Below are 57671 nucleotides of genomic sequence, written 5' to 3'. Positions count from 1 at the left end.
GAAGACGCGCCCGCATCTCATCAAGGATTACCTTGATACCTACATCATCAAGCAGGATCGCGCAAAGAAAATTCTCGCGGTCGCGGTGTATAACCACTACAAGCGCATGAAGTACGGCTACGAGAACACGGGCGAGGACACGGAGATCGAGAAGTCGAACGTCATCATGCTCGGGCCCTCGGGCTGCGGCAAGACGGCGCTCCTCTCGCACCTCTCGAAGCTGCTCGACGTGCCGTTCGCCGTGACGGACGCCTCGAGCCTCACGGAGGCGGGCTTCGTCGGTGCGGACGTGGAGGTCGCCGTGCGCAACCTCTACTACGCAGCGGACAAAGACGTGGAACGGGCGGAGCACGGCATCATCTACCTTGACGAGTTCGACAAGATCGCGCGCAAATCCGGCGCAAACAACTCCATCACCGCCGACCCCGGGCACGAGGGCGTGCAGCAAGCACTCCTCAAGATGCTTGAGGGGAGCGTCGTGGAGTTCACGGCACGCGGACAGCGCAAGCATCCCGAGGCGCCGACCATCAAGGTGGACACAAAGAACATCCTCTTCATCGTCGGCGGCGCATTCGTCGGCATCGAGAAGACGATTGCAAAGCGTCTCAGGAAGGGCAACGTCGCGATGGGATTCGGCGCGGAGGTGCGCGGCAAGGATCTCGAGAAGGAGTTTGATCACCTCATCCATCAGGTGACGCCCGAGGATCTGATGCAGTACGGCATCATCCCCGAGATCATCGGGCGTCTGCCCGTGATCTGCACGCTCGAAACGCTCGACGAGGACGCGCTCCTGCGCATCCTCACCGAGCCGATCAACGCCCCCGTGCGTCAGTATGAGAAGCTGCTCGCGATGGACGGCGTCGAGCTTGTCTTTACCGAGGACGCCCTGCGTGCCGTCGCAAAGAAGGCGATTGAGCGCAAGACCGGCGCGCGCAGCCTCAAGGGCATCATCGAGGAGGTCATGCTCGACGTGATGTTCGACATCCCACGTGAGAGCGCCCCGCGCCGCGTCACCGTCACAAAGGAGTGCATCACCGAGGGCGCCGCGCCGATCATCGAGAATGCGGCGGCGGGCTGAGAAATTTATTCTTGCAAAATAGGATAAACGTGTTATACTGTCTATAGAAGTCAACGATGGTCATTGACATCCAAAAGAAAGGAATCCCCTGCGGCTGGTTACCGCAGGGGTCTTTCTTTGCGACTGGTTAGGCCGCATCCGGCTGGTGCCACAACGGCGGTCGCTTCTACCGCCCCAGCCTCTGCAGAATCAACGTTCCGAGAATACTCCCGAGTACGCTGGTCAGCAGGGAAAGCATAACATCTCCGATGGTCATCGTGACAACCTCCCTTCCTTGCCGGATTGGCTTGGTTGGGCCGTGGCAGCTTCAGTATAGCACAACGGACGACAAAAATCCCACTGCGCCTAGTAAACGCAGTGGGATTTTTCGTTGCGACCGGTCATGTCGCGCGCTAGGCCGGTTCCACAACGGCGGCTGCTTCTACCGCCTCAACCATAAAAACATGGGGCTCAATACCTCCGCCGCTTCGCCGAGGAGGGGATGCCGAGCTGCTCACGGTACTTCATCACGGTGCGGCGCGCCGCAGATATCCCGCGCGCGGCAAGCATCTCAGCGATGTACGCGTCCGAGAGCGGTTTCGCCGCATCCTCTGCCGCGATGATGGCGCCGATCGCCGCGCGTACCTCTCCGGCGCTGTGCGCTGCCGTCTCCGTGCCGACGGCAGAGGAGAAGAACGATTTGAGCGGGACGAGTCCGCGCGGCAGGTCGATGTATTTGTTCGCAACGGCGCGGCTGACGGTCGACTCGTGCATCCCGAGCGCCGCCGCGACGGTCTGCATCGTGAGCGGACGCAGTGCCGCATCTCCATGCGCGACAAAGTCCGCCTGCCGCCGTACAAGTTCCTCCGCGACGCGCCGCAGTGTCTCTCCGCGCTGCTCGATGCTGCGGATGAACGCCCGCGCCGCATAGATCCGCTGCGCAATGTAGCCGCGCGTCTCCGCATCCATCTCCGCCGCACGCTGATAGAGGCGCGAGACGCGCAGGCGCGGCAGGCCCCCCTCGCAGACCGTCACCTCCATGCGTCCGTCGACGCGCACGAGCCGCACATCCGCGCGGATGTAGGCAGGCGGCTCCGCACCGTAGCCGCTGCCGGGCTTCGGCGCGAACGAGCGCAGGATGTCCACCGCCATCTGCACCTCGGCAAGCGTCGCCCCCTCCACGCGTGCAATCTCGCGATAGCGCCCCTCCGCAACCGCGCGCAGATGACGCTCGATCACGGCACGTAAAATGCCCTCATAGAGCCCTGCCCGCTCCGCCTGCAGGCGCATGCACTCGGCGAGATCACGCGCCGCGATGCCCGGCGGCTCAAAGCCCTGCAGAACGCGAAGCACGCGCTCCACCGTGCCCTCATCCGCGCCCGTCGCACGCGCAACCTCGGAGAGCGACACAACGAGATAGCCGCGCGCATCGAGCGAACCGACGAGGAAGACGGCGATCGCCTTCTCCGCGTGGTCGGTAAAGCGGACATCCACCTCACGCAGCAGTTCCTCCTCAAGCGAGAGCGCAACCGGCGCAGCGAAATCCGCGTGCGTTCTCTCCGCGCGCGTCTCCGACTCGTACGGATCATCGGCATCATAGGCGGCGGCAAAGGCATCCTCTGCGCGTTCACGCCCCTCGTCGTACGCGAGCGGAGTTTCCTGCGCGGGCGCGTCGTCCCCCTCCTCCATCTCGAGCAGGGGATTCTCCAAAAAGGCGCGCTCGATCTCTGCGGCAAGATCCGGCGTGGAGAGCTGCAGGATGCGGATCGCCTGCTGTAGCTGCGCCGTCATGACGAGGCTCTGTGTAATTTTGGGTTGCTGTGTCAGCTGCATGGGTTCCCCTCCTCTCCGTTCATTTTCCGTTACGCCCGTACAAAATCCCCGTCCGCCGCCATCTGCCACACCTCATCGGCACGCCCCGCATGTGCGATGAACCGTTCCACATTTTTGCGGTCGCTCGCGTCGTAGAAGGCAGTCGCCTCCGCCTCCGAGCCTCCGCCCTGCACCTTGCGGGCGATGAGGCGGTCACGCAGGAATGCGGGCGGCGCGTCGATGCGCAAGGTATAGTCGGCGAGGGCACGCAGATCGCGCCACAGTTCCTCATCAAGCAGCAGCCAGTTGCCCTCGACGAAGAGGATTGGCGCGTCTGCAATGAGCGCATCGGGGACAACATCGTGAATGCGGCGGTCATAGATGGGAAACGGGGTCGCCCCCTCCTTCGCCGCCGCGAGTTTCGCCGCAAGATGCGCCACGTCGAAGGTCTCGGGTGCGCCCTTGATGGATTTCAGTGGTATCTCCACACCGTCGCGCAGGATGGTATGTGTCTCCAGATAACGGTTCGGATAGTGAAAGCCGTCCATGCCGAACGTCTGAATTCTCGTCAGGTCATCCTGTTCCTGTGTCAACCGCTCCAAAAATTGCAGCAGCGTGGATTTCCCCGTGGCGGGCGGCGCGGCGAGGAAGACGAGGAGGCGCCCGCCCTTCTCCGCCTCTAGGGCGGCGAGGCGATGCAGGAGCGGAAGGAAAAGTCCCTCTACCGTCGCCTCGTTGTAGCGGATGCGCTGCGGCAGTCCGTTCACGGTCATCTCGTAGTCGCGCCATCGTTTCTCGTGCATGGGAATCTCTCCTTTCGTTCTTTTTTATTGTAGCAGAGAGTCGGGGTTTTGGAAATACTGAAATCCCTTGATTGACGGTGCATACGATGCTTCAACTGCATCGTTCATGGCACCCCTTCCGGCTCGCTTTGCTCGCCACCTCCCCCGCTCCGGCAGCGGAGGCTAATATGTCGTTATCCAATAGCCTCCCCCGTCGCAACGGGGGAGGAGCCTGTGCGCGGGACGTGTAGACCGCGAAGCGGTGGAAGGGGGCTTTGAGCGTTCGGGGAACACGAACAAAAGCATAACAAAAAAACTGCTGCACGCGTCATAACAACTTCGTGCAACAGTCTCTCGATAGAGAGTTATAGCTTGTTCATGGCGCCCCTTCCGGCTCGCCTTGCTCGCCACCTCCCCCGCTCCGGCGGGGGAGGCTGATATGCCATGCTCCCAAGCCTCCCTGCCACAGCGGGGAGGCTATTGCTGTCGCTCAGAACGCCCACTTGACGGAGATGCCGCCCGTGACGCCCTGACGCTTGCCCTGCCAGCCGCTCAGGTTCAGATCGTAGCTGATACGGCTGTCCGCCTTCGGTGCGAAGCGATAGCCCAGCTCAAGAAGCCCGCTGCCGCCCCTCAGCGACGGACTCGGCGCGCTGTCTCCATCGTAGGTCGCACGCGCATCGCCGCCAAACTCATACTCCCACGCAAGTCCCGCATAGAGCTGACTCAGCGCCGTCTCACCGTGCGTGTAGCGCGTGCCGATGCGCAGGCGATGCGAGTTCACCGCATCGAAGTCACAGGTCTCGCCCGAGCTGAGATGTGCGCTCGCACCCGCCGTATGCGCGTAGGAGTAACGCACATACGCGCTGACGGTATCGCCCTCACGCACGCGGAAGTCCTTGCCCACGCCGACGTGCATCGCGTAGTAGGTGCTCGTTGTATCGTAGCTGGTGTCAAGCCCCGTATAGTCGCTCTTCGTGCGGCCGACGCGCAGCGCACCGTCGATCCAGCTGTTCGCCTTCGTCTCCAGCTTCGCCATCATACCAACGCCGACATAGCTTGTCTTGCCGCTGCCGTGCGTGCCGTCGTCGAGGTAGGAGTCATAGCTGCCGCGCCCGTATTCGATGAAGGGGCCAAAGGTCAGAGTTCCTGCCTTCACCGCATTCTCACGCGCCCAGCCGACGCCGAGATTCCACCCCTTCATATCGACGTATGAACCGGTCTCGTGGCGGAGCGAGCCGCCGCCCATGCCTGCCCAGAGACCATATACACCGCCGCTCGTCATCGCCGCAGCAGCCGCCTCCTTCTGCGCCGCAGACATACCTGCACCTGCGAGGAAGTCCGCGCCGTCGTTCAGGAATGCGCTCGCGCCCGCGCGCGTCTCGACGAGGGACTTGGCCTGTTCGTTCATACCCGCCTTCGTGACGGTCGCAACGAGCTTGCCGTCCGCATTCCTTGCGATGCCAAACGTATAGTTGCGCGTGACGCCGTCCGTGCCCTCGGCCGTCACATTGTCGCCAATGCTGACCGAGCCGCCCGCCGTCGTGTTCTCGACAAGGGTGAACGTGTCGCCCTTCCGAAGTTTCTTCGTCGCACCACTGCGGTGAACCGCGAGATTGATATTGGAAAGATTCTTCTCGCCCGCAGCATTCGTAAGACTCAGCAGCGTATGTGCCGTGCCGTCCGTCGGCGCATCCTCCAGATCAAAACGGATGTTCTGGATGCCGCCGAGGTCGCCAATCGACGTCGTGCCCGTGCCATAGTAAACGGCGAGCGTGTTGCCCGTGCCGCTTGCAGCCGTGCTGCTGACCGTCACGCTGCGGAAGCCGGTGCGGTTCTCGTTCGTGATCGTACCGCTGCCGCCCGTAACCGTGCCTGTAACCTTGGTGTTGCGGAGGCGGATGATATTGTCGTTCGTGATCGTGCCTCTGCCGCCCGTGACACTGCCCGAGATGGTCGCATCCGTCAGGTTGATCGCATTGCCGCTCGCAGTCGTGCCATAGCCGCCGACAACGCTGCCAACGGTCGCCTTTTCAATCGTGACCTCGTTGCCCGTCGCCCTGCCGCCCGTGACATCGGTGTAGCCGCCGTAGACTATGCCGCTGACCGCAGCCGCGCCGTTCACCGTGACCTTATTTGAAATGCTGTTGCCGCGCTTATCCGCAGCAGCCTGAGAACCCGTTCCCGTCGTCCGGCCGCCGTACACATTCGTATAGCTGCCGCCCGCGAGCGTGATCTCGTTGCCCGTCGTCGTATTGCCCGCCGCCGAGCGTCCGCCCCATGTGTCAGAGCCGACGGTCGTCGCCGCCTTCGCACCTGCAAAGGTGTAGGCATAGCGGACAATCTTTTTCCCGCCGCGAACATCGAGATCCGTTTCCTTCGTCCCGTCGGCATTCAGTTCAGACTTGAACGCTTTGCCGCCCGCGAGTGTCAGCGCATTCCCACTCTCGACGAGGGTCACGGGGTTCGCCGTCGCATCAAAGTTCGTCGCCAAGGTATCGAGGTTGAATGTCCCCGTATCCGTCAGCGTCAGCTTCGAGGCGGCATCCTTGAACGCGACCTTCTCGAAGTTCTCAATCCTGCCGACGGTCGCCGCCGTGTTGACGTTCAGCGTATTGCCGTCCGCCGTGCGGTTGCCGCCGGAGACTGTGCCCGTGACCGTGCCGCCCGCAAGCGTGACGGTATTGTTATTTGTCGTGCCGTCCGCCGCCGCCGTATAGCCGCCGTAGACATTGCCAATCGTGCCGCCCGTGATGGTGACACTGTTGCTGTAGCTGTTATCCTTGTCGTCCCTCGTCGTACCTGCGCCGCTCGTGTGACCGCCGTAGACATTCGTATGCGTGCCGTCGGCGACGGTGATCACATTATCGTGCGTGGCGTTGCCCGCCCGCGAAATGCCGCCGTAGGTGTCAGTACCTATGACGCTCGCAGACTCTGCGCGGGCGAACTGGTAGCCTTCGTAGATAATTTCAGTGACTTTGCCGTCATTGTTCTTGCGGACATCGACGTTCGTCTCCGCCCGATCCGTCGTCTCGGACTTCGCCGCGCCCGTGTAGCCCGCGAGGTCGATGCCGCTCTCGTTCTTCAGCAGGGTGAGCGGTTTCTCCGCTGTTCCCGTCACCGTGAGATTCGTCCAGTTGACCTTCGTCTGCGCGCCGCCCGTCAGGTTCAGCACCGTGCCATTCGCCGCAACGCCGTTCGTATTGAATGCGACCTTCTGGAAGCCGACAATGTTCGCGGCGGTATTCGTGCCCGCAACATTCAGCGTGTTGCCCGTGCCGTCTGCCGCGCCGCCCGTGATTGTACCCGCGACATTCGTGCGGTCGATATTGACCGTGTTTTCGTTTGCAGTCGTGCCGCTGCCGCCCGTGATACTCCCCGTGACGTTCGCCTGTGCGAGGCTGACGATATTTTTATTCGTCGTCGTACCATCGCCGCCGACGATATCGCCGGAGACTGTGCCATTGCCGACCGTGACGCTGTTGTCCGTGGCTTCGCCGCTTGCGGACTTGCCGCCCGTGATGGCGCCGGCGTTCGCATTGACCGTGACTGTGTTGCCCGTCGCATCGCCCGCCGACTGACCGCCGACAACTGCGCCCGCGATTGCCTTGTCAACCGTGACCTCGTTGCGCGTCGCCTTGCCATTTGTAACGTCCGTAAAACCGCCGTAGACTGTGCCGCTGACCGCAGCCGAGCCGTTTACCGTGACCTTGTTGGAAATGCTGTCGCCGCGCTTGTCCGCAGCAGCCTGAGAACCCGTTCCCGTCGTCCAGCCGCCATAGATGTCCGTGTGATTGCCGCCCGTGATGGTGACGCTGTTCTCCGCCGTCGTGTTGCCCGCAGAGGAGCGACCGCCCCATGTATTCCCGTTGTTGGTCGTGCTCTCCGTCGTGCCCTTAAAGCTGTAGGAGGAGTAGCGAACGATGTCGGTCAGCAGCGTGCCGGTCTTCCTCACGTCGAGATTCGTCTCGCGCGTGCCGTCGGCGTTCAGCATGGACTTCGGCTTGTTGTCATAGTCGGCGATGGTCAGACCTGCCGCATTGTGTACGAGTGTCGTAGGTGTTTCCGTCACCGTGCCGTTCGCTTCGATGGCGTCGAGGCGCATAGAGGCTGCGCCCCCTGTGAGCGTCAGCATCGGATCTGCAGCCATTGACTCCTTGTAGTTAAAGACATATTTCTCGAAGTTCTCAATCCTGCCGACACGCGCATTCGCATTGACAACGAGCTTGTTGCCCTGCGCCGTGCGGTTGCCGCCGGAGACTGTGCCCGTGACCGTGCCGCCCGCAAGCGTGACGGTATTGTGATTCGTCGTGCCGTCTGCCGCCGCCGTATAGCCGCCGTAGACATTGCCAATCGAGCCGCCCGTGATGGTGACCGTATTGTCATGGCTGTTCTTCTTCTCGACAGCTGTTGTGCTCATGCCGCTCGTGTGACCGCCATACACGTTCGTATAGTTGCCGTTGACGGTGATATGATTCGTATGCGTTGCGTTGCCCGCCCGCGAGATGCCGCCGAATGCGTCAGTACCTATGACGCTCGCAGACTCTGCGCGCGCGAACTGGTAGCCCTCGTAGGTGATTGCGGTGATTCTGCCGAGGCTGTTCTTGCGGACATCGATGTTCGTTTCCGCCGTGTCCGTCGTCTCGGACTTCGCCGCGCCCGTGTAGCTCGTGAGGTCGATGCCGCTCTCGTTCTTCAGCAGGGTGAGCGGTTTCACCGACGTTCCCGTCGCCGTGAGCTTCGTCCAGTCCACCTTGGTCGCATTAGCGCCCGTGACGGTCAGCAGCGTGCTGTCCTTCACAGCGCCCGTCGCATCGAAGTTCATATTTTGGAAGTTCTCGACACTGCCCGCACGGTTGTTCATGCCCACGACGTTCAGCGTATTGCCGACCGCCGTGCGGTTGCCGCCCGAGACTGTGCCCGTGACCGTGCCGCCCGCAAGCGTGACGGTATTATTGTTCGTCGTGCCGTCTGCCGCCGCCGTATAGCCGCCGTAGACGTTGCCAATCGTGCCGCCCGTGATGGTGACGGCATTGTTGTAGCTGTTATTCTTGTCGGCCCTCGTCGTACCTGCGCCGCTCGTATGACCACCGTAGACGTTCGCGTAGTTGCCGTTTACGGTGATCACATTATCGTGCGTGGAGTTGCCCGCCCGCGAGATGCCGCCGTAGGCTTCTGTGGGAGTGGTGACAGCAGTCGTCACGTCTGCGAACTGATAGCCCTCGTAGCGAATGTCCGTGATCGTCGCGCCGTTCTTGAGGGCGGCGATGTTTTTCTCCGTCGTCGCGTCCGCCTCGGATTTCAGAATGTTATCGGTCGCTGCAAGTCCGTTGACCGTGATGCCGTTCGCATTGTGCAGGAGGGAAATGCCGCCGCTGACCGTACTGCCTGTGGCGTCAATCGCGCCCCTGTCGAGCGTTGTGCCCGCGCCGCCGTTCAGATTCAGCATGGTCGCCCCCGCAGCGACGCCCGTCGCATCGAAGTGGAGCTTCTGGAAGTACACAATCTGCCCGGCACTGTTCACGCCCTTGACACTGAGCAGATTGCCCGTGCCGTTTGCCGCGCCGCCGTAGACAGGACCCGTCACCGTCGCGCCGTTCAGATGGACTTCGTTGTCGTTTGCCGTCCCACCGCTGCCGCCGTAGACAGACCTCGTCACCGTCGCGCCGTTCAAGTAGACCTTGTTCTTGCTTGTCGAGGTAGCGCTATCGCCGCCGAAGACAGACCCCGTCACCGTCGCGCCGTTCAGATGGACTTCGTTGCCGTTTGCCGTCCCAAAACCGGTAGAGCCACCGTAAACAGTGCCCGAAGTACGTATGCCGTTCAAGTAGACCTTGTTGTCGTCTGCCGAAGAACCGCTGGTGGCACTTCCGCCATAGACATAGCGGCTGTCATTCAGTGTGACACCTTCGTTGATCGTCACTACGTTGTTCGATGCCTTGCCGCCCATCACGGTCGTCATACCGCCATAGACATTGCCGCTGACCGTGGCAGTGCCGTCGACTGTGACCTTGTTATACGTGCTGTTGCCCTTGTCCGCTGTTGCAGTCTGTGAGGATGCCCCCCTCGTCCAGCCGCCGTAGACCTCCGTATGCGTTCCGCTGCTCACCGTGATCTCGTTGCCCGTGGTCGTGTTGCCGACCCTCGAGCGGCCGCCCCATGTTTCGCCCCCAACCGTCTCGGCAGTGCGTGCGTCCTTGAACCGGTAGCTGTTGTAGGCGATTCTCTTGACAGTGCCGCCCTCGTCGACGGCTTCGATGTCGTACTCGCTCTTGCCGTCTTCGCTCAATGCGGACTTTACACTGCCCGCCGTGTAGTGCGAAAGGGCAATGCCCTGCTCGTGATAGATCAAATCAATGCCCCGCGCCGTGCCTGTGGCTGTGAGCGCATTCCAATCGAGCGCCGTCCGGTTGGCGGTATCCGTAATGGTGAGCATATGCTGCCCCGCAGCGACGCCCGTCGCATCGAAGTGGAGCTTCTGGAAGCCCGCAATCCGCCCGGCTCTGTTCACGCCCTTGACACTGAGCAGATTGCCCGTGCCGTTTGCCGCGCCGCCGTAGACAGAACCCGTCACCGTCGCGCCGTTCAGATGGACTTCGTTGTCGTTTGCCGAGGTAGCATTGCCGCCGAAGACAGTCCTCGTCACCTGCGCGCCGTTCAAGAGGTAGACCTTGTTCTTGTTTGTCGAGTCACCATTGCCGCCGTAGACAGAACCCGTCACCGTCGCGCCGTTCAGATGGACTTCGTTGCCGTTTGCCGTCCCAGTACCGGTAGAGCCACCGTAAACAGTGCCCGAAGTACGTATGCCGTTCAAGTAGACCTTGTTGTTGTCTGCCGAAGAACCGCTCTCGGCACTTCCGCCATAGACATAGCGGCTGTCATTCAGTGTGCCACCGTTGATCGTCACTTCGTTGTACGATGCCTTGCCGTCCTCCACAGTCGTCATACCGCCATAGACATTGCCGCTGACCGTGGCAGTGCCGTCGACTGTGACCTTGTTATACGTGCTGTTGCCCTTGTCCGCTGTTGCAGTCTGTGAGGATGCGTCGTCCCTCGTCCAGCCGCCGTACACGTCCGTATGCGTACCGCTCGTAACCGTGATCTCGTTGCCCGTCGTCGTGTTGCCGATGACGGAGCGGCCGCCCCATGTTTCATGGTAGATGCTGCTCTCGGCAGTGCGTGCACCCTTGAAGATATAGCGCGTGTAGTCGATTTTTTTGCGCGTTGTGTCTGTGCTCAGGGTTGTCTCTGCGGTATCGCCCGTAGTGCTCACAGATGAGCTGCCGTCCGACACGGTAATGCCGTTCGCGTTCTCGATCAGCGTTCTCGTACCGATTGTCGAGAAGCCGCTCACGGTAATATCGCGCAGGCGGTTAATGGTCGTGCCCGCAGTGTCACTCAGCGTGAGCTTGGGCGAGAGCGTATTCGTAAAGTGGAAGTTGATCGTGTCGAAATTGTGGATGTTCTGCGCCGAAGCGGATGCCTTGACGTTGAGGATGTTGCCCGAGATCGTTCCCGAACCGCCGTCGTTGGAGCCGCCGTAGATGGATTTTTGAATGCTCGTACCCGTCGCGAGGTCATGCGCACCGTCGCCGATGTTGACGATATTGCCTGTGACATCGCCATTCCCATACGTAAAGCCGCCGTAGACGTGACCACGAATCTCGCCGCCCGTGATCGTGACCGTGTTGCCCGTCGCATGTCCCGTGGACGCGATCCCGATGCAGCCGCCGTAGATGACGTCATTCACTCTGCCGCTCTCTACGACAACATGATTGTTCTCTGCGCTGCCGGATGCACCGTAGACGGAGCCGCCGGAAACGGCCTCATTCACCAGCCCTCCTGCATGGAGATAGACCCGGTTCCCCACGGCATCGCCGCCGCCGCAGTTGATGCCGCCTACGGCGGCGTCGACTATTCCGCCGCTGCGGATATGGACGATATTCTCCTTCGCGCGCCCCGTACCGCGCGTGAAGCCGCCGTATATGGTGTTGGGGTTGACGCCGCCGTGGACGCTGTAGTCATAGTTTTCCAAGGTCAGCGTGTTGCCCGATACATCGTCTCCATTTGCGGGATCGTTGATGGCACCGGCAGCACTGCCGGGGTCGTTGTACGGATCTGTGACATTGTTGCTCGGCGGGTTTGACGCATTGATCGTCACGTTCTGCCCCGTCACCTCTGCCGCATACGCATTCGTCGCCCCCGCGAGGGAGCCGCCCGTCAGTGCGATTGCGACGAGAAGCGCCAGCCGTCTTGATTTGATTTCCTGATACATATCATTTGCCTCCTGCGCGTGATTCCTATACATCCTATCCATATTTTCTCACATCTACGAGAAATATCAACAAAGTATGTCATAAACGACGAAAGTATGTCATGAACGCGAAAGCAGTCAAATGTAGTGACCCCAAAAAGTTAGACTGATAGGATCTAACTTTTGGGGGGCAGATCATTGCACGCTCTTTTGTATTGCAATTTGTGAAATTTGTGTCTGCGGATCAGCTGGCTGTGATTATCCACTATTTATCAGTGATTCCATAAATATGTTTGCATAAAAAGAGGGGGCAGGAGCGCGGCATATGAGCTTCCCCCGTCCGAGACGGGGGAAGTGGCACGCCGCAGGCGTGACGATAGGGGCGCCGGTGACTTGTGTGACTTTCTTACGATAGAGCGTTATAGCTTGTTCATGGTGCCCCTTCCACCGCAAGCGGTCCCCCTCCCCCGTTCCGACGGGGGAGGCTTGGGAGCGCGGAATATGAGCTTCCCCCGTCCGAGACGGGGGAAGTGGCACGCCGCAGGCGTGACGATAGGGGCGCCATGAGCGTTTGGGGAAACAAAAACTGCGCCGCGAAAGCAATCGCCTTCACAGCGCAGCATTTTATTTCTACTCAGTCCTTCATGCGCGGCACGGTCATGGTGCCGAAGGAGCTTTCCTTGCGGTGGCAGTGCGGGCACTCGTTCTCGATCAGCCCCGTATAGCCGCAGACGGGGTCGCGGTCGACGGGGTGGTTGATGGAGAAGTAGCCCATGTCCGCGTCGTGCATGGCGCGGACGACCTTCTCGAACGCCTTGACGTTCTTCGAGGGATCCCCGTCCATCTCGATGTAGGCGATGTGCCCCGCGTTCTCAAGCGCATGGTACGGTGCCTCAATGCAGATCTTGTCGTATGCGCTGATGTCGTAGTAGACAGGCACATGGCTGGAGTTCGTCATGTAGGAGCGGTCGGTGACACCGGGGATGATGCCGTACGTCTTTTTGTTCGCGCGCTGGAACTGCCCCGCCGTGCTCTCGGCGGGCGTGCCGAACGTCGTCCAGTTGCGCTGTTCCGCCTCGGTGTACGCGTCCGTGCGCTCTCTGAGATGTCCGACGATCTTGAGTCCGAGCTCCTGTGCCGCTGCACTCTCGCCGTGGTGCTTGCCCGTGAGGGCGACAAGGCACTCGGCAAGTCCGCAGAAGCCGATGGAGTATGAGGCGTGCTTGAGAAGATCCTTGATGGAGTCGACCGGACTCGCCTTCTCGCTGTCCATCCACACGCCCTGCCCCATGAGGAACGGATAGTTGTAAACGTGCTTCTCCTCAATGATCTTCAGGCGGTCGAGGAGGTAGTCGTGACAGAGGTCGATGTAGTGATCGTAAAGCTCCCAGAACTTATCCAGGTCGCCCTTTGCTTCCAGCGCGAGTTTCGGCAGGTTGATCGTCGTAAAGGAGAAGTTGCCGCGGCTGCCCGACTGCTCGGGGCCGTTGACGTTGCTCATGACGCGCGTGCGGCAGCCCATGGTCGCGACGCAGCTGTTGTAGTCGCCGGGCTTGTAGTACTGGAGGTTGTACGGCGCGTCGAGGTTGACGAAGTTCGGGAACAGACGGCGTGCGCTGACGCGGCAGGACTCGATGAAGAGGTCGTAGTTCGGATCCTCGGGGTTGTAGTTGACGCCCGCCTTGAGCTGGAACACGGAGATCGGGAAGATCGCCGTCTCGCCGTTGCCAAGTCCCTGCCATATTGCGCTGAGCACCTCGCGAATGACGAGCCGCCCCTCGGGCGAGGTATCCATGCCGTAGTTGATGGAGCTGAACGGCACCTGTGCGCCCGCGCGGGAGTGCAGCGTGTTAAAGTTGTGGATGAGCGCCTCCATCGCCTGATGGGTCTCCTCCTCGACGCTCTCACACGCAAGCTGATAGACGGTACGCACGTCCGCTTCGAGTTCCTGTGCGACCGGTGTCTCGAACGCCGTGCTGTAGACGACGTGCAGGGCGCGTGCGAGTTCTGCACGTGCCTTTTCCGCACGCGCGTCGTCCTGCTTTTCCGCATAGACGCAGATGGCAAAGTCCAGCTCCGCACGCAGTGCCTTTTTGAATGCGTCATGGGTGAAATGCCCGCGCCCGAGGCGATAGAGGAGCGCCTTCCACGCCTCCTCGACGAGTGCCTTGCGGAACGACTTTTTCACACCGTCCGCCATGGCATAGTCAAACGCGTTGATGCTCTGCCCGCCGAACATATCGTTCTGGTTCGACTGGATTGCAATGCACGCAAGGCTCGCGTATGCGCGGATGGAGTTCGGCTCGCGCAGGAAGCCGTGCCCCGTGGAGAAGCCGCCGCGAAAGAGTTTGAGGAGATCTATCTGGCAACAATTAAAAGTGATAAGTGAGAAGTCCTTGTCATGGATGTGGATGAAGTTCTCGCGGTCAGCGACGGCGTAACGCTCGTCGAGCACGTAGTTGTCGACGAAGTGTTTCGCGCCCTCCGCGCCAAGCTTCAGCATGATGCCCATGGACGCGTCCGTGTTGATGTTCGCGTTGTCGCGCTTGAGGTCGGAGTCGACGGAGTCCGCGAAGAAGATGTCGCGGTAGCTCGCCATGAGGTGCTTCTGCGCGAGGCGGCGCTGTGCGTGCCGCTGACGATAGGTGATGTAGCGGCGTGCGATGTCGTGGAAGCCATGCACGAGCAGCTGCTTCTCGACGAGATCCTGGATCTCCTCGACGCTGATCTCCGCACGATCGCCGAACGCTTCCTCGACGGCGGTCGTCACGGCGTCGATCTCTGCCGCCGTCATCGGGTGAACGTACTCCTTGCTCGCCGCCGCGATCGCGTTGCGGATCTTTGTGCGGTCATAGGGCACGGCATGTCCCGCGCGCTTCGTTACGGTCGTCACTGTCATGAATGAGCTCCTTATACTATATATTGTGGTTGATGATATTCGATACGGAACATATTGTAACAGAGGACGAGATTCTTGGCAAGGAAATTTTTCTCCTGCTGAGGCGGAAGAAGATGCGCTTCATAGAATTTTCCTACTTTTGTCCCGATTGCATTTTTTCTGCCCAACTAGTATACTACATACACTGGAGGATGCAGATTGTGATTAAGAAGGTATCCTACAAGGAGCAGGTGTATCAGTATCTCAAGACGGCGCTCATCAAGGGCGAGCTGCAGGCGGGTGAGATCTACTCGGAGCAGCAGGTGGCGGATCAGCTGAATGTATCGCGCACGCCGGTGCGTGAGGCGGTGATGCAGCTGACGCACGAGGGGATGCTCGAGGTGCGCGCGAATCGCGGTTGGACGGTGCGCCCGGTATCCGAGGATGATCTGCGCGAGATTGTCGCGGCACGCATTGCGATCGAGGGCTACAGCATTCGTTGGCTGACGAAGGAGGCGCCCGAGTCCGTGCGGCAGAAAACGCTCGCGGGGTTGGGTGTCGTGCAGGAGAAGAGCCGCCCGTACATCGCGAGCGACCATATGCACTACGAGTTCATGAAGCTGGACACGCAGTTCCACACGCTGCTGGTTGCGGCGACGGGGAACAGCTATCTCATCCGCATTCACGAGCAGATGCGCACGAAGCTCGAACAGGCGATCTTCACGTCGCTGCACCATCGTCGCCGCCACGCGGAGGCGTGGGAGGAGCACGCGGCGATCCTCTCTGCGATCGGGCGGCGCGATGAGGCGGATGCGATGCGCGCGTTTATGGTGCATATGCAGGCGACCTCGCGCGTGTTTGGAGTAGCGCAGTAAGATATGCCGATACGATGCACCACGCAAACGCCTCGTTACACAAGCGGTCGTGTGCGATTCAATCAGGATTTCGGGCAGTGCCCGATTCTTTTATAAATTAAGTAGTATACTACATACTGCTAGATGGATTCGTTATTGAACGGGAGGAATCAGTCATGAAAAACATCGGATTTATCGGACTCGGTATTATGGGGAAACCTATGGTGCGCAATCTGCTGAAGGCGGGCTTTGCGGTCACTGCCTTTGATGTGGCGACGGACGCGGTGCAGGCGATGGCGGCGGAGGGCGCGAAGGCGGCATCGTCGGCAAAGGAGGCGGCGACGGGCGCAGACATGGTGATCACGATGGTGCCGAGCGGCCCGATCGTGCGCACGATCCTCAGCGGCGCGGACGGTGTGTTTGCGGGCGCAGCGAAGGGCACGATCATCGCGGACATGAGTTCGGTGACTCCGGTCGAGTCGAAGGAGTTTGCGGCGATGGCGGCGGAGCACGGCTGTTCGTTCCTCGATGCGCCGGTCAGCGGCGGTGAGCCGGGCGCCGTGGACGGCTCGCTCGCGATCATGGTCGGCGGCGACGCGGCGGTGCTCCAAGAGGCGCGTCCCGTCTTTGCGGCGATGGGCAAGACGATCACGCTCGTCGGTCCGAACGGCAGCGGCTCGGTGACGAAGTTGGCGAATCAGGTCATCGTGAATCTCAATATCGCGGCGGTGTCGGAGGCGCTGATCCTCGCGACGAAGGCGGGCGCCGACCCGAAGAAGGTCTACGAGGCGATCCGCGGCGGCCTCGCGGGCAGCACGGTGCTCGATGCAAAGGCGCCGATGATGTACTCCCGCAATTTCAAGCCGGGCGGCCCGATCGCGATCAATCTCAAGGACATCACGAATGTCATGGACACGGCGAAGGGCATGGAGCTGCCGCTCATCCTGACGGGCGTGCTGCAGCAGATCATGCACAGCCTCAAGGCGACGGGGCACCTGATGGACGACCACAGCGGCATTGTGCAGTTCTACGAGAACATCTCCGGCGTCGTTGTGAAATCCAATGAGGTGTGAGGAGGTCGGTCATGAAGGTATCGAAGGACGAACTGTTTGCAAAAATTCCCGCAGTTGACGAGGCAAAGGTCGACGCCGCGCTCAACGAGGAACGCAGGGGCTTTGACCGCAAGATCATCGTGCTTGACGACGATCCGACGGGCGTGCAGACGGTGAACGGCATCCACGTCTACACGGACTGGTCGCCTGAGAGTATCGCAGAGGGCTTTGCCGAGGAAAACGCGATGTTCTTCATCCTCACGAACTCACGCGCGTTCCAGGCGGCCGAGACGGAGGCGGAGCACCGCACGATCGCGGCGCGTGTGGCGGCGGAGTCAAAGCGGACGGGCAAGCAGTTCATGCTCATCAGCCGCAGCGACTCGACGCTGCGCGGGCACTATCCGCTTGAGACGGAGACGCTTGCGCACGCCCTTGAGGAGTCGGGCGAGCGCATCGACGGCGAGGTGCTTATGCCGTTCTTCAAGGAGGGCGGGCGATTTACGATCGGCGATGTTCACTATGTGCAGGAGGGCGCCGATCTGACGCCGGCGGGTGAGACAGAGTTCGCGCGGGACAAGACGTTCGGCTACACGGCGTCGAACATGAAGGCGTACATCGAGGAAAAGACGAAGGGCGCGTTCCGCGCGGCGGATGTGGTCAGCATCTCGCTCGATGACCTGCGTGCCATGCGCGTGGACGAGATCACGGCGCAGCTGACGGCGGTGCGGGATTTCCGCAAGGTCGTTGTGAACGCCGTGGACTATGTGGATGTGAAGGTGTTTGCGATCGCGATGATGCGTGCGATGAAGGCGGGCAAGAATTTCCTGTTCCGCACGGCAGCGGCGTGGACGAAGGTCATCGGCGGCGTTGCGGATAAACCGCTCCTCGGGCGCGATGAGCTCGTTGTAAAGGGCAACACGAACGGCGGGCTCATCATCATCGGCTCGCATGTGAAGAAGACGACGGAGCAGTTCGAGAAGCTGCGGGAACTGAGCGCGGTGAAGTTCATCGAGTTCAACCACATGCTCGTGCTCGACCCGCCAAAGCTCGCCGAGGAGCTGCGGCGCATCATCGCAGAGACGGAGGATGCCATCCGCAGCGGCGTGACGGTTGCGGTCTACACGGGGCGCAAGCGGTTTGACGCAGGCTCCGAGGAGGAGTCCCTGCGCGTCTCCGTGCAGATCTCGGAGGCGATCACGAGCATTGTGCGTCGCCTCAGTGTTCAGCCTGCGTTTCTCATCGCAAAGGGCGGCATCACGTCCAGTGATGTCGGGACGAAGGGGCTCTCGGTGCACCGCGCACTCGTCCTCGGACAGGTCGCGCCCGGCATCCCCGTCTGGCAGACAGGACCGGAGAGCAAGTTCCCCGGCATGAGCTACATCATCTTCCCAGGCAACGTTGGCGCGGCAACGACGCTGCGCGATGTGACCGCAATGCTAGGAGAAAGCTCTGTATGTTAAGCTTGATAAGGAGGGCTTACTGTGGAACACTTTCAGCAGTATCTTGGCGAGTTTGTAGGAACCGCCTTTTTCATGATACTGGGACTTGGAACGATTGCCAATATTTCGCTGAAGAAGTCGGGGATGTATGGCGCGGGCGGACTGATGGCGGCGTGCGGCTGGGGGCTCGGGATGGTCGCGGTGGCGGCAATCTTTGCTCCGCTCACGGGCGCGCATGTCAATCCAGCGGTGACGATCGGCTTCCTGATCGGCGGGGATTTCCCGCTCGAGATGGTGCCCGGCTACTTCATCGCGCAGTTCCTAGGCGCCTATGTGGGCGCGGTCATTGTCTGGTTCGTCTGGAAGGATCACCTCGATGAGGAACCTGAGGCGGGGGCGAAGCTCGGCGTGTTTGCCACGGCACCGTCGATTCGGAATCCGCTGCGCAACTGTCTCGCCGAGGCGACTGCGACGTTCAGTCTGATGTTCATCATCCTGTCGCTCTCGCATCTGCAGCCCGCGGGAGGCGTGGCGCTGTTCTTCGTGTTTGCCGGCGTGGCGGGCGGCGTCATGGCGTTCGCCGGGCTCACGGGATACGCGATCAATCCCGCGCGCGACCTTGCCCCCCGCATTGTGCACGCGATGCTGCCCATTCGCGGAAAGGGTAATTCGGATTGGAGTTATGCGTGGGTTCCCGTCGTCGGTCCCATGCTCGGCGGCGCGGCTGCCGGGATTCTCTATAATGTGCTGTTTCGATGGCAGATGTAAGGACGTTACGTTTTTTGGGTCAGATATGAAAAGGAGGCACCCCTATGTTTATGTTTCTCTCTCATCCGCTCGATCCGAAGGATCTCGCATGGCCGGGCGAGCCTGTCGTGAAGACGAAGCAGTGCACCGATGTCTGTGAGAAGACGCCGTTCGCGAGCTTCATCACGGAGCTGCCGAATCACTGCGGTACGCATATGGATGCGCCGCGCCACTTCGTCAAGGACGGGCTGAGCATCAATCAGCTGGACATCGACTACTTCTGTCATGAGGAGGTGGCTGTGCTCGACATCCCAAAAGGGCTTGCAGAGGGCGTCACGAAGGAGGACTTGGAGCCGTTTGCCGATGTCCTCGGGCGCGTTTCTGCCGCGCTGATTCGCACCGGACTCGAACGGTATCGGACGGAGGAGCCGACGGTGTATCAGCACGAGGGCTCCTATATCGCGCCGAGCGCCGGGGACTACCTGACGGAGACGTTCCCGAATCTGCGCGTGATCGGGATGGACTTCCTCGCGGTCGGCTCCCCGTCGACCAAGGTGCCGGAGAGTGAGTCGCCCGTACACTGCCATCAGCATCTGCTCGGGTACCACACCGGGAAATTCTGCACGGCAATCGAGGATATGCACCTGTCCGAGGTGCCGAAGGGGAAGAAGATCAAGCGCTTCTTCAACGCGCCGCTTCGCATCGTAGGTCTTGACTCCAGTCAGGTGGTCTGCATCGCGGAAATCGAGGACTGATCCCAACCTCCCGCGTGCAATACGGGGAAGGCTTAGGGATTACTAGTTTCCCCGCTCCCAACGAAACATCCCCGCACGTCGGAAGAATCCGATGTGCGGGGATGTTTGCTCCTGAGGAATCGTTTAGCCGTGGTGATGATCGACGCCGACCATGACGGACGTTGCCTTGATGACGGCGTATGCCTCCTTGCCGACCTCAAGACCGAGCTCTGCGATGGCGTTCATGCTGATCGTCGCGGTGACGACATCGCCGCCCTTGAGCTCGATGCCGACGATGCCGTTGACGGCCCCCTTCTCGATGGAGATAACCTTGCCCTTGAGCTGATTGCGTGCACTGAGTTTCATTTGTTTCCCTCCCTTATTCGCAATGTCGTTGATATTGTAGCATAAATCCATTACAAAGTTTGTGATGAATATCACATTTATCCCTATTGCTTGTTCGTCGTTTCGTTTGATGATATAATTGTTTGGGAATATTCGGTTCCTGTGGATTTTGCTGCTGTCAGTGAAAAGGCAATGCATATGGAGAATAGACACAACACCGAAAATATGGGGAATGGCGGGAATCCTGCCGCGATTTCGGAGCAAATGCTGTTGGATGCGTTTCTCTGTGAGATTGTTGTGATCGACACGGGAAAGCGCATTGTAAAGGCGAACGAATCGTACTGCATGGCGCGGGGGGCGAGCCTTGCACAGGTTGTGGGAATGCCGATCGAGGCGTGCGGCAATGCGGACGCCATTCTCAAAGCGTTGGAGTATCCGACCGAGACGAAGCTGATCTTTCAGGAAGATGACGATATCGTTGCACTCAGCAGTATTTTTTCGAGCGGCGCGCTGGTCGGTGCGATGGAGATGCGGTTCCGTCACCATGGTCTGAGCGATGCTGCTGCGATGGAAGTGAGCTACAGCCACATGGCGGAGGACATCCACAAGCTGTTTGAGACCAACTGGGATGTGATCTACGCCTCGGACGATACGGGCAAGACGCTTGAAGTGAGTTCGGCAGCAACCGCGATCTGGGGCGTAGATGCCGAGCAGCTGGTTGGAAAAAGCGTCTATGATTTGGAAAGAGAGCGCATTTTCTATCCATCCATTACGCGCATGGTGCTGGAGTCAAAGCGGCGCGTGCAGGCGATTCAGACGACGGCGACGGGGAAGAAGCTCCTCGTCATGGGAACGCCCATCGTGGACGAGGAAAACCGGATTGTCCGCGTGATCAATACGTCGCGGCTGATCGTGGATGAGAGCGAGTTCTCACAGGAGCTGAACGAGACGCGGCTCCTGCTCGAGGGCTATAAGCGCGAGCTCGCGCGGAGTCAGCTGCAGGAGGAGCAGAACAACGCGTTCATCGCGGAGAGTCCGGAGATGAAGAAGATCGCGGTCATGGCACTGAAGGTGAGCGAGACGGATGTGCCCATCCTCATCACGGGCGACTCCGGCGTCGGCAAGGAGGTGCTTGCCAACTTCATCCACGCCAAGAGTCCGCGCACGGAGAAGCCGTACATCAAGATCAACTGCAGCGCACTGCCGCCGACGCTCTTTGAGTCGGAGCTGTTCGGCTACGAGCGCGGCGCTTTCACGGGGGCGGAGCGCAGCGGCAAGCCGGGGCTGTTCGAGCTCGCACAGGGCGGCACGCTGTTTTTGGACGAGATCAGCGAGATTCCCGTCGGCATGCAGGCAAAGCTCCTGCGCGTGCTGCAGGAAAACGAGTTCATGCGCGTGGGCGGAACGAAGACCATCCCCCTGGATGTACGCATCATCGCGGCGTCGAACAAGAATCTGCCGGAAGAGATCGCGCAGGGACAGTTTCGCCGGGATCTGTACTATCGGCTGAATGTTGTGCAGTTCCACATTCCGCCACTGCGGGAACGGCAGGAGGATATCCTGCCGCTGTCGCTCTTTTTCCTGAAAAAATACAATGCGAAGTATCGGCTGAACCGTCGGCTTTCCGCGGATGTGATGGATGCCTTTTCCCGCTGCCGCTGGGACGGGAACACGCGGGAACTGCAGCATGCGATTGAGCGGATGGTGGTGCTCTCGCCGCAGGATGTCATCGGCGTCGACAGCCTGCCGGAATCGCTGCAGTGCCGTCAGCGCTCCGCCCCCATTCAGGTGGATGCGATCATCCCGCTGCGGGAGGCACAGCGCCTTGTGGAGGAGAAACTGATCGCGATGGCGCAGCGGAAGTACAAGACGACAACACGGATCGCCGAGGTCTTGGGGGTGGATCAGAGCACGATCAGCCGAAAATTGAAAAAAGTATAAACAAATATGCACCGCCGCATAAAATCTATGCAGCGGTGCATATTTTTTGTGCGCGTTTACGCCACAATCACAGTATTTATGTAGGAATTCACGTTGGCATGAAAATTGCATATTACGAAAGCAGAGGACAATGATGAATCCAAAGGAGGCGAGGCTATGGCACATAAATGGATCGCTGCCGCCGTGCAGATGGACTGCGTTCCCTATGACAAGGACGCCAATCTGAGGCATGCGGCAGAGCGGATCGCGGATGCCGCATCGCAGGGCGCACGGCTCGTTGTGCTGCCGGAGCTGTTCAATACGGGCTATCGTGTCGAGGTGCGGGACATGGAGCTCGCGGAGGGCATTCCGGGGCATACGACCCGATGGATGCAGGACATGGCACGGCGCTATGGCATCTATGTCGCGGGCGCGCTTCTCGAACGCGGAGCGGACGGTCTTATCTACGACACGGCAGTGCTTGTCGGTGCGGAGGGCTGCATCGGGCAGCAGCGCAAGATGCACCTCTGGGATGCGGAGAGCAGTCGATTCGCAAAGGGCGCGGAGATCGGCGTCTGTCGGCTGCCGTTTGCGACGGTCGGGCTTCTCATCTGCTATGAGATTGGCTTTCCCGAGATGGCGCGGATTCAGACGCTCAAGGGGGCGGATGTACTGCTCTACTCCTCGGCGTTTGGACGGGCGCGCGACTACGTCTGGGATCTTGCGTCGCGGAGTCGGGCACTTGAGAACGGCGTGTATGTCGTGGCGTGCAACCGCTGCGGACAGGAGCAGACTACCTCGTTCGCCGGGCTGAGCCGCATTGTGGCGCCGGACGCGTCGCTGCGGGCAGCGGCAGGGATGGACGGCGAGGCCGTGATCTGCGCGGAGATCGATTTGGATGATGTGGCAGCGATGCGAAAGGCACTGCCGTATCTGCGCGATTTGCATCCCAGATTGCGCAATGAGATGTTTTGATGATGATGATGAAAGGTATCGGAGGTTTTTGCAATGGCAAAGAAAGAGATTCTCGTTGGTTATGGCGTGGATATCGATGCGGTCGCCGGATGGCTCGGATCGTACGGCGGCGAGGACTCGCCGGATGATATTTCGCGCGGACTCTTTGCGGGCGAGGTTGGCATTCCGCGCCTGCTCAAGCTGTTCAAGAAGAACAACATCAAGGCGACGTGGTTTGCGCCGGGGCACTCCATCGAGACGTTCCCCGAGCAGATGAAGATGATCGTAGCGGACGGGCATGAGGTCGGCGCACACGGATACTCGCACGAGAATCCGATCGCGATGACGCCGCAGCAGGAGGAGGATGTGCTCGTAAAGAGCATCGAGCTCATCAAGGCGCTGACCGGCAAGAGCCCGACGGGCTACGTCGCTCCGTGGTGGGAGTTCTCCAATGTCACGGACAAGCTGTTGAAGAAATACGGCATCAAATACGATCACTCCCTGATGCATCATGACTGCATGCCGTACTATGTGCGGATCGGCGACAGTTGGAGCAAGATTGACTACGCGGCACCGGCGTCTACGTGGATGAAGCCGTTGGTGCGCGGCGAGGAGACGGATCTGGTGGAGATCCCCGCGAACTGGGACCTCGATGATCTCCCGCCGCTGATGTTCATCAAGAAGTCGCCGAACAGCTTCGGTTTCCACAACCCGCGCGACATCTTCGGCATGTGGGAGGACTCCTTCGACTATGTCTACGAGAACTATGATTTCGCGGTGTTCCCGATGACCATTCATCCCGATGTCTCCGGACGCATGAAGTGCATCGGCTGCCACCAGCACCTCATCGACCACATCAACAAGCACGAGGGCATCCGCTGGTGTACGCTCGACGAGATGGCGGACGCGTTCCTCGCGCGGTTCCCGAAGAAGTCGTAAGGCGTCCCTGTGGAGGCGGCGCCGCGGGGAACGCGCCCGCGGCGCTTGCTCCGCGCTGCGGCATGAGAGTCTGAGAGGAGGAGGATCCATGTGTGTCCTATGCGGTGAGCTGATTATGAATGTGCACTGGACGGATCAGCCGTTCCACGATGCGGAATACGGGCAGCGGGAGCGCGTTGTCGCCGGAGAGGGGCAGCGCGATCGGCGGCGGATGCGCCTGCGCCGCGTGGCGGTTGCGGACAGAGTGCTGCGGTACTACGGTCTGAGCATACGGGACTGGAACGGCAGCAAATACGTGCTCGCGGATCGGAAGGGCAACAGTCGGATCGTCAGCGATCTCGGCGATATGTGGAGCACCGCCGCGCAGATGTGCCGCAGGACGTTGGATCCGCTCGATCCTGATTTTCTGTGTGCCATACGCGGCGGCGTGTGAGCATCATGGCGGATCGCAGGCTCCCGATCACCGTCGTGACGGGCTTTCTGGGCAGCGGAAAGACGACACTGCTCGCGAATGTGCTGAAGGATGCACGCTTTCAAAACACGGCGACGATCATCAACGAGTTTGGTGAGGCGGGGCTCGACCATCGCCTGATCCGGCGCGTCAAAGAGTCGACGCGTCTCCTGAGCGGCGGGTGTATCTGCTGCAATATGCGCGAGGATCTCATCGCCGTGCTGAAGGAGATCCTCAACGAATACGAGCGGGGCGAGATGCCGCTTGAACGCGTCGCCATCGAGACGACGGGGCTCGCCGACCCCGCCCCGATCCTGTTCTCCGTGCTCATGGATCCGCTGCTCAGTCAGCGCTACTATGTCAGCAATGTCGTCTGCTGTCTGGATGCGGTGAACAGTGCGCTGCATCTGCGGAGTCACGCGGAGTCGCTGCGGCAGATTGTCGCGGCGGACACCATTGTCATTACAAAGACGGATATGGCTGCCCCTGCCGAGGTCGCTGCGATGCACACACGACTGCGCGAGCTCAATCCGGCGGCGGTGATTCGCGAAAGTGCGTACGGGGGGATTGACCCCAATGCTGTCTTTGGCGCGCAGGAAGCCTTGCCGCAGGACCGAGCGGTGCGCATGGCAGAGATGCCGCCGCTCGGGGGGCAGCATGACAGCACCGTTCGCTCCATGTCGATCCGATTTTATGAGGCGCTCGACTGGACCGCGTTCGGGCTGTGGATGAGCATGCTCCTCTATACGCACGGTGAGCGGATGCTGCGCGTCAAGGGGATTGTCGACGTGGGGGAGCGCGGCCCCATCGTCATCAACGGCGTGCAGCACGTCATTCACCCGCCGCAGCACCTGCCGGACTGGCACGGGGAGGAGCACAGTTCGCAGATCGTCTTTATCATGAAGGATCTCGAACCGCAGCGTATTATGGAATCGCTGACCGCCTTTCAGGGCGTCCTCGGCGCCGCACCGGTCATCGAGGAGATCCACACGAATCCGTATGGGAAAGCTCATGGATAAAGATCTGTGTTTCTTTTCCTCTCTTGCGCTTCCATGGAAAAACGTTCGCTCACGGCGGAGAACGCGATGGATGCGCTTGCCATTCCGCCGTCAGTGGGGACGGCATCAGGCGATGCTCTGAGAAGTGTTTGTGACCTGCACCCGTCGGTACGATTGCCGACGGGTGCTTTGTGTGTTCGGACGGAAAAGGCGTACGGTAGCAAACGGCGGGATCCAAACGTCCTAATTTTGCAAAAGTCCTTGTATTTCCTAGGGAAAATGGGTATCATAGGGATAAATTTTTTGCAAAAAAGAGGTGCGGCGATGATATTCGGACGATTTTTGCTGTTTCTCTGCGTTCTTCTCACCCCGCTGCGTGCACTTGCCGCGCCCGGTGATCTGCCGTCGCTCTACTTTGTGTGCGCGGCGGCATCGGAGGCGGCATACAGCGGTGATCTGCCGGAGCTGCTGCGCGCGCGCCTGATCGCGGCGGGCTGGCAGATCGAGTCGTATGAAACGCCGGGGCATCGCGGGACGGTCGGGCGGTTCTTTCATCTCGTACGCACGGCGGAGGATGGTGTGGAGACACATTTGATCGCGTTCCCGGGGACGGAGCGCGGGAGCGATGTGTGGACGGATCTGCGCCTTGGTCGTGCGGTGTTCGGTGGGACGACGCCCGCAGAGTTTCTCGCGATGCGTGATGCGCCCGTGACGGAGCGGAGCGCGACGCCGCTGGTGCACAGAGGTTTCCTTGACTATACGCAGGCGGCGCTCTTTACGGACACGTTTCCCGACTACGGCAACCGCACGGCAGGTGAGATAATCGCGGCGGAGCTGCGCGCACATCCTTCGGCACATCTCTATCTCACGGGGCACAGCCTCGGCGGGGCGACGGCGATTCTCGCGGCGGCGCGGCTCGCGGATATGGGCGTGCCGGCGGAGCAGCTCGTCGTGACGACGTTCGGCGCGCCTGCGGTCGGGAATGCGGCGTTTGTGCAAAGATATGAGGGGCGGTTTACGTTGCATCGCGTGGTGATGAGCGGCGATCCGATGAAGAACATCCTCGCAGCGCCGCTCGGCTTTTGTCCGTTCGGGGAGCGCGTTGCGTGGCATCCTGCGCGGAGCGTGGCAAAGTTCCCGCACGCGATGATTGTCTATGTGGATGCGGCGATCCGTCAGCTGTACGATGCGTACGGCGGGGATCGTGCCTGTCTCTTTCTGATGGGTGCGCCGAACCGCACGGAGGGGCATCCGCTCTATGTCGCGCCGATCGAGACGGAGATGGATGAGGTGCTGACGGAGGACGCGCCCTATATGGCGGCGGTGCTGCGCGATGTGCTGCATGTGTGCAATGCACAGGCAATGTTCGCGACGGTGGATGAGGGGCTGTCGGAGAACGGCCTCCTCAGCGGGCTGACAACGCACCTTGAGGCGGCACGCGCGTCGGGTGCGGAGGAGATGATCGCCTATCGCATCACGGGTGCGAGGATCCGCGATGCGCACGAGACCTACCGCATCACCCTGGAGCGTGCGGTGTACGATATGGACGGCAATCTCATCGCGGCAAGCTCCCGCTCGGCACGCACGGGGACGCTCACGCCGATCGAGACCGTGGTATATCTGTTCGCGCAGGATTAGGGAAGCACTGGATGGCTAAAGCGCAATATACTTGAAAAGGGAAAGGACATCACGATGGTCGTGGAGGATCTGTGGCGGCTGTTTGACATTATCGGGACGCTTGCCTTTGCGGTGTCGGGGGCGCTGGTCGGCCTCTCGCGCCGCATGGATATTTTCGGCATCTCGGTGCTGGCGCTGGCGACGGCGGTGGGCGGCGGTATGGTGCGCGATGTGCTGGTCGGCATTACGCCGCCGATGACGCTGCGCGATACGACGAATTTTCTCCTGTCGGTGGGCGTCGCACTCCTGACCTCGCTGCTCTATCAGTGGACGGCGCTGCACCGTATGCGCCGTCAGCGGCTCCTCACGATCTTCAATGTGTCGGATACGATTGGGCTCGCCGCATTTACGATCACGGGAGCGCTGACGGGTGTGCGCGTCGGCGGAGATGACAGCTATGTGCTGCCGCTCCTCCTCGCGGCGACGACGGCGGTGGGCGGCGGCATGATCCGCGATGTGCTCGCGCAGCGGATGCCCGTGGTGCTGTACGCCGAGGTCTATGCGGCGGCATCCCTCGCCGGCGCGTTCGTGTTCTGCATGCTGCGCTTTACGCTCGGGATCGAGGCGGATTCGTGGCTTGCGTTCATGCTCGTGCTGCTCATCCGCTTTGCCGCGATTCACTGGAACTGGAGTCTCTATCATCCGCGCCCGCCGAAACGGCATCATGATAAGGATGTGGAGGAATAACGGGGCGTTTGCGTGGAGCATCGCAGTCCGTAACACTTGACATAGACCCCAACAGATTCTTCCTTTGCTTATCTTTCTCTCATGGTATATAATGAAAAGAATTCTACAGATAAAGGAAGGATCGTCATGAACGATACGAACGCAGTCACCTCCCGCCGCAAGATTATCCTGAGCGGCATCCAGCCCACCGGCACATTCACCCTCGGCAACTATCTCGGGGCGGTGAAGAACTGGCGGCACCTGCAGGAGGAGTATGACTGCTATTATTTTGTCGCCGATCTGCACGCGCTGACGGTATACCATGCGCCTGCCGCGCGCCGAAAGGCGAGCCGTGAGGCGTTCGCTCTGCTACTGGCGTGCGGGCTGGATCCCAAAGAGAGCCTCGTCTTTATCCAGAGCCATGTACCCGCGCACGCGCAGATGGGGTGGATGCTCTCGTGCCTCAGCCCGTTCGGCGATCTCTCGCGCATGACGCAGTTCAAGGACAAGTCGGCGAAGCACCCCGAGGACATCAATGCGGGCCTCTTTACCTACCCCGCGCTGATGGCGGGCGACATTCTCCTCTATCAGGCGGACTACGTGCCCGTCGGCGCGGATCAGACGCAGCACCTCGAGTTCACACGTAACGTCGCAGCGCGGTTCAACCACGTCTACGGCGAGATGTTCCGTCTGCCCGAGGGCTATTTCCCGAAGGCGGGTGCACGCGTGATGAGCCTCGCGGAGCCAACGGCAAAGATGAGCAAGTCGGACGAAAATGCAAAGGCGACGATCTACATCCTCGACGATGAGAAGACGATCCTCAAAAAGTTCAAGTCCGCCGTGACGGACAGCGAGGCGGAGGTTGCGTTCCGTGAGGGCAAGGACGGCATCAATAATCTCATGACGATCTACGCCGCCGTCACGGGCAAAACGATGGACGAAATCACGGCGGAGTTCGCGGGCAAGGGCTACGGCGACTTCAAGACCGCCGTCGGTACGGTGGTCGCAGAGGAGCTGCGCCCGATCCGCGAGAACTACGCGCGCCTCCTCAAGGATGTGGCATATCTCGATGCGGAGATTGCACGCGGAGCGGAGCGTGCATCGCAGATCGCCGAAAAGACGCTGCGGAAAACGATGCGCAAGATGGGGCTGTGCTGACGGGCGAGAATCGCGTGACGCGCGCCGTGATTCTCGCGGCAGGGCGCGGCGCACGCCTCGCACCGCTGACGGATCGGGTGCCAAAGCCGCTCGTGCCCGTCAACGGCACGCCCATCATCGCCACGATTTTAGGGAAACACTGATAAATTCAGCACCATCATCTTGACGCATCTTTTTTGCCCGCACTTCGTCGGCAAATCTTAAGGAAGCGCTGAAGGCGTAATTCACTGGAAAGAGAGCGAGAAATGCAAGACGATTTCACCGTATTCTGGCGCAATAACGAGCGTGCCTATGCGCTCTTTTACGATCTCCTCGATCGTTCGGAGCGCGGAGCATACGACGACGACTTCCTCGCGCAGCTTGCAGCCTATCGGGAGGCTGCTCCTGAGAGTGAGCGCGCGGATATCTTCGCGGCAAAATATCTGTTACATCACGGGGATGCAGAAAATGCTGCCGTCTGCGGAGAGCGCGCCCATCGGAAGCGCCCCGTGAACTACGAGATCTGGAAGCTCCTCTCCCACGCCTATGCAGCGTGTGGGCGCTACGCGGATGCGCTCGTCATGCAGGGCTATGCGCTGAACTTCTTCAAGGTCCCCATCGCTCTTGATGTACCGGCCTCCGTTCTGACAGAGGAGACACTTGCCCGTCTCTCACGCGCGGCGGGCAAAGCAAACTACGCCCCCTACGCGCTCAGCCGCATGAACTACAGTGACGAGGAGGGGCTGACGGCACAGTCCACGGTCTTTTTCGAGGAGTTCCTGCCCGTCTCCGAGCACATCACGCCACACTACTATGTCGGTGCGTACACGGAGCGGGATATGCACGGGACGAAGCGATGGCTGATGCGCACGATCGCACATGCAGAGGGGCTTGCGGACCATGTCGGCGGAGATTTCACCTTTGACATTATGCGCGGCACGCGTGCGCCAAAGAGTGCGACCATCCGCTTGGAGGATGGAGTGGAAGCGATCGTACCCGTCTTTGGTACGGCGGAGGGACAGGTGCTTACAGCAAAGACGGAAACGGTGGACGACTGCATCTGGCTGAATCCCGGCGCCCCGAATTATTTTCGTCTCAATGAAGATACAACGCTCTCCTCGACAGAGGAATTCATCGTCGGTACATCGATCCCGCTTGTGCACAGCCCCGCCCGCAAAAAGCTCGTACTAAACATCCTTGTCGATGCGCTCCCATGGCAGGTGCTGCGCACCTCCTTCGCCGAGCATATGCCCAATACGGCGCGCTTCTTCGCGCACGGCACAATCTTCGATCAGCATTTCTCCGTATTTGAGTACACCTATCCCTCGCTGGCGACGATCGAAACGGGAATGTATCCGCAGCATACGGGTATCTTCAGCGAGTGGGTAGCGATTGAATTGAACGAGGACATTATCACCATTGCCGAGCGGGCGCGCGATGCCGGCTATGCCACGTCGAATCTCATGAGCGACGGCAGCGGTACCTACAATGGCGTAACGCGCGGCTATGACCGCCTCGTCGTCTCCTCCTACGACCTCAAGGCATATGAAGCTGTGGAGCGCGTCATCCACTATCTGGACGGCTGCGGGGAGGCGGATCACTTCATCTTCCTGCATCTTGGTGATGTACATCCGTGGGGGAGCACGTCATTCCAGATTCCCACTGCCACACAGATGCATCTGCCGCTCGCACAGCGCCTCTCCGACTCCAAGGTGAAGGTAACGAGTCCCTATCTGCGCCCGAGTGCATTCAATCAAACCGCGTTCTGGCAGGGTGTGCACGATGCGGATCGCGCGCTTGGCATGCTCTTTTCCTATCTCGAGCAGCACTACGCGCCCGAGGACTATCTCATCAGCCTCTACTCGGATCATGGCGTGCCGATCTTCAGTCCCACGCACTACATCGTGGATGCACAGATGACAAGAGCGACGTGGATGATGCGCGGCGCGGGTGTGCCCGAGGGCGTAGTCGCAAGCGAGCTGACAAGTGCCGTAGACATCTACCCTACACTCGCCCATCTCCTCAACTTTCCCGTCGATGCAGCGGTCGATGGCGTGCTGCCAAGGCTCTTCGGCGGGATGGGACGAGAGATCGCGTACAGCAATTCGCTCTTCCCGCGCAAGTACTACTATCTCGCAGCGCGCGCACAGGACTATACGCTCTTCCTTGAAACACTCGATCCCGTTTCCTTGAGCGGTACCGTCGATCTCGCGCGAACGAAGGTAGGGATCTATCCGCGTGCACACGAGAACATCGCAGAATATGAGGTGGACAGCCCCGAGCTGCGTGCATTCTTCTATCCGCGCGTCCGTGAATTTTTGCAGGGGATCGGGAGCAACGGCGAGCAGTTCCCCCCGCCGGAGGAAATTGTATGAACGTCAATGATTTTCTCTCTGCGCTCGGCGCAGAGTTCTTTGCAGGGATCCCCGACTCGAAGCTGCGCCCGCCGGTCGACGATCTGAGAAACCAGGGGCGTAAGGACATAGACTCATAAAAGGAGATCTCCCATGCGTCCCCTTCTTCTCATCGGAATAACGGTGCTGCTTCTGTGCACTGCGGGCTGCACGTCCCACATCGGCAAACGGATCAACGACTGCAATACCAGTGAAACGACCGTGCCGCAGCAAAACGCCACACAGGAAGCAAAAACAGAGCAAGCGGTGCCGCTCATTGCGAATGCCCCGAGCGGCACCAGCATCCTTATCAGGAAGTCGGAGTTCCGCCTCTATCTCCTCGTAAACGGGAACGTCGTTCAGTCATGGCCGATTGCGCTCGGCAAAAACGCGGGGCAGAAGGAAGTGGTCGGCGACATGAAGACGCCAAACGGCAGCTTCCCCGTCGACGAGGTGCTGGGTTCCTCCGACTGGACGCATGACTTCGGCGATGGCAAGGGTGAGATCGCGGGCGCGTACGGTCCCTACTTTATCAGCCTTGACACCTCGGCGCTCTCGGGCGGTGCATGGGACGGCATCGGCATCCACGGCACGCACGATCCCGCGAGCATCGGGACGCGCGCGTCCGAGGGCTGCATCCGTATGAACAACGAGGATCTCTGCGCGCTCAAGGAACACGTAAACGTCGGTATGCAGGTGACGATTGAGGAGTAACAAGACATACAACAAAAGCCGCATCCTCTCATGGAAATGATTGGATGCGGCTTCATTCTGCCTATGTTGCAGAAAATTCGTTTGCAATTTTCTTGGTAAGCCCCTATAATGATATTCGGAACGTCCTAGCAACGTGGCGGCTTCTTTCCCCCGAAAGGGGGTGAGCGGATATGAGCGAATTTGACACGATCTTGTTTCTTGTCGTGGCAACAGGCTACATTCTCGCGATAACCAAAAAGAAATAACCGCCCCATCTCCCAAGTGAGCGGTTATTTCTTATAATAACAAGTCTGAACTTCGGAAAGATGCCGCCTAGGGCGTTCTTCCTGTTTTTATTATAGCAACTACTTCCGTGATTGGCAAGAAAAATGTAACAGAGCGTTACCCTTTCCCCCGCACCAGCCCCATTGCAAGCTCGGCGTTGCGCGCGGCGAGGCTGCGCATCTGCGCGAGGAGGTCGGCGTTCGCCGCCGTGAACTCGTGGCGTGCCGCCCATTTGCGTCGCACCTCCTTGAGGACGCTCGCAGTTGTGATGTCCTGCAGGTCGTTGACGGGCTTCTCGCCGATGGAGCGGAGGAAGCGGTCGACCTTGGGATCGTAGGAAATGCCGATCATGGGGACGCCCATGACGCCCGCAAAGATGAGCGCATGTAAACGAACCCCGATCATCAGATCCATGTTCGCGACGAGGGAGAGCAGTTCGCTCGTACTGTACTCGTCATCGAGGACGGTGCTCTCCTCCTGCGTCCACGCGGCGATGGTCTTTGCCGTCTTGACATCCTCGGGGTACTGCATGGGGAGGAAGATGACGCGCGCATCGAATTCACGCACGATGGCGTCGCTGATCTCGGCGAGGATCTCCTTGTAGTGCTGCCAGCCCTGCCAGTCGCGCACGGAGATGCCGACGACGGGCTTTGCACCGTCCGCCCCATAGCGACTGAGGATGGCACGCCCCGTCTCGCGACCGACGGGATGGATGCCGAGCACGGGATCTGCCGTACACTCCATCGGCGGGCGTGTGATGCCGAGGCGGCGCAGCTCCGCCATCGAGCCCTCGTCGCGGACCGTGATCAGGGAGACGCGGTTGCCGAGCCAGCGCATGCAGCGGCAGGCAAATCGTCCCGTGACGGGGCCGATGCCCTGCGCATAGAGCATAACGCGCTTGCCGAGGAGGAGGGCGAGCAGGATGATGCCCATGTAGTAGTAGAGGCTGCGGCGGCTCGTGACGTTCTGCAGGAGGCTGCCGCCGCCGCTGATGAGAAGATCGGTGCGGCGCAGTGCCCCGAGGATTCCGCTCACATCAAGAGAGCCAACCGCGTGCACGCCGTGGCGCCGCTCGGTGTCCGCAGGATCCGCACTGATGACGGTAATATGAAGTTCCGGGTCCAAATCCGCGAGTACTTCGAGCATCGCCGCGAGCATGGCTTCATCGCCCGCGTTCTTTGCACCGTAGTACCCCGATACAACGATCCGCTTCATCGGGTGAAATGCCCTCCGTTTCCCATTCCTATGACGATCTTCCTTTATTGCTCAAAGCGCCCTTCCGCCCTTGAAAGGGTATGCACGCACAAATTCAGACCGCCCTCCGCACACGCTCCAGCAGATGATTCCATGCGGCGACAAGCGCCACGAGCACGGCGCCGATCGCACCGCCGAGGAAGACACCGCCGATGCCGCGTACCAGCGACATTTCCACAGGAGTCCTCATATGCGCGAAGGTCTCCACCATCGACCCCTGACCGATGGTCGCGGCGAGCACGAGCCCGAAGATGATCCACGTCTTCCACTGCCGCGCCGCGCCGTAGAGTGCGAGCAGGAATGCGGGATGTCCGATCAGGAACTCCTTCGTACGCGGGCGTGCGTAGAAGATCTGCTCGAGCGCTGCACGCATCTTCAGCTCGATGCCGGGCACGGGCATGCCCGAGGTGTGTCCGCTGCGCAGGACCAAAACGACAAGCGCCCCGAGTAGGACAAGCCCGCCGAGAAGCGAGCCGACGCGCACGGGCGTCCCCATAATCTCGCGCAGCTGTCCGAAAACGCCCGCCGAGGCGTCGAACTGCCCGTCAAAGATGTCAAACCGCTGCAGGAAGGCAGCAGCGACGAGGATCATCGGCAGGACAAAGGTCAGCTTGATCCCGCGGAAGATGTCGAACTCAAGGAGATAGCGCGTATCCGCGAGCGCACCCGAGAGATAGGAGGCACCGATCATCGACAGCGCACTCGTGATGCCGAGGAGCACCAGCCCCGCGACGAGGATGCGCCAGAGAGGCGTATCCTTGGGGAAGCGCCGCGTGCGCAGGAGATCGAGCAGTGCCACGATGGCGAGCGCGGGGAAGAGATTTGCGCTTGCGAGTGCCGCGACAAGGCGCACCTTACTGCCCGCACCGATGAGAATGGGCATCATGGAGATGAGCGCCGCCACCGCGAAACAGAGCAGGACGGTCTTTCGCCGTCGGTTCAGCGCGGGGATGACGAGCGAGAGATAGAGCACGCCCGCCGCCGCGACACCCATGATGACGAGCGCACGCAGCACGCGCGACGGCTCGTACGAGGCGAACATGCCCGCACGGCCGATCTTGAACCCCTTTGCCTCAAGCGCTGCACGCGTATCGGCGAAGTACTTCATGTTCGTCTCGAGGAGTGTCATGCTCGGCGCAGGCTCCTCGTAGATGCGCAGGAGATTGATGCGGATGTTCCGCTCCTCGTCCGTCGTCTCCCAGCGCTCGACGGCGGCGTCGATCTTGAGCTTTTTCAATTCATCCAGAGGGATGCTGTAGAGACGCGCGACATGGTCGTAGCCGACGCCCTTCGCGATCTCGTCCATGCCCTGCTGCTTGTAAAACTGCAGCTGAGTCACGCCCTCGATCAGACCGAGCGAGAGCCGACGCGCACGCATCTCGTCGATCGTGGTCTGCAGCGCCTTCGGCACACCGAGCGTCACCGGCCCCGAGAAGACAATTGCCGAGACCGCGATCCCATCCATGCGCGCAAAAACAGCGTGCACATCGTCCGGCGTACAGTCATAATAGTTCGAGGGACGCGCGATCACGTCGAAGCCCGCCGCATTGACGGCGCGCATCTCATCGGACGGCAGCCCGATGTTGCGCTTCAGGAACACCTCGTAGAGATCCTTGACCGCGATGACCTCGTCCGTGCCGACGGTGAGGACCGTGATGCGCGCCGCGCCGAAGCGGCGCAGGAGATCCTCCTTCAGCTCGGCGTAGGTCACGGGATCGTGCGAGACGACGTAGATCTCCGTGCCGACGATCTTGCCGTCCTCGACAAGTGTTCGCCAGCGCGGGTCGGTCAGCGTGCCCGTGTGGTAGGCGGCGAGGATGTCTGCGCCCTTCACGGCGTTCGCCTTGCCGTTCTCGTTGAACTTCTTGAAGGTTGTTTCGTAAACGGCAAGTGAGGTGATCCCCGCCGCCTTCGCCTCTGCGAGCACCTCTTCGGCGGGCAGTCCCTCGCGGGCGGCGAGTTCGAGGAGTCCCTCGTAGTCGATGGCGAGCTCCACCGTGCGCGAATCCTCCTCGACGGCGTGGCGCTCCATGCCGATGAGGAGGCTCGCGATAAAGCCGACGAGGATCGCCGCGAGCAGGATCGGATGATAGTGAAATTTCTTCATGAATGATTCCTTGTTACTGTGATGCACGCCCCACGCGAACGCTTCGTTACGCAAGCGGTCGTACACTTATCTGCGAGGGTTCGCTTTGGGGCGTTGCACCACATTCGTTCAATCACATCTATTCTTATTTCCCTGCGGTCAAAATCACAACGCCGTCCTTCTCCTCGATGCTCTCGAACGCGAGCCCAAAGGGAAGTGTGTCGGCACGCGCGACGAGCACGTCGGGGAAGAGTCCGTCGAGGCTCAGCACGTTCAGCCCCATGCCGCGTGCGGCGATGTGCGTCGCCTTGTAGTAGAGGTCGCCGCTGACGATGGAGAAGCCGCCCTCGATCGTCACCTCAAATGTCTGCCCGAAGGCGCGCGTCTTTGCCGTCGTGAGGACGCTGCCGGGATGCACCGTCACGGCGACATCGGTGAATTTGTCCGCCTCGCTCGTGACGAGCTCGCGGATCGCGTCTGCGTCCACCACACCGTGCATCTCGACGCTCTCCGCATCAGTGAGGATGAGCTGCTGGTCACGCAGGAGCTTCCCCATGTCGAAGCGGAGGTTTGTCCCCGTAACGGTCAGCTCGCGCACGAAGACCTTGCCGATGCGCCCTTCCCGGATGACACCGTCGAGAGCCCCGATCTCTCCGAAGATGAGGCGTGGACTGTCCGTGATCGACAGCTGGACATCCTGTGCACCCGTGCGTTCGCGCAGTTCATCCGCGACCATCGTTGAGACCGCGCGCGGCAGAGCAAAGATGCCGCAAACGAGGCTGAAAACAAAGAGCAGGATGACGGCTGATACTTTCCACATGATGAGCTCCTTAGAATTCGTGATTTGCCTTTGCGTTCAGGTAGGCGCGGATAAAGGGGTCGATGTCCCCATCCATGACCGCCTGCACGTTGCCCGTCTCGGCGTTCGTGCGCACGTCCTTCACCATCGTATACGGCTGGAACACATAGGAGCGGATCTGGCTGCCCCACTCGATCTTTTGCTGTACGCCCTCGAGTTTCGCGATCTCCTCTTCCTTCTTCTCCTGCTCGAGCTCAAAGAGCTTCGCGCGGAGCATCTTGAGGCACTGCTCCTTGTTCTGCAGCTGCGACCGCTCGTTCTGGCACTGCACAACGATGCCCGTCGGCTCGTGCGTCATGCGCACGGCGGACGATGTCTTGTTGATGTGCTGTCCGCCCGCGCCGCTCGCGCGGAAGTAGTCGACGCGCACATCGTCCATATTGATGGGGACTTCCACAGCGTCGTCGATCTCGGGCATCACATCGCACGCGGAGAACGACGTGTGCCGCCGCGCCTGCGAGTCAAACGGCGAGATGCGCACGAGACGGTGCACGCCCTTCTCGGACTTCAGGAAGCCGTACGCATTGTGCCCCTTGATAAAGAGCGTCGCGGACTTCACGCCCGCCTCGTCGCCCGGCTGCAGGTCGGCGGTATCGACCGTGAAGCCGTGCCGCTCCGCCCAGCGTCCGTACATGCGGAGGAGCATCTGCGTCCAGTCCTGTGCCTCCGTGCCGCCCGCGCCCGCATGGAGCGTCAGAATGGCATCGTTCGCGTCGTACTCGCCCGAGAGCAACACCTCCAGTTGGAGGGTTTCGAGCCCCTCCGCGATCAGGGTCAGCTCCGCGCGGATGTCCGCCTCCATCGAAGGGTCGCTCTCCTCGATGCCCATTTCATAGAGGGTTTCGGCGTCCTCGTACTTTGCCATCAGGTCGCGGTAGGTGTCGACGCCCCCTTTGAGCGCGGCAAGTTCCTGATTCAGCTTCTGCGCCGCCGCCGCATCGTCCCAGAAGGACGGCTCGCTCATCTTGTACTCGAGCTCGGCGATCTTCTCCTCCTTCGCGGGGATCTCCAGAGAGATGCGCATCTGATCCAGCTTTTCGCCCAGATCATTCAGTATCGGTTTCAGATCTTCCAGCATAGTTTATTCCTTAAAATGTAAATCCCTATTTCCTGCTCAAAGTAATGTAACAACGAACCGTTCAAAGCGCCCCTTCCACCATGCTGCGCATGGTCCCCCTCCCCCGTCGCGACGGGGGAGGCTTTCGTATTCGGTGGAATGCGGCAGGATGCTCATAAGCAAACCCTAGTGGAGCAAGTGAGTAAAGCGTGCGACTCGCCCCCGGCGTACTTCTTTCGTTCAAGCGTAGCGCGTTTAAGAAGTGCGCCGGTATTTAGGCGAACGAGCACGCGATCACTTGCGCAACGAGGCGTTTGCGTTGAGCACCCATCGCAAATCCTAATAATCATTTATCCTTCCCGTGGCAGTTCTTATACTTCTTCCCGCTGCCGCAGGGGCACGGGTCGTTGCGCCCGACCTTCTTGCCGCTCTCGTCCTTCTTCGCCGACTTTGCCTCGGCGGGGGCGGACTCATCGCCGTGCGAGGCGCGCGCGGTCGAGAGGTGATCCTCGAGCTTCGAGCGCTCGCGTGCGAGCAGCTGCTCCGCGCGGCGCTGTGCGCCCTCGTCCACCACGGGTGCGGGGCGCGGCGTTCCATCCTCCGACGTGGGAGCGACGGCCGCCGCTCCCTGCGGCGTCACGATGCTCACATGGTACATGAGGGAGGCGATCTGATCCATGATGGACGCCTCCATCTCCTCGAACATGGTCAGCGCCTCGATCTTGTACTCGACGAGTGGGTTGCGCTGACCGTACGCGCGCAGGTTGATGCCCTCGCGCAGCATATCCATGTGGTCGAGGTGATCCATCCATTTCTGATCGACGACGCGGAGCATGACGACCTTCTCCAGCTCGCGCATATTCTCCTCGCCGAACATCTGCTCACGCGCCTTGTAGCCCTCCTCGGCGACCTTCTCGAGCTCCTCTTGGATCTCGTCGCGCGCGAGCTGCTCAAGCTCCGCCTTTTTGAGGCGCCCCTGCGGCGCATACACCTTCTCCGCATCCTCGATGAGCGCGTCGAGCTGCCACTCCTCGGGGTACAGTTTCTCGTTCGCGTACTGCGTCATCTCGTCCTTGATGATGTGTTTTACCATCGCGAGGATGTTCTCGCGCAGATTCTCGCCCTTGAGGATCTTCCTGCGCTCGCCGTAGATGACTTCGCGCTGCTGGTTCATCACGTCGTCATACTCGAGGACGTGCTTGCGGATGTCGAAGTTGCGCGCCTCGACTTTCTTCTGCGCGTGCTCGATCGAGCGCGTGATGATCGCGTGCTCGATCGGCTCGTCCTCCTCCATGCCGAGGCGGTCCATGATGCCTGCGATGCGGTCGGATGCAAAGAGGCGCATCAGGTCGTCCTCCAACGAGAGGAAGAACTTCGACGCGCCGGGGTCGCCCTGACGCCCCGAACGGCCGCGCAGCTGGTTGTCGATGCGCCGCGACTCGTGCCGCTCCGTGCCGACGATGTAGAGTCCGCCGAGCGCCTCCACGCCCTCGCCGAGCTTGATGTCCGTGCCGCGCCCCGCCATATTCGTCGCGATCGTGACCGCACCCTTTTGCCCCGCGTTCGCGACGATCTCGGCTTCCTTCTCGTGGAACTTGGCGTTGAGGACGACGTGCGGGATGCCGTTCTTCTTGAGGACATGCGACATCTCCTCGGACTGCGTGATCGAGGTTGTGCCGATGAGGATGGGCTGCCCCGTCTCGTGGATTTCCTTGACGGCGTTCCCGACGGCGCGATACTTCGCCGCCTTCGTCTTGTAGATGACATCTGCTTCATCAATACGCTGAATCGGCTTGTTCGTCGGGATGACGATGACGGGCAGGTTGTAAATTTTCAGGAATTCGTTCTCCTCGGTCTTTGCCGTGCCCGTCATGCCCGCGAGCTTGTCATACATACGGAAATAGTTCTGGAAGGTGATACTCGCGAGCGTCTGCGACTCGCGCTGAATCTTGACGCCCTCCTTCGCCTCGATCGCCTGATGAAGCCCGTCGGAGTAGCGACGCCCCTCCATCAGGCGTCCCGTGAACTCGTCGACGATGACGATCTCGTCGCCCTTCACCACATAGTCGCGGTCACGGTGCATCAGCGCCTTTGCGCGCAGTGCCGCCGTGAAGCAGTGGGACAGCTCGATGTTCTCGGGGGCATACAGATTCGTGATGCCGACGATCTTCTCGATCTTCGGCACGGCAGAGTCGGCGGGCGCGACGGTCTTTTGCTTCTCGTCGACCGTGTAGTCCTCGCCCTCCTTCAGGTGGCGCACCGCCTCTGCCATGACGCGGTAGTTGTCCGTGGATTTCGTGCCCGGCCCCGAGATGATGAGCGGCGTGCGCGCCTCGTCGATGAGGATGGAGTCCACCTCGTCAACGATGGCGTAGTGCAGCGGTCGCTGCACCATCTGCCCCTCGGAGAGCACCATGTTGTCGCGCAGGTAGTCGAAGCCGAACTCGTTGTTCGTGCCGAACGTCACGTCCGCCGCATACGCCGCCTTGCGCTCGGGGAAGTCCATGTTGTGTGCGATCAGTCCGACGGACAGCCCGAGGTAGCGGTAGAGTTTGCCCATCCACTCGCTGTCGCGGCGCGCGAGGTAGTCGTTGACCGTGACCATGTGGACGCCCTTGCCCTCCAGCGCGTTGAGGTAGACCGCCGTGGTCGCGACGAGGGTCTTGCCCTCGCCCGTGCGCATCTCGGCAATGCGCCCCTCGTGGAGGCAGATGCCGCCGATGAGCTGCACGTCGAAGTGGCGCATGCCGAGCACGCGGCGCGAGGTCTCGCGCACGACGGCGAACGCCTCGGGCAGGATCTCCTCCATCGTCACGCCCTCTGCCAGCTGCTCGCGGAAGCGGCGCGTGTAGCCCGTCAGCTTGTCGTCCGTGAGGTTCTTCATCGTGGGTTCGAGCGCGTTGATCTGCTCGACGATCGCCGTATAGCGCGCGATCTCCTTGTCATTGTTGTCGCCAAGGAAGCGTTTGAGTATCGAAGATATTCCGAACAAGTAGTTTCACTCTCCTAGTCTGTGCCGATCAGAGTCGATGGAAAGACAGTATTCGTTTCATTATAACACAAAGCCCCCATCTTTGCATAATAAATGTTGCAAAGACAGGGACGGGCGTGTGGGTTCTATGATAATTGTTACGGAAGAATGCGGATGCGATGTTCCAAAGCAAACCCTAGTGGAGCAAGCGGGAAAAGTGCGCGGTACGCCCCGGCGGATTTCGTCGTTCAACCGAAGGGCGTTTAGAAATTCGCCGGTATTTAAGCGTACAAGCGCACGAACGCTTGCGAACGAGGCGTTTGCGTGGAGCATCGCAGTCTGTAACACTTGACATAGACCCTAAATTTCGTCCATCAGACGGCCGAGCAGCCACTCCGAGAACGGCTCCGCACCCGTGTGCCGGCGTATGTGCGGGCTGTCCGCAAAGGGGAGATCGCGGGGGGCGAAGGCGCGATCCGCCGCCGCGAGGAGCGGCAGGTCGATGATGCTGTCACCGGCGGCATAGACGCGTGCGGGGGCGAAGCGCCGACGCAGGGCGCAAAGAGCAGCCCCCTTGTCGAGTCCCTGCGGGAAGAAGTAGATCTTGCGCCCCGAACAGAGGACGGCGAGGTGCGTCTCCGCGCGGTACGCCGCCGCGCACGCCTCTGCGTCCACATGGTCGGCGCAGTAGACGAAGAGATAGGCACCGTCCACGATGCGACAGCGGAGGAAGGCGGGATTTTCCGCGTGCAGTGCATGAAGGCGCATCAGTTCTTCCTGCGCCGCTGCCACGACGGGGGCGACTTCGGCGCGCCACGCCGCATCCTCCGCGCCACGATAGAGGAGGACGGCGCCGTTCGTCGTCACGGCGTACGCCGGCTCGGTGCCTGCCGGCCACGCGATGCGCCGATACTGCTCGACCGAGCGCGTCGTCACGGGGATAAAGCGCATCGCCGCCCGAACGCGCCGCAGAAGCTCGACGGCAGGCGGTGTCATAAAGCCCTGCTCCGCGCCCGCAAGGCGCTCCACGCAGAGATCGCCCGCACGTCGGTGTCGGCGCGAATAGAGCAGTGTATTGTCCAGATCGGATGCAAACAGGATATCCATGTCAGTTGTCGGCGAGCGCACGGATGAGCCCGCACGCGAGATAGTTTCGCAGCGGATACGAAACGACCTCCACGCCCTTCTCCTTTGCCAGCTGATAGAGATGCCCGAGCCGCGCCTCGTCCGCCGTGCTGTGGACGAGCAGCTTCCACGGCAGGCGGCGCAGGAGGACGCGCGTCGCCTCCCCGATGCCGGGCTTCACGAGGTTGATGTCGGCGATGCCGAAGTCCGCCGCGATGCGCCGCACCTCCGAAAGCCCCGACGGATGTGCCGCCGCGACGGGCTTCGGCGGTGCCGCTGTAGGAAAATGCGCCTCCACCGCGTCGATGAAGTCATAGGTCAGATCCCTTGCGCGCAGTTCCTCATAGAACGCCGCGCCGTGAAAGTCGTCCGCCCCGATGATGTCGGAACGCAACACCGTCCGACTGAGGAGCCCCGACACGGTCGCGTTCAGGCAGGAGCTGGCGATGAGGAAGTCCTCGTGCGTTCCGCATTTCTCCGCGACATAGGCGGGATCGGAGAGCACGGCAAGCCCCGCACCGACCCTGGGGAATGCCGCCGCATCCGCTGCCAGCGTGCGCGCGATCGCCCCCTTGCCCGTCCAGCCGTCGACGAACTGCAGCGCAGCGGGCGCGTGGCGCGCGAGGATGTACGCCATCGCATTCGCGTCGATGCCCCTGCCGCGGATGATGGAGATCGTATAGTGCGCCACGTCCGCGCCAAAGCGTTTCCGCAGGTAGCGCTTGAGGAGGATGCCGATGGGCGTGCCCGCGCGCGCGAGCGAGACGAGGACGGCATCTGCGCCCTTTTCGGCGTAGATCTCCTCCGCGAGGCACGCCGTCGCCCGCGCCGTGATCTCCGCGTAGCGCGTGAGCGCGTCGCGGTACGCCTCCATATACTTTTCCGTCGGCTCGTATTCGAGCGGCAGCATCTCCGAGTAGTGCCGCCCCGCCTGTATGAGGCGCTCCCGCTCCGCCGTCGCCATCGGCGGTACCAGTCCCGTGATGTCCTTGAGGAGGATCGTCACATCCTCCGCCCGATAGCTGCTGAACATCGCCCGCTCCCTTCGTTTCATCCGCTCATGCACCACCCGCCGCCATGCAGACGACATCCGTGCAGCCGCTCTCCCCAAGGGCGGCGCAGAGGCTCCGAAGCCCCGCTTCCATCTCCTGCCCCTGCGGCGCGTCCGTCACGATGAGCACATGATCGTACGCCGCGAGGTTGTAGATATACGTCGTGCGCTCCGTCTCGTAAAGGCTCTGCAGACGCCGCCCCATGCGGATCGGATAGTCCGCCGCATCCGCAATGCCGATGGGGCTGCGCGTCGTCGCGTGGAAGAACACTGCGGTGCAGCCCGCATCCGCGAGCGCCCTGCCGACCAGAAGCCCCGGCAGCATGCACTCCTCCGTCCCGAGCACGAGCACGCGCTCCTCTGCCGTCCACGGCAGCTGCGCGGCGAGGCGGCGCCCCAGTGTCTGCCAGTGCGCCGCATAGTCCCCGATCCCGACGCCCCCGCGCGGCGAGGGATATGCCGGGGCGAGGAGCATGTGAGGTGCGGGCGTTTCCGCAGAGGGCACAGTGTCCTCGGGCGCACGCACGACGATCCGTTCCACCTGCGCCGCATAGTCCCCCGCAGGCAGCTGCACGAGCGCGATGCTCTCCGCCCCGTGCGCGCGCAGCCGCGCTGTATCCGCCGCCGTCAGTCGGTTCAGGAGCGAGGCGGCGACGAGCTTTTTCTCCCGCAGGGCGGGCAGCGCCTCCTGCATCCGGCGGATGATGTTGCAGAGCGTCCTGCCCGTCGAGAGTTCATCGTCGACAAAGACGACGGTATCTGTGCGCGCGATCGCCGCCTCCACCGCCTCGGCGGCGATCCACTGCTCGGGCGCATGGCTGTGCTCCTCCAGAAATTCGATCCGGCGCCTGCCCCGCGACTGCTCCCGCGTCGTCTGGACGTAGGTGCAGGAGGGATCCAGTTCCTGCGCGACGATGCCGCCGATCGCGGTCGCCGTCTCGGCAAAGCCGATGACCAGACGCGCCGTGGGATACGCCGCCGCGACCCGTCTGCCGAGTGCCGCCATCATGGCAAGTGCCGCGTGCGGGGCAACGGGCATGTGCTTTCCCTGCAAGGGGTTGACGAGCAAATAGGTGCGTTTCTCATTGTTGTACCGCTGCGCCACACGCAGCACCGTGTCCGCCGTATAGTCCATCCATGTCCCCCTCATCCTTCCAGCAGCTGCGGCGTTTCGAGATTTGCCACGCGCCGCACGCGGCTGCGGTCGGGATACGCCCACGGCTTTTCCGTGCCGACAAGCCGGTTGACGGCGATGTCGGGCACATTGATTCCCGCCGCGAGGCAGGACAGCTGCAACCCGCCCGACATACGCGGATTGATCTCAAGCAGGTAGTAGTGCGTCCCGTCGCTCCGCAGCTGGATGTTGATCGGCACAGGGAGCTGCAGGAGCGTCATGATGCGCTCACAGAGCGCCATGATATCCGCATCGAAGCGGATCTCGGAGTAGCGGTGATCCGTCTTGAACCGCGGAATGACGATCGCCCCGCGCGCGGTCTGCAGACAGTCCACGCTGACCTCCTGCCCGTCCAGATACGGCATCAGGAGGAAGGGCACGGAGAAATCATAGCCGCGCAGGATCTGCTGCGCCATCGCCCACGTCAGCTTCGTGCCGGGCTTGCGCGCGATTGCACCCGGCGCCGCAACGCTCTCGTCGATCACGCGGAACGTCGTCGCCCCCTCGTCCTCTGTCAGCTTGTAGCAGACGCGTGCACAGCAGGGGCGCAGCTCCTCATACGCCGCCACAAACGCCTCATAGCTGCGCGCCACACGGTACGCGGGCACGATCTCGGGCAGATGCTCCGCAAAGAAGGCGTACGTCGCCGCCTTGTCATCGAGGAGCGCCATCGTGTCCGCAGCACCCGCAGCGAGAATCGTCCCCTGTACGCGAAACGCATCCTGATGCTGCGCGAGGAGCGTCAGCGCGCGCCGTGGAAAGAACACGTCAATGCCCTGCGCCCGACAAAAACGCAGCGCGTATTCGACATACGCCGTGCCGACGGGCAGCACAGGCTCCGTCTCCCACGCGTCACAGACAAGACGGTAGAGCATGTTCGGGTTCGCGCTCGACCCGACGAAGGTGAATCTGTCGGGCGAGCCCGCCCGCATCAGCGCGATCAGATGATACGCCGTGCTGAACCACTGGTTGAACCACACACGCATGGCTATTCCCCTTCCTCCTTCACCCCGTAGATCTCCGCGAGCGCCATGACGCGCGCCGCCCATTTCTGATGCGTCTTGACCTCGTTCATGCGCGTGCCGTCCCAGCTCTTCCGCACGCCCGCACGCTCGTCCCGCCAGTCCAGGATCATGCGCGCATCCTCATAGTCCGCGCGCTGCACGCGCAGACTGCCATACACAAAGGGCAGCTGCGCGGGATGGATGACCGTCTTGCCGATAAAGCCGTTCAGGCGGTCGTATTCCAGCTCCTTTTGCAGCCCCTTTGCCCACAGCCCCGCAGGATCCTCTCCGAAGTAGTTCCAGACGGGGCCTGAGACCACATAGTCCCGCGCAAAGATGTTCAGGATGTCAACGAGGATGTCGCGCACGACGCCGACGTCGTAGATCGTGTGTGCAATCGAGCGGCGCACGCCGTAGAGGTTGCTGAAATCGTTGCCGCCGACGCGCACATTCAGCACGTACTCCCGGTGGGCGTCAAAGATCGCCTTCAGCTCCCCGAGCACCGCGCTGCGGCTCTTGATGCCCGCGATGGACGGGCTTTCGAGGACGGGCATGATCGCGCAGCGCCGCACGGGATCCGTGCCCAGATCGCGCATGATCTCCATGTACGCCTCCACGTTGCCGAGGTTCACCTTCGGCAGGACATAGCCCGTCAGCACGGCGCCCACATCGCCGACGTAGTCGATGAAATGCTGCATGTGATCCGCCGTCCGCACGCGCACAAACAGGAGCGGTTTCGTGCGGCCCTCCTGTGCATACAGCTCCTTCAGCGCGCGCAGCGTCTCCCGCAGGGCGCGTTCCGCGTCCGCAACCGCCGTATCGTTGATCGCGTCCTCGAGGCAGAAGCAGATCGCCGTCAGATACGGCTCCCGACCGGCGCGGATCTTCTCCACAATATTGTCCTGATAGGCGGGCATGTAGAGCAGCCCCCCCACCCTGTACTGCAATATTTCCCTGTCTTCCATCGGATGACCTCACTCCACACTCAGCCCATAGTCCTCGCACAGGCGCGCCAGCCCCGCCTCATAGCCCGCGCCGACGAGCCGCAGCTTCCACGCGCCCCGATAGCGGTACAGCTCCGCCGCATTCACCGTCTTCTCCCGATGGAGCGCATCGAGCGGGAAGCGGTACTGCGTCACGCCGCCCGCAGAGAGCGTGACCAGAGGGCTGCGGACATGCGAGAAGTCCCGCCCCGCACCGTCCTCATAGACGGAAAAGCAGATGACAAGGCGCGCAGCCTCTGCCGCAAGCGCTGCTACGTCGACGACCGCGCCGATCCGCGCGCCCTTCTCCACGCGGATGCTGCCGTCGTCCGCGATCGGGTTGCCGAAGAACACAAGATCCGCATCGCCGCGCACACGCCCATCCGCATAGAGGCGGAACACATAGGCATCCACATCGACGCCCGCCGCGTGCCCCATATCCTCATAGAAGAAGCCGATCGTCTCATCTGCCTCGACCACCAGCCGCTCCCCGCGCACGAGGGCGGGCAGCGCACTCCCGACCGGCGCGCCGCAGTGCTCCTGTGCGCCCTCCGCCGCCCGCCCCGTGAGATGGACGGTGCGCTCTCCCTGCGGTCCGCGAAGGATGAGTGCGCCATAGAGGAGGACGCCCGTGCGCATCGCGGGCAGTGTCAGGCGAAGGATATGCTCTCCCGCAGCCGACACCTCCGTCCGCACCGCCATGCCGTCGATCTCCGTCCACGCCTGCACCGCCTCCGACACGGGAAGCACGAATGTGTTTTCCCGCTCCGCTGCGAACGTGCCAAGATCGACGAGCGGCGGCAGCATCTCGGCTGCGGCGGCACCTCTTCCCTGCTCTCTCTTCATATCTGCATCTCCGCAAAAAAGCTGCCGCACCGCCTCATCCCTCCGCATCGTCCCTGCGGAGAAATGCCTTCGTGCGACAGCCCCTTCCTCAATCAGACATTCACGCCGTACGCGCGGCAGAGTGCCTCAAGTCCGCCTTGGTAGCCCGCGCCCACCGCGTTGAACTTCCACTCGCCGTTATGACGGTAGATCTCGCAGACGACGAGCGCCGTCTCGACGGAGAACTCCTCCACGAGATCGAAGCGCAGCACCTCCGTCCCCTGCATATCCTGCGCGTTCGCCATGCGTGCGACACGCACATAGGCGTTTGAGACCTGCCCGAAGTTCTGCTTCCGCACGGAAGCCTCATAGATCGTCACGGTGATGGCAATCTTGTCGATATCGGGCGGAACCTTCGTAAAGTCGATGACGAGCACCTCGTCGTCGCCCTCGCCCTCGCCCGTGAGGTTGTCGCCCGTGTGGTGCACCGAGCCGTCTGTACTGTCAAGATTGCCGTAGAAGATGAAATCCTCATCCTTCCGAACCTTGCCATTCGCTCCGAGCAGAAATGCCGAGGCGTCGAGGTCGAAATCCGCACCGCCGTCGTATTGGTTCACATCCCAGCCGAGACCGATCAGCGCCATCTTCATCCCCTTGTCGAGGCTCACGCGCTGCCCTTTGGAAAGATTTACCGCCATGTCAGCTTCCTTTCTTCACAATCGACTGAATCCATCCCTCGAAACCGGAGGGATTCCGCGTCTGAATCAGGACAGGTCCGGGACCCCTGAACCGACAGACAAGGCACTCGCCCGACATAATGCTCGACACCCAGCCGTTCGATGCCTTCTCCACTTTATAGTCCATATAGTCCGGCCACGCGACGAGATGCCCGTTGTCGACGATGACCTCTTCGCCCTGTTCGAGATTCAGCACATGGATAACGCCATAGCTGCTCAGGAACGCGACGCCACGGCCCGTGAGCTTGAGGAGGAAGAATCCCTCCTGCGAGAACAGACCCTGCATCAGCCCCTGCATCTTCGAGTCGACATTGATGCTCTCCTCGGCTGCGAGGAAGCCGCCCTTCTGCACGATCATGCCGTACGAGCCGTCCAGCTCCACGTCCATGATGCCGCCCGGCAGCGGGTGTCCGAACAGCACCTTGCCCGCACCGCGCGAAGCGACCAGACGCTGCATGAAGAAGCTCTCGTCGGTGAAGACGCGGCGCACGAGTCCGCCCAAGATGCCGCCCTCCATCTTCCCCTCGACATCGATGGTCGCATCCATCGCAATCATCGCATCCGACTCCGCCTTGATCGCCTCACCGCGCGCCAAAGAGCACTCCACCACGGGGAATGCCTCCGGGTACAGGATCCGATATTCCATCTCCTACCTCCTGTCTGAATCATCTGAGGAAGCACTGATAAATTCAGCACCGCCATCTTGACGTATCTTTTTTGCCCGCACTTCGTCGGCAAATCCTCCACATAGCTCTTACTATGCGTCCGGTTTGCCTCCTTGTTCGGACGAAAAAATCTACGCCAATCTGACGGACTTCATTTTATCAGCGATTCCTCTGAAAAAGCCTCGGGGCATCTGCCCCGAGGCGCACGTCGGAGAAATAAGTCAGATATTGACGCCGTATGCCTTGCCGAGTGCCGCGAGTCCGCCGCTGTAGCCGGAGCCGATCGCGTTGAACTTCCACTCCGCGCCCTGACGGTAGAGTCTGCCGACGACGACCGCCGTCTCGATCGAGAAGTCCTCGCCGAGATCGAAGCGGATGAGTTCCTTGCCGTCTGCCTCGTTTACCACACGGATGAACGCATTCGAGACCTGACCAAAGTTCTGCTTGCGCTCCTCCGGCTCGTAGATCGTGACCGTGAAGTCGATCTTGTCAATCGAGGCGGGCACCTTCGAGAGATCGACCTTGATCTGCTCGTCGTCGCCCTCGCCCTCGCCCGTGAGATTGTCGCCCGTATGCTCAACACTGCCCGAGGAATGCTTGAGGTTGCCGTAGAAGATAAAGTCCTCATCCGACGTCACCTTCTCGTTAGGTCCGAGCAGGAACGCCGAGGCATCGAGGTCGAAGTCCGCGCCGCCGTCATACTTGTTCGTGTCCCAGCCGAGTCCGATCAGGAGCTTCGAGAGTCCCGGATTGCCCTTCGTCAGGTCGACCTTCTGTCCCTTTTTCAAACTGATTGCCATGCTGATCCTCCTATACTCTGAACGATGTCCATGCTATATCAGCCCCGCGGGGCATGATCTCTCACTGGAAGCGCTTTGCCAGCTCGTGCAGCCCCGGATCCTTCGTTCCCTGTCCGATGGCGTTAAACTTCCACTCCCCGTTATGCCGGTAGATCTCGCCGAAGATCAGCGCCGTCATGCCGGCATAGCTGTCGGACAGGTTGTAGCGGCAGAACTCGCCGTGGTCATCGCAGATGCGGATGAAGGCGTTCGCGATCATGCCAAAATCCTGCTTGCGCGATACGGCATCGTAGATGTTGACGACGAAGACGAGCTTGTCATACGCCTCGGGTACGCTCGGCAGATCGACGAGGATCTGCTCGTCATCCCCCTCACCCTCGCCCGTCAGATTATCGCCCGTGTGCCGGACAGCGCCGGAACTATGCGTGAGATTGCCGAAATAGACGATGTCGTCGACGGAACTCAGATGCCCCGCGCGGCAGACGAATACGCTCGCATCGCAGTCGACGTCCTCCGTGCTGCCGCCGAAGAGGGAGCCGAGAAAACCGCCGCTCTTCTTCTCCTGCACGGCGGGATCCCAGCCCAGTCCGACGCAGATGCGCGTGAGCGCCTGCCCGTTCTCCTTCTTGAGGCTGACCTTCTGTCCCTTTTGCAAATTTACGCCCATACCATTCCTCCTCTGTGCCCGCTTTCTGCGGGACAAGTTTCATATATGATTACTTTAGAAACAATTCGACTTAATCGCGTGTTTTTCCTGCATCGCGTAAAGAAAAATTTTGACTTTTTGTAAAACACCGCAGGGTCAGTCCTTCGATCCCGCCGTCCAGCGCAGCCCCCAGTTGTATGCCCGATCCAAATGTTCGTGCCCGGGGAAGAAGCGCACGAGCTTCTCGACACTCAGCGTGCCGCCATGGCTCTCGAACATGGCGATGGCGCACATCCCCTGCGCAGAGCCGTACTCGTCCATGCGTACGATGATGTCGGGGCTGCCCGGGCATCGTACCGTGACGACGCCGTCCGCCTCCTGCCAGTTCGCAACGCCCTCGTAGATGAAGGTGTAGACGAGGATGCGGCGGATCTTCGACACCATCTGCCCATTGACGCGCAGCGTCTCGCCGCCCGCGCTCGCGCCCGTGCGGTCGTCGCCGTCGAGCGCGATCCACGGCCGATGCGAGAGGCTGCCGAACGCATTGCCGAGCGCCTGCACGCAGCCGCTGTCCCCGTCCTGCAGCTCATACAGGCAGCCGAGGTCGAGGTCGATGCCGTCGCTGCCGAAGAGGGAGGAGAGGAAGCCGCCGCTCTTCTTTCTCGGATGCTGGTTCCAGTTGAGGTTGATGGAGATCTCTCCGAGGCCGCCGCTGCCCTTCGTGAGGCTGACCTTCTGCCCCTTGCGCAGCTCCACCTTCTTGGGCGGTGCCGGGGGCGGCGGTGGGGGCGCAGGTGTCGGCACGGGCGCGGGGCGCGGCGGTGCGGGATGCGGCGGAGCAGCCGCGCCCTCTCCCGCGCTCACCTCGATGCCGAAGTTCCCGCAGAGTGCGGCGAGTCCTCCACGAAAGCCCGCGCCGACGGCATTGAACTTCCAGTCCCCCTTGTAGCGGTAGATCTCCCCGACGACGATCGCCGTCTCCACGGAGAAATCGCTGCCCAGCTCATAGCGTAGCAGCTCCGTGCCGCTTTCCGCATCGACGAGGCGAATGTACGCGCCCGCGACCTGCCCGAAGTTCTGCCGCCTCTGCTCCGCCTCGTAAATCGTCGCTGTGAACGCGAGTTTCTGAATCTCCGCCGGCAGGGCGGCAAGATCGACCTCCACCTCCTGCCGATCGCCGCCCGCAGTGCCGTCCCGATGCTCGACCGCGCCCGTCCGATGGCGCGGATTCCCGTAGAATACGAAGTCCTCATCGCCCGCCGCTCTGCCGTCTGCGCCAAGCAGGAAGACGGCGGTATCGACCTCGGGGGCTGCGCCCGTCTGCCATCCCATGCCGACACGCACGCGGCGAAGATTCGGCCACTTCTTGGTGAGGTCTGTTTTCTGTCCCTTGTGGATGCGCTCCATACAAATCCTCCATTCCATATACAACGAAAGCGCCGATAAATCATCTTATCAGCGCTTCCAAATTAACCTTTACCGACGATCGCCTTGCGGACGAGATCGACCGGCACAATGGTGAACGCGAGGGCGAGCACGAAGCCCCACTCCGTCAGCGTCAGGCCGTAGCAGCGCAGGATCACGCCGCCAAAGTAGATCATGAGCACCTGCACGACGACGATGAGACCCATCACGCGCAAAAAGCCCTTGTTCTCAGAAATATTGTCGAAGAGATTCTTTTCATCCGTACGCGCGTTGAACGCGTTGAATACCGCCATAAAGATGAAGAAGGCGAAGTAGCCCGTCAGGAGATAGAGATTGTCGGCATCGGGGCGGAAATAGCTGTGTGCCGTGCCGCTCATGAGGAAGAAGAGGCTCGTGCCGAAGCACCAGAGTGAACCGACACCGATCGAGGACACCATATAGCGGCTGATGATGTTCTCATCGCGCCGTTTCGGTTTCTCATCCATATAGCGGCGCAGTGCCGGCTCACCGCCAAAGGCGAGTGCCGCCAGCGTATCCATGACGAGGTTGATCCAGAGGAACTGCGTGATGGACAGCGGGTTCTCCATGCCGAGCAGCGGCGAGGCAAAGGAGATGAGGACGGCGGCGACGTTGATCGTCAGCTGGAAGATGATGAACTTGCGGATGCTGTTGTAGATCGTGCGGCCATAGAGGATGGCGCGGCCGATCGACTTGAAGTTGTCGTCGAGGATGACGATCTCGCTCGCCTCCTTCGCGACCTCCGTGCCGCCGCCCATCGCGAAGCCGACATCGGCACGCCGCAGCGCGGGCGAGTCGTTCACGCCGTCGCCCGTCATGCCGACGACGAGGTTCATCTCCTGCGCGAGGCGCACGAGGCGGCTCTTGTCCGTCGGCAGGGCGCGCGCCACGACGCGCAGACGCGGCAGGAGCGCCTTGACCTCCTCGTCGCTGAGCGTTGCCAGCTCGTCCGAGGTCATGACGACATCGTCGGGGCGTTCGAGGAGCTTTGCCTCGCGCGCAATCGCCGTCGCCGTATCCTGCCGGTCGCCCGTGATCATGACGACCTGCACGCCCGCGCTGTGCACGCGCGCGATCGCCTCGACGGACTCGGGGCGCACCTCGTCGCGGATCCCGACCGCGCCGACGAAGACAAGCCCGCCCGTCGGCAGCGTCCCGTCTGCGGGAATCGCCCCCTCGTAGACGGCGAGCGCCAGAACGCGGATGGCACGCGCGGCAAGGCGGTCGATCGTCGCCGTGATCGGCGCGGTATCCGTCAGCGGCTTCTTCCTGCCGCTCTCATCGTAGTAGGCATCGCAGAGCGCGAGGAGCTTTTCCGGCGCGCCCTTGGCGAGCGTCACATCGTATGTGCCCGTGACCTCGGTCAGGGAGTATTTGTTCTTGCTGTTGAAGGGCACCGTCTGACGGACCGTCGCGTCCATCTCCGCGCTGGCGCCCGCGACGAAGCCGAAGATCGCGCGCTCCGTCGCGTTGCCGCCGACCGCCTGAGCGTCGTTGATGACGGCGCTCGTATTGTAGCGCACGCTCAGATTGACAAGGTTCTGCAGCCCCGCGCCCAGATCCGTATAGGCAGTGTACTCCCTGCCCGTGCCGTCAATGAAGGCGACCGCCTCGAGCTGCCCCTTCGTGATCGTGCCCGTCTTGTCACTGAAGAGGATGTTCAGGCTGCCCGCCGTCTCAATTCCCGAGATCTTGCGAACGAGGACGTTGTCCTTCAGCATCTTGCCCATGTTCTGCGCCGAGACAATCGCGATCATCAGCGGCAGCCCCTCGGGCACGGCAACCACGATGATGATGACGGCGAGCATAACCGCCTCCACGAGGTCGTTGACGACGACCAGCCAGTTCGAGCAGTACGCCATGATGCGCGCCATCTCGAAGCCGTTGTGGATCACGAGGCGCTGGAACATAAAGGCGATCGCGATCGCGACGCCGCCGATGTAGCCGAAATTGCTGATCTGCCCCGCGAGCGTCGAGAGCTTGAGCTTGAGCGGCGTGTCGCGGTCGTCATCTCCCTGCAGTTCGCCCGCGATCTGCCCGTAGAAGGTCTTGTCGCCGAGCGTCGTCGTCCGCACCACGGCATTTCCGTCGCAGACGACAGAGCCGCGGAACGCCTTGTGCGGATGGAGGAAGTCTGCACTCTGCTCCGCCTCCGTATCGCCCTCCGTCGCAGGGGTCTTGGTCGCCTCCTTCGCCTCCCCGTTCAGAACGGATTGGTCGACTTGGATCGTTCCCTCGCAGATGACGCCGTCCGCCGGGATCTTGTCGCCCGTCTGCAGAAGGACGTAGTCGCCCATGACGATCTCGTCAATGGGGATCTCCGTCAGCACGCCGCTGCGGTAGACCTTGCATTTGATGAGCGAGGCCTCCTCCTGCAATTTCTGAAAGGCGTTCTCGTTCTGGTATTCGGAGTACGTCGCAACGGATGTGGCGAGGATGACCGCGAGTGCGATGCCCACGGACTCGTACCACGCGACCTGCCCCATGAAGGCAAAGATCACGTTGATGCCGAGCGCGACGCAGAGGATCTTGATGATGGGATCGTTGAAATTCCCCTTGAGCTTCTCCCAGAACCCCTCGCTCGTCTGCTCCGTGAGCGCGTTCGTGCCGTACTGCTCACGCGCGGCGCGCACTGCCTCCTCTGACAGGCCTTGAATCTTCATACGCGTTCTCCTTTTGTCTTTTTCTAATTTTCTTCAAAAGCCTTTTCATTGTACCATGAAATTCCGTGCGGTCAAGCCCTCATTCGCACGTCCAAAGCACGCCTGTATCCTCGGTCCATGTGCCGAAGAGCGTGCCGGGCGCAAGGGGCAGCGCACTGCCGCGCAGAATCCGTTCCCCCGTGCCGCTACACAGCGTATCCATCGCGCTGTTCACGAGATGCCACGTACCGTTTTTCCGCGAGAGATATGCCTGCACCGTGCGGTCCTGCGCCTTTTCATCGGGGAATACGTGGTCGGAGAAATGCCACGAGAAGAGCGGCAGCCCATCGTAGACGTTCAGCGTCCCCGCCGCGATCCACTGCCCCGCCTTGCCGCGCACGCGGCGCATACGCGTGAGGTGCAGTACGCGGCGATCGGGGACGGACGTACCGCAGAAGGGGCAGCACGGATGCGCCGTGTCGTGCAGGACGAAGAATTTCTCCTTGCAGTCCGCCGCACACGGCTGCAGGAGATCCCACGTCCGCACGAGCGCCTTTTCCCACTCGAGCGCCGAGGGGCGTGCCTCCGGGTCGTGCAGCCCGTCCACAAAGGCGCGCAGGAAGAGCTTTTCGAGATATGGGCCGAGATCGCGGATCGTCACGCGCAGATCGGCAGGACGATTGCTGTGGTCGGTCGGGTGTTCGGCAAAGAGTGCCTTTGGCCCGTAGATCAGGAAATCCGCCTCCTCGGCGGGCAGATCGTAGTTCTTCGGGCCCTCAAGCGGGTGACGCTTCAGGAGATACTGATAGAGCAGTACGGGCAGAGCGAAGAGATCGGTCAAAAGCCCCGGCGCGGCACGGCGCGCATCGCCCGGGGGGAGATCCAGCGCGGCGAGCACCTCGGGCGCGATATAGCCCCTTGTCCCCGCCACCTCGGGCGGATACAGCCCCGGCACGACGAGCGAGTCGATGTCGATGACAACGCAGCTGCCGCTCACAGGGTCGATGAGGACATTGTTGCACGAGAGGTCAGAGTGTGCCAGCCCCGCCTGATGCATGCGGCGCACGGCGCGCGCAAGCGAGATGGACAGGCGCAGCATCGTCTGAAAATTTCCAAGTTCCTGCGGTGCAAGATACCGACGCACACGCCCCGTGAACCAGTTCCCCTTCTTGTCCTTGCCCGCAAGGTCGAGCGCAGACGACGCGCCCGCGCCGAAGAAAAACTTCTTCGGATAGGTGGGGCAGACAATGCCGAACTCCGGGTCAGTAACAACTGCCACCGGCCAACAGAACAGCTCCGAAAAGTACGCCGCCGCCTCCTGCGTATTGCCGCGCGCACCGCCCTCCTCCTCCGAGAGCGTCGGATTGTAGCGGCCGATGATCGCCGTGAGGCGGTCGTGCAGTGCCGCATCGACCACGTCGGGATCGTGGAAGAACTGCACGACATAGGAGCGGTCCGGCGCGAAGTAGGTGTATTTCATCCCGCCCTGCGGCGGATTGTCCGTGATGATGTAGGGGAGCCTCCTGCCGTCCTTGAGGACGGCCTCGGCACGCCTAGACATGCGCCGCACCCATGGAGAGCAGCACAAGCGTCCGATCGTCGAACGAGCCGCGCGCCATGTAGTTGTCCAGCCAGATCTCAAGGCGCTGCGCGGGCGCAGAAACGCGCGCGAGCGTCGTATCTGCGGCGGCAAGGGGGAGCACATGCGCACTTTGCCAGAGCGTTTCCACCGTGCAGCCCGCACTGGTGCAGCAACGCTGTGCGGACTGCAACGCGACCTGCTCCGTCTTGTCGTTGACCCACGGGAACGCCGTCGGCTTCGGCAGACTGCGCAGGAGGCAGGCCTCCGCCCGCGTGAACATCGTCTGCTCCGATGCTGCGGGGAGAATGCCGTTCAGCGCAAGGTCGAGGTACAGGCGGTGCAGCTCCTGTTCATTGAAATAGTCGTCCGCCACGCCGTCCGTCATCGTAAGCAGGAGATCGTACGCCCCGCGCGAGACGAGCGTCCTGTTCTGCAGTGCGGCGCTGTCCGTCATGCCGTCGCTCGTGAGAAAATCCGTCTCTCCCACATAGTCGCCGCTGTCGGGTCTGCCGAGGAGCTTCACCGCGCTGCCATATGCCGCGTGCGTGTTCACGGCGGCGGTCATGCCGTCCCCGATCTGGCAGGAGAGGACGAGCAGTTCCGCGCGCTCCGGAACGGGCACGGCAAGCGTCACGAGGAGTGTCGCCGCAAAATCCGCAAGGACGGGATCCCTGCCGAGGAGGTCTCTGTAAGCCGCCCTGCCACAGCGCTCATAGAACGCCGACTCGACAGCGACACGCGCGGCGCACACGCCCTCGTGCAGGATGCCGGCAAGCTGCGCGCACGCATCCCCGAACGCCGCCTCCTCCATCGGCAGGGCGCAGGCGGTACGCAGCTCCGCGTGCGCCGTCAGGAGTCTCTGCAGACCGGCATAAACCGCGCCGACGGCTGCCTCGGACGCCGCACGTGCGCCGACGCGCGAGAGACGCTTCGAGCCCGCGCCGTCGGAGACGGCAAGGATGGCGATGTCCTCTGCGTGGACGGCGGCAAACCAGTCGTCGCAGTTCGAGCCGTCGTGCTTGTGCTTCTTGCCGCGCACGCGCGCCGCGATCATCTCCGCCGCACCGATCTGCATCGCTGCGGAACGATATTCCGGCGCGGCATCCGGCTCATCTGCGGGGACAGGATGATACTCCCAAAGCGCCGCCGTATGTGCCAGCACCTCCTCATCGCTGAGGGGCGCTGCCTCCTCCGCACCGGGCGGCTCTGCGGCCGTTTCCGCTACTGCCGATTCCGCTGCGGTAGAGCCGTCCGTCGGCACTTCTGCGACGTGTTCCTCCGTTTCCGGTGGTGTCGCCACTTCCTGCGGCGGCGGTGCTGCGGCAGTCTCCGCTGCCGACATCTCCGCAGCCGCGTCTTCCTCTGCCGTTTCCTGTACGGCGGGGATATCTGCCAACGGTTCTGCCGTTTCGGTTTTCACTGCATCCGAAAGATCCGTCCACGGCTTCGTCTGCGCCGCGACGGGCTCCTTCTGCGTTTCCTGCGTGTCCATCAAGACCTCGCTGCCCCCTTCCTATGTCCGCAGCACATCCCGTCAGGGAACGACCGTGAAGCCCTGCGGCGGAGGCGGCAGCTCGATCGGCGCGCCGGGTTTCGCGTCCAGACTCTTCGAGGACATCTTGATCGAGCTGGACACCCATGCGAAGAACTTCGCCATATCACCGGAGGACAGATTGTTCATCATCAGAACATTGTCCGTCACCTGCTTCAAATAGCTCGTGTCGGCATCCGCGCCCGCCGCACAGGCGATGATGTTGCCCAGCTTCAGCTCCTTCACCTCGGCCGCTGCCGTGCGGAAATCCTCCACATCCGTCGGGCTGCCGTCCGTCAGCAGGAACACGAGCGGCCGCCAGTCGCCCTTCTGCGTCTCCGTATTCTTGCGCACCTCCGTCTGCACGCATTCCGCGAGCAGCTTCAGCGCGCCGCCCATGAGCGTGCAGCCCTCCGCCTCAAGGCGCGGCTCCTTGAAGAGCATCAGCTCCGTCAGCTTCGTCGTCTGCTGCACGCGGCTCGCGAAGGTGATGACCGACAGATACGCCGTCTCAAGTGCCTGCGGGTCGCCCCGAAGTTCCGAGAGAAGCGCCTTGATCCCCTGCCGCACCGCCTCAATCGGTTCCCCCGCCATCGATCCGGAACAATCCAGAAGAAGATACACCGGAAGTCTGCGTCCATTGTCCGCCATAAAAATCCCTCCTAAAGAATCATTTGTTACTCCAAACATTCGCTTACCCTCGGACAAGCGCCGCATACTTTGCACGCTCTGCCGCTGGAATCTGCAACGCCTCCATCGCCTTTTCCACGGAGAGATTCATGCTCTTCATCAGATTACGAATGGAGGAGGCAAGGGCTTGCTGCATTCCCTGCTGCATTCCCTGCTGCATCCCCTGCTGCATTCCCTGCTGTATTCCCTGCTGCATTCCACGCTCCATGCCATCCTCCCACGCTTCCTCAGCACGCACCTGACGTGCCAGTTCTTCGTCCCACTCGAAATTCACCATGTCAAAGACCTCCTTTTCCTGCTTTTCTGTGAAGTATTCCGGCAAGTAATTGTGTGCAATACAATAGCGAATCGCTGCGGGTACGGCGGCGGCAAGCGCAACTCCTTCCCGAACCGCAGCGCGCACCTGCGCGACAAAGGCGCTGTACGCCTTCAGAGAAGCGCATCGTGCGAGGATTTCATGCTCCGATGCCTCGTTGATA

42 protein-coding genes and 3 pseudogenes (1 of these 45 running past the window's edge) are annotated in these 57671 nt (G+C 61.4%); 18 read left to right on the top strand and 27 right to left on the bottom strand.

Features of this window, described 5'->3' with window-relative positions:
* A protein-coding gene (clpX, locus tag HMPREF9081_RS03000; RefSeq protein ID WP_006305502.1) for an ATP-dependent Clp protease ATP-binding subunit ClpX crosses the window boundary here: on the top strand, nucleotides 1-1078 show its 3' portion. 215 nt of this gene lie to the left of the window's left edge; 1078 of the gene's 1293 nt are visible here — the last part of the coding sequence; its start codon lies beyond the left edge, outside the window; the stop codon is at nucleotides 1076-1078.
* A gap of 450 nt (nucleotides 1079-1528) precedes the next feature.
* Here clpX and rpoN read toward each other — a convergent pair whose 3' ends face one another.
* From rpoN to HMPREF9081_RS02975, 4 genes are all read right to left on the bottom strand, one after another.
* Nucleotides 1529-2890, bottom strand: a complete 1362-nt coding sequence (rpoN, locus tag HMPREF9081_RS02995; protein ID WP_006305501.1) for an RNA polymerase factor sigma-54 — start codon at nucleotides 2888-2890, stop codon at nucleotides 1529-1531.
* Nucleotides 2891-2919: 29 nt separating this feature from the next.
* Entirely contained in the window at nucleotides 2920-3672 is a 753-nt protein-coding gene (locus HMPREF9081_RS02990; RefSeq protein ID WP_006305500.1) for a nucleoside/nucleotide kinase family protein, read from the bottom strand.
* Nucleotides 3673-4141: 469 nt separating this feature from the next.
* Nucleotides 4142-11926: an autotransporter outer membrane beta-barrel domain-containing protein gene (locus tag HMPREF9081_RS12730; protein WP_050794997.1), complete on the bottom strand. Its 7785-nt coding sequence runs from the start codon at nucleotides 11924-11926 to the stop codon at nucleotides 4142-4144.
* Between the two features lie 613 nt (nucleotides 11927-12539).
* Complete coding sequence (locus HMPREF9081_RS02975; RefSeq protein WP_006305498.1) at nucleotides 12540-14804, bottom strand: anaerobic ribonucleoside triphosphate reductase; 2265 nt, start codon at nucleotides 14802-14804, stop codon at nucleotides 12540-12542.
* 191 nt (nucleotides 14805-14995) lie between these two features.
* On the opposite strand from HMPREF9081_RS02975, the gene HMPREF9081_RS02970 reads away from it, so the two are divergent.
* From HMPREF9081_RS02970 to HMPREF9081_RS02950, 5 genes are all read left to right on the top strand, one after another.
* Nucleotides 14996-15658, top strand: a complete 663-nt coding sequence (locus HMPREF9081_RS02970; protein WP_154647282.1) for a GntR family transcriptional regulator — start codon at nucleotides 14996-14998, stop codon at nucleotides 15656-15658.
* Between the two features lie 155 nt (nucleotides 15659-15813).
* Nucleotides 15814-16710, top strand: a complete 897-nt coding sequence (gene garR / locus HMPREF9081_RS02965) for a 2-hydroxy-3-oxopropionate reductase (RefSeq protein ID WP_006305496.1) — start codon at nucleotides 15814-15816, stop codon at nucleotides 16708-16710.
* An 11-nt stretch (nucleotides 16711-16721) separates the two neighbouring features.
* The gene (locus tag HMPREF9081_RS02960; RefSeq protein ID WP_006305495.1) at nucleotides 16722-18149 is read left to right on the top strand and encodes a four-carbon acid sugar kinase family protein; all 1428 of its coding nucleotides are present in this window, start codon (nucleotides 16722-16724) and stop codon (nucleotides 18147-18149) included.
* A 21-nt stretch (nucleotides 18150-18170) separates the two neighbouring features.
* Entirely contained in the window at nucleotides 18171-18896 is a 726-nt protein-coding gene (locus HMPREF9081_RS02955; RefSeq protein ID WP_006305494.1) for an MIP/aquaporin family protein, read from the top strand.
* Between the two features lie 44 nt (nucleotides 18897-18940).
* Nucleotides 18941-19630 carry a cyclase family protein gene (locus tag HMPREF9081_RS02950; protein ID WP_006305493.1) on the top strand — a complete coding sequence of 230 codons (690 nt, stop codon included), beginning with the start codon at nucleotides 18941-18943 and terminating at the stop codon, nucleotides 19628-19630.
* A gap of 123 nt (nucleotides 19631-19753) precedes the next feature.
* On the opposite strand, the gene HMPREF9081_RS02945 is transcribed toward HMPREF9081_RS02950, so the two are convergent.
* Nucleotides 19754-19975, bottom strand: a complete 222-nt coding sequence (locus HMPREF9081_RS02945) for a TOBE domain-containing protein (RefSeq protein ID WP_006305492.1) — start codon at nucleotides 19973-19975, stop codon at nucleotides 19754-19756.
* Nucleotides 19976-20152: 177 nt separating this feature from the next.
* Here HMPREF9081_RS02945 and HMPREF9081_RS02940 point away from each other — a divergent pair, with 177 nt between their 5' ends.
* The 12 genes and pseudogenes from HMPREF9081_RS02940 to HMPREF9081_RS02895 all read left to right on the top strand — a co-directional run bounded on the left by HMPREF9081_RS02940 (nucleotide 20153) and on the right by HMPREF9081_RS02895 (nucleotide 31803).
* Complete coding sequence (locus tag HMPREF9081_RS02940) at nucleotides 20153-21895, top strand: sigma-54 interaction domain-containing protein (protein ID WP_006305491.1); 1743 nt, start codon at nucleotides 20153-20155, stop codon at nucleotides 21893-21895.
* 156 nt (nucleotides 21896-22051) lie between these two features.
* Nucleotides 22052-22849 (top strand): carbon-nitrogen hydrolase family protein, encoded by a 798-nt coding sequence (locus HMPREF9081_RS02935; RefSeq protein ID WP_040394372.1) that lies wholly within the window; start codon nucleotides 22052-22054, stop codon nucleotides 22847-22849.
* A gap of 33 nt (nucleotides 22850-22882) precedes the next feature.
* Complete coding sequence (locus tag HMPREF9081_RS02930; protein ID WP_006305489.1) at nucleotides 22883-23767, top strand: polysaccharide deacetylase family protein; 885 nt, start codon at nucleotides 22883-22885, stop codon at nucleotides 23765-23767.
* 88 nt (nucleotides 23768-23855) lie between these two features.
* Nucleotides 23856-24200, top strand: a complete 345-nt coding sequence (locus HMPREF9081_RS02925; RefSeq protein ID WP_006305488.1) for a hypothetical protein — start codon at nucleotides 23856-23858, stop codon at nucleotides 24198-24200.
* Between the two features lie 5 nt (nucleotides 24201-24205).
* Nucleotides 24206-25237, top strand: a complete 1032-nt coding sequence (locus tag HMPREF9081_RS02920; protein ID WP_040394370.1) for a CobW family GTP-binding protein — start codon at nucleotides 24206-24208, stop codon at nucleotides 25235-25237.
* Nucleotides 25238-25540: 303 nt separating this feature from the next.
* Entirely contained in the window at nucleotides 25541-26854 is a 1314-nt protein-coding gene (locus tag HMPREF9081_RS02915) for a lipase family protein (RefSeq protein ID WP_040394369.1), read from the top strand.
* Nucleotides 26855-26908: 54 nt separating this feature from the next.
* Nucleotides 26909-27580, top strand: a complete 672-nt coding sequence (locus tag HMPREF9081_RS02910; protein WP_006305485.1) for a trimeric intracellular cation channel family protein — start codon at nucleotides 26909-26911, stop codon at nucleotides 27578-27580.
* A 126-nt stretch (nucleotides 27581-27706) separates the two neighbouring features.
* Entirely contained in the window at nucleotides 27707-28717 is a 1011-nt protein-coding gene (gene trpS, locus HMPREF9081_RS02905) for a tryptophan--tRNA ligase (protein ID WP_040394368.1), read from the top strand.
* A pseudogene (locus HMPREF9081_RS13025) lies at nucleotides 28714-28848 on the top strand (nucleotidyltransferase family protein); the annotation flags it as partial. The gene trpS and the pseudogene HMPREF9081_RS13025, both read left to right, overlap by 4 nt.
* A gap of 114 nt (nucleotides 28849-28962) precedes the next feature.
* On the top strand, nucleotides 28963-31071 hold the full coding sequence (locus HMPREF9081_RS02900) for a sulfatase-like hydrolase/transferase (protein WP_006305482.1): 2109 nt from the start codon (nucleotides 28963-28965) through the stop codon (nucleotides 31069-31071).
* Nucleotides 31068-31190, top strand: a complete 123-nt coding sequence (locus tag HMPREF9081_RS14710) for a hypothetical protein (RefSeq protein ID WP_006305481.1) — start codon at nucleotides 31068-31070, stop codon at nucleotides 31188-31190. Before HMPREF9081_RS02900 ends, HMPREF9081_RS14710 begins: the two co-directional genes overlap by 4 nt.
* Before the next feature lie 13 nt (nucleotides 31191-31203).
* Nucleotides 31204-31803, top strand: a complete 600-nt coding sequence (locus HMPREF9081_RS02895; RefSeq protein WP_006305480.1) for a L,D-transpeptidase — start codon at nucleotides 31204-31206, stop codon at nucleotides 31801-31803.
* Nucleotides 31804-32184: 381 nt separating this feature from the next.
* Here HMPREF9081_RS02895 and csaB read toward each other — a convergent pair whose 3' ends face one another.
* From csaB to HMPREF9081_RS14180, 22 genes and pseudogenes are all read right to left on the bottom strand, one after another.
* Nucleotides 32185-33282, bottom strand: coding sequence for a polysaccharide pyruvyl transferase CsaB (csaB, locus tag HMPREF9081_RS02890; RefSeq protein ID WP_006305479.1), 1098 nt, complete (start codon nucleotides 33280-33282; stop codon nucleotides 32185-32187).
* Between the two features lie 94 nt (nucleotides 33283-33376).
* A complete protein-coding gene (locus tag HMPREF9081_RS02885; protein WP_040394365.1) occupies nucleotides 33377-35428 on the bottom strand; it encodes a DUF5693 family protein in 2052 nt (683 codons plus the stop codon).
* A gap of 124 nt (nucleotides 35429-35552) precedes the next feature.
* A complete protein-coding gene (locus HMPREF9081_RS02880; protein WP_006305477.1) occupies nucleotides 35553-36227 on the bottom strand; it encodes a hypothetical protein in 675 nt (224 codons plus the stop codon).
* Nucleotides 36228-36237: 10 nt separating this feature from the next.
* Nucleotides 36238-37344 carry a peptide chain release factor 2 gene (gene prfB, locus HMPREF9081_RS02875; RefSeq protein ID WP_006305476.1) on the bottom strand — a complete coding sequence of 369 codons (1107 nt, stop codon included), beginning with the start codon at nucleotides 37342-37344 and terminating at the stop codon, nucleotides 36238-36240.
* 325 nt (nucleotides 37345-37669) lie between these two features.
* Nucleotides 37670-40315, bottom strand: coding sequence for a preprotein translocase subunit SecA (secA, locus tag HMPREF9081_RS02870; protein WP_006305475.1), 2646 nt, complete (start codon nucleotides 40313-40315; stop codon nucleotides 37670-37672).
* A gap of 339 nt (nucleotides 40316-40654) precedes the next feature.
* Nucleotides 40655-41401, bottom strand: coding sequence for an HAD family hydrolase (locus HMPREF9081_RS02865; RefSeq protein ID WP_006305474.1), 747 nt, complete (start codon nucleotides 41399-41401; stop codon nucleotides 40655-40657).
* A gap of 1 nt (nucleotide 41402) precedes the next feature.
* Complete coding sequence (locus tag HMPREF9081_RS02860) at nucleotides 41403-42473, bottom strand: cysteine protease StiP family protein (RefSeq protein ID WP_006305473.1); 1071 nt, start codon at nucleotides 42471-42473, stop codon at nucleotides 41403-41405.
* A gap of 4 nt (nucleotides 42474-42477) precedes the next feature.
* A complete protein-coding gene (locus tag HMPREF9081_RS02855; protein WP_040394363.1) occupies nucleotides 42478-43605 on the bottom strand; it encodes a phosphoribosyltransferase domain-containing protein in 1128 nt (375 codons plus the stop codon).
* 11 nt (nucleotides 43606-43616) lie between these two features.
* Nucleotides 43617-44630, bottom strand: a complete 1014-nt coding sequence (locus tag HMPREF9081_RS02850; protein WP_006305471.1) for an ATP-grasp domain-containing protein — start codon at nucleotides 44628-44630, stop codon at nucleotides 43617-43619.
* A gap of 2 nt (nucleotides 44631-44632) precedes the next feature.
* Nucleotides 44633-45613, bottom strand: a complete 981-nt coding sequence (locus HMPREF9081_RS02845) for an HpcH/HpaI aldolase/citrate lyase family protein (RefSeq protein WP_006305470.1) — start codon at nucleotides 45611-45613, stop codon at nucleotides 44633-44635.
* A 9-nt stretch (nucleotides 45614-45622) separates the two neighbouring features.
* On the bottom strand, nucleotides 45623-46477 hold the full coding sequence (locus tag HMPREF9081_RS02840; protein WP_040394362.1) for a TerD family protein: 855 nt from the start codon (nucleotides 46475-46477) through the stop codon (nucleotides 45623-45625).
* Between the two features lie 92 nt (nucleotides 46478-46569).
* Complete coding sequence (locus HMPREF9081_RS02835) at nucleotides 46570-47154, bottom strand: TerD family protein (RefSeq protein ID WP_006305468.1); 585 nt, start codon at nucleotides 47152-47154, stop codon at nucleotides 46570-46572.
* Between the two features lies 1 nt (nucleotide 47155).
* Complete coding sequence (locus tag HMPREF9081_RS02830; RefSeq protein WP_006305467.1) at nucleotides 47156-47839, bottom strand: TIGR00266 family protein; 684 nt, start codon at nucleotides 47837-47839, stop codon at nucleotides 47156-47158.
* A 26-nt stretch (nucleotides 47840-47865) separates the two neighbouring features.
* Nucleotides 47866-47991 (bottom strand): annotated as a pseudogene (locus tag HMPREF9081_RS14355) (secretion protein HlyD); the annotation flags it as partial.
* Nucleotides 47992-48079: 88 nt separating this feature from the next.
* Nucleotides 48080-48658, bottom strand: coding sequence for a TerD family protein (locus HMPREF9081_RS02825; protein ID WP_006305466.1), 579 nt, complete (start codon nucleotides 48656-48658; stop codon nucleotides 48080-48082).
* Between the two features lie 61 nt (nucleotides 48659-48719).
* Complete coding sequence (locus HMPREF9081_RS02820) at nucleotides 48720-49325, bottom strand: TerD family protein (RefSeq protein ID WP_006305465.1); 606 nt, start codon at nucleotides 49323-49325, stop codon at nucleotides 48720-48722.
* Nucleotides 49326-49460: 135 nt separating this feature from the next.
* The gene (locus HMPREF9081_RS02815) at nucleotides 49461-50711 is read right to left on the bottom strand and encodes a TerD family protein (RefSeq protein ID WP_040394361.1); all 1251 of its coding nucleotides are present in this window, start codon (nucleotides 50709-50711) and stop codon (nucleotides 49461-49463) included.
* Between the two features lie 62 nt (nucleotides 50712-50773).
* A complete protein-coding gene (locus HMPREF9081_RS02810) occupies nucleotides 50774-53410 on the bottom strand; it encodes a calcium-translocating P-type ATPase, PMCA-type (RefSeq protein WP_006305462.1) in 2637 nt (878 codons plus the stop codon).
* Between the two features lie 79 nt (nucleotides 53411-53489).
* Nucleotides 53490-54950, bottom strand: a complete 1461-nt coding sequence (locus HMPREF9081_RS02805; RefSeq protein WP_006305461.1) for a serine/threonine protein kinase — start codon at nucleotides 54948-54950, stop codon at nucleotides 53490-53492.
* A complete protein-coding gene (locus tag HMPREF9081_RS02800) occupies nucleotides 54943-56463 on the bottom strand; it encodes a protein phosphatase 2C domain-containing protein (protein ID WP_006305460.1) in 1521 nt (506 codons plus the stop codon). The genes HMPREF9081_RS02805 and HMPREF9081_RS02800 overlap by 8 nt, the downstream gene beginning before the upstream one ends.
* Before the next feature lie 42 nt (nucleotides 56464-56505).
* Entirely contained in the window at nucleotides 56506-57153 is a 648-nt protein-coding gene (locus tag HMPREF9081_RS02795) for a vWA domain-containing protein (RefSeq protein ID WP_006305459.1), read from the bottom strand.
* Nucleotides 57154-57196: 43 nt separating this feature from the next.
* Nucleotides 57197-57671: pseudogene (locus tag HMPREF9081_RS14180) on the bottom strand (transposase); the annotation flags it as partial.

This window comes from Centipeda periodontii DSM 2778, assembly GCF_000213975.1.
In the GTDB taxonomy this organism is placed as follows: domain Bacteria; phylum Bacillota; class Negativicutes; order Selenomonadales; family Selenomonadaceae; genus Centipeda; species Centipeda periodontii.
The sequence above is the reverse complement of the archived record's forward strand: the minus strand, read 5'-3'. Positions and strand labels throughout refer to the sequence as shown.

Excerpts from the sequence above, each read along its gene's own strand:
- rpoN (WP_006305501.1), bottom strand. The coding sequence starts at position 2,890 with ATGCAGCTGACACAGCAACCCAAAATTACACAGAGCCTCGTCATGACG.
- HMPREF9081_RS02990 (WP_006305500.1), bottom strand. The coding sequence starts at position 3,672 with ATGCACGAGAAACGATGGCGCGACTACGAGATGACCGTGAACGGACTG.
- HMPREF9081_RS12730 (WP_050794997.1), bottom strand. The coding sequence starts at position 11,926 with ATGTATCAGGAAATCAAATCAAGACGGCTGGCGCTTCTCGTCGCAATC.
- HMPREF9081_RS02975 (WP_006305498.1), bottom strand. The coding sequence starts at position 14,804 with ATGACAGTGACGACCGTAACGAAGCGCGCGGGACATGCCGTGCCCTAT.
- HMPREF9081_RS02970 (WP_154647282.1), top strand. The coding sequence starts at position 14,996 with ATGCAGATTGTGATTAAGAAGGTATCCTACAAGGAGCAGGTGTATCAG.
- garR (WP_006305496.1), top strand. The coding sequence starts at position 15,814 with ATGAAAAACATCGGATTTATCGGACTCGGTATTATGGGGAAACCTATG.
- HMPREF9081_RS02960 (WP_006305495.1), top strand. The coding sequence starts at position 16,722 with ATGAAGGTATCGAAGGACGAACTGTTTGCAAAAATTCCCGCAGTTGAC.
- HMPREF9081_RS02950 (WP_006305493.1), top strand. The coding sequence starts at position 18,941 with ATGTTTATGTTTCTCTCTCATCCGCTCGATCCGAAGGATCTCGCATGG.
- HMPREF9081_RS02945 (WP_006305492.1), bottom strand. The coding sequence starts at position 19,975 with ATGAAACTCAGTGCACGCAATCAGCTCAAGGGCAAGGTTATCTCCATC.
- HMPREF9081_RS02940 (WP_006305491.1), top strand. The coding sequence starts at position 20,153 with ATGGAGAATAGACACAACACCGAAAATATGGGGAATGGCGGGAATCCT.
- HMPREF9081_RS02935 (WP_040394372.1), top strand. The coding sequence starts at position 22,052 with ATGGCACATAAATGGATCGCTGCCGCCGTGCAGATGGACTGCGTTCCC.
- HMPREF9081_RS02930 (WP_006305489.1), top strand. The coding sequence starts at position 22,883 with ATGGCAAAGAAAGAGATTCTCGTTGGTTATGGCGTGGATATCGATGCG.
- HMPREF9081_RS02925 (WP_006305488.1), top strand. The coding sequence starts at position 23,856 with ATGTGTGTCCTATGCGGTGAGCTGATTATGAATGTGCACTGGACGGAT.
- HMPREF9081_RS02920 (WP_040394370.1), top strand. The coding sequence starts at position 24,206 with ATGGCGGATCGCAGGCTCCCGATCACCGTCGTGACGGGCTTTCTGGGC.
- HMPREF9081_RS02915 (WP_040394369.1), top strand. The coding sequence starts at position 25,541 with ATGATATTCGGACGATTTTTGCTGTTTCTCTGCGTTCTTCTCACCCCG.
- HMPREF9081_RS02910 (WP_006305485.1), top strand. The coding sequence starts at position 26,909 with ATGGTCGTGGAGGATCTGTGGCGGCTGTTTGACATTATCGGGACGCTT.
- trpS (WP_040394368.1), top strand. The coding sequence starts at position 27,707 with ATGAACGATACGAACGCAGTCACCTCCCGCCGCAAGATTATCCTGAGC.
- HMPREF9081_RS02900 (WP_006305482.1), top strand. The coding sequence starts at position 28,963 with ATGCAAGACGATTTCACCGTATTCTGGCGCAATAACGAGCGTGCCTAT.
- HMPREF9081_RS14710 (WP_006305481.1), top strand. The coding sequence starts at position 31,068 with ATGAACGTCAATGATTTTCTCTCTGCGCTCGGCGCAGAGTTCTTTGCA.
- HMPREF9081_RS02895 (WP_006305480.1), top strand. The coding sequence starts at position 31,204 with ATGCGTCCCCTTCTTCTCATCGGAATAACGGTGCTGCTTCTGTGCACT.
- csaB (WP_006305479.1), bottom strand. The coding sequence starts at position 33,282 with ATGAAGCGGATCGTTGTATCGGGGTACTACGGTGCAAAGAACGCGGGC.
- HMPREF9081_RS02885 (WP_040394365.1), bottom strand. The coding sequence starts at position 35,428 with ATGAAGAAATTTCACTATCATCCGATCCTGCTCGCGGCGATCCTCGTC.
- HMPREF9081_RS02880 (WP_006305477.1), bottom strand. The coding sequence starts at position 36,227 with ATGTGGAAAGTATCAGCCGTCATCCTGCTCTTTGTTTTCAGCCTCGTT.
- prfB (WP_006305476.1), bottom strand. The coding sequence starts at position 37,344 with ATGCTGGAAGATCTGAAACCGATACTGAATGATCTGGGCGAAAAGCTG.
- HMPREF9081_RS02865 (WP_006305474.1), bottom strand. The coding sequence starts at position 41,401 with ATGGATATCCTGTTTGCATCCGATCTGGACAATACACTGCTCTATTCG.
- HMPREF9081_RS02860 (WP_006305473.1), bottom strand. The coding sequence starts at position 42,473 with ATGAAACGAAGGGAGCGGGCGATGTTCAGCAGCTATCGGGCGGAGGAT.
- HMPREF9081_RS02855 (WP_040394363.1), bottom strand. The coding sequence starts at position 43,605 with ATGGACTATACGGCGGACACGGTGCTGCGTGTGGCGCAGCGGTACAAC.
- HMPREF9081_RS02850 (WP_006305471.1), bottom strand. The coding sequence starts at position 44,630 with ATGCGTGTGTGGTTCAACCAGTGGTTCAGCACGGCGTATCATCTGATC.
- HMPREF9081_RS02845 (WP_006305470.1), bottom strand. The coding sequence starts at position 45,613 with ATGGAAGACAGGGAAATATTGCAGTACAGGGTGGGGGGGCTGCTCTAC.
- HMPREF9081_RS02840 (WP_040394362.1), bottom strand. The coding sequence starts at position 46,477 with ATGAAGAGAGAGCAGGGAAGAGGTGCCGCCGCAGCCGAGATGCTGCCG.
- HMPREF9081_RS02835 (WP_006305468.1), bottom strand. The coding sequence starts at position 47,154 with ATGGCGGTAAATCTTTCCAAAGGGCAGCGCGTGAGCCTCGACAAGGGG.
- HMPREF9081_RS02830 (WP_006305467.1), bottom strand. The coding sequence starts at position 47,839 with ATGGAATATCGGATCCTGTACCCGGAGGCATTCCCCGTGGTGGAGTGC.
- HMPREF9081_RS02825 (WP_006305466.1), bottom strand. The coding sequence starts at position 48,658 with ATGGCAATCAGTTTGAAAAAGGGACAGAAGGTCGACCTGACGAAGGGC.
- HMPREF9081_RS02820 (WP_006305465.1), bottom strand. The coding sequence starts at position 49,325 with ATGGGCGTAAATTTGCAAAAGGGACAGAAGGTCAGCCTCAAGAAGGAG.
- HMPREF9081_RS02815 (WP_040394361.1), bottom strand. The coding sequence starts at position 50,711 with ATGGAGCGCATCCACAAGGGACAGAAAACAGACCTCACCAAGAAGTGG.
- HMPREF9081_RS02810 (WP_006305462.1), bottom strand. The coding sequence starts at position 53,410 with ATGAAGATTCAAGGCCTGTCAGAGGAGGCAGTGCGCGCCGCGCGTGAG.
- HMPREF9081_RS02805 (WP_006305461.1), bottom strand. The coding sequence starts at position 54,950 with ATGTCTAGGCGTGCCGAGGCCGTCCTCAAGGACGGCAGGAGGCTCCCC.
- HMPREF9081_RS02800 (WP_006305460.1), bottom strand. The coding sequence starts at position 56,463 with ATGGACACGCAGGAAACGCAGAAGGAGCCCGTCGCGGCGCAGACGAAG.
- HMPREF9081_RS02795 (WP_006305459.1), bottom strand. The coding sequence starts at position 57,153 with ATGGCGGACAATGGACGCAGACTTCCGGTGTATCTTCTTCTGGATTGT.